This window comes from Streptomyces flaveus (assembly GCF_014647675.1).
Taxonomy (GTDB): domain Bacteria; phylum Actinomycetota; class Actinomycetes; order Streptomycetales; family Streptomycetaceae; genus Streptomyces; species Streptomyces flaveus.
This window is the reverse complement of sequence record NZ_BMPQ01000001.1, coordinates 647,527-701,896: the sequence shown is the minus strand read 5'-3', so window position 1 is coordinate 701,896 and position 54,370 is coordinate 647,527. Positions and strand designations below refer to the sequence as shown.

Below are 54,370 nucleotides of genomic sequence, written 5' to 3'. Positions count from 1 at the left end.
GATCGGCGTGGGCAGGAAGGCGGTGAAGGCCGACGAGACCGCCGACATCGTCTTCGTCGTCGCCGACGGCGGCTGGAAGTACCTGTCGACGGGCGTCTACACGGCGGCGACGACCGAGGAGGCGATCGAGCGGTTGCAGGGGCAGCTCTGGGCGTAGGGGTTGGGCGGGCTGATTTCAGCCCGCCCGGCGTTTGAGGACGAGGCCGTTCAGGCCGATGCGGGGGTCTGGGGGCGCAGCCCCCAGCGGGGTCCAGGGGCGGAGCCCCTTGGTATGGGACGGGTAAGGGCGGCGGGGGCGAACCACCCCCGAATCAGTGACGCCGCAGGTGAGTTCGCCCACAAGACCCCCTTACGGAGGAGCGACCGGAGGTTTTGCGCCTTACGCTCGACGGACCGCACGACCCCCGACTTCACTCCCCGCCAGCGGAGGTTTCTGCTTTATGAAGCTCACCGTCGTCGGCTGCTCGGGGTCGTTCCCGTCCGCGGAATCGGCCTGCTCGAGCTACCTCGTCGAGGCCGACGGCTTCCGGCTGCTTCTCGACATGGGCAACGGTGCCCTCGGCGAGCTGCAGCGCCACTGCGGTCTCTACGACCTCGACGCGATCTACCTCAGCCATCTGCACGCCGACCACTGCATCGACATGTGCGCCTACTTCGTGGCGCGCTACTACCGGCACGACGGCGGCCGCGCCGCCCCCATCCCGGTCTACGGACCCGAGGGCACCGAGCACCGCCTCACCACCGCCTACGCCGACACCCCCAGCGCCTCCTCCATGAGCGAGGTCTTCGACTTCCACACGGTCAAGCCGGGCTCCTTCGAGATCGGCCCCTTCTCGGTGCACACGGAGAAGGTGAGCCACCCGGTGGAGGCGTACGGCATCCGCATCGAGCACGGCGGCCGGACGCTCACGTACTCCGGGGACACGGGCGTATGCGACCCGCTCGTCGAACTCGCCCGGGACGCCGACCTGTTCCTGTGCGAGGCCGCGTTCACCCACGGCAAGGAGTGCATCCCGGACCTGCACCTCAACGGCCGCGAGGCGGGCGAGATCGCCGCCCGCGCCGCCGCCCGCCGCCTCGTCCTCACCCACATCCCGCCGTGGACGGACCCCCAGGTCAACCTCGCGGACGCCCGCGAGACGTACACGGGCCCGGTGGAAGTGGCGGCGCCGCGAGTGACGTACGAGATCTAGAGCCCGTACGTACGAGAAGGCCCCCGGAGTCTCTCTTCCGGGGGCCTTCTCGTACGTACGGGCAGAGGGCAGCTTGAGGCCTACTTGGCCTCCGCCTTCTGCAGTTCCGCCAGTTCCTCGTCCGACTCGCGCCCCGGAGTCGGCAGATTGAACTTGGTGATCGCGAAGCGGAAGACCACGTAGTAGACCGCCGCGAAGCACAAACCCACCAGGACCAGGCCCCACGGATTCGTCGCGATCCCGAGGTTCAGGAAGAAGTCGACCGCGCCCGCCGAGAAGCCGAAGCCGTCCTTCATGCCCAGCGCCCAGGTCAGCGCCATGGAGACGCCGGTGAGGACGGCGTGGATGGCGTACAGGACCGGCGCGATGAACATGAACGTGAACTCGATCGGCTCGGTGACACCGGTGACGAACGACGTCAGCGCCAGCGAGACCATCATGCCGCCGACGACCTTGCGGCGCTCGGGACGGGCACAGTGCACGATCGCCAGGCAGGCGGCCGGGAGCGCGAACATCATGATCGGGAAGAAGCCGGTCATGAACTGCCCGGCGCTCGGGTCACCGGCCAGGAAGCGCGCGATGTCACCGCTCTTGCCCTCGTACTCGCCGGCCTGGAACCACGGGAAGGAGTTCAGCAGGTGGTGCATGCCGACCGGGATCAGCGCACGGTTGGCGACACCGAAGATCCCCGCGCCGACGGCGCCCGAACCGACCAGCCACTCACCGAAGTTGTGCAGCGCCGTACCGAGGACCGGCCAGATGTAGCCGAAAACGATGCCGATGACGAGGCCCGCGAAGGCGGAGAGGATCGGCACGAGGCGCCGGCCGCCGAAGAAGCCCGCCCAGTCCGGCAGCTTGGTCCGGTAGAACTTCTGGTACAGCAGGGCGACGACGATGCCCATCACCACACCGCCGAGGACCTTGGCGTCCACGGGCGCGTCCACCATCACGATCTTGCCGTCGACGACCTCCGCGACCTGCGGCAGATTCTTGTCGGTGAACGTGGCCAGTACGTTCTTGAAGACCAGGTAGCCGACGACGGCCGCGAGCGCGGTCGAGCCGTCCGACTTCTTGGCGAAACCGATCGCGATACCCACCGCGAACAGCAGTGCCATGTTGTCGAGGATCGCGTTGCCGCCCGCCGACATAAAGCCGGCGATCTTGGTAAGGAATGCCGGGAACGACTCGCGGCCGAGCATGTCGGTGTTGCCGAGGCGCACCAGGAGCGCGGCCGCGGGCAGGACGGCGACCGGCAGCATCAGGCTGCGGCCGATGCGCTGCATGACAGCCATCGCGCCGGAGCCCTTCTTCTTGTCGGCCGCGGGAGCGGCGCTGGCCGTGGACACAACTTCCTCCTGGGGAACGGTGGCGTCTCTGTACGGGAGCGACATGGGAGCGACCCATGATCCATCGGCCGCCTGGTCTACACCACTCAGTGGTGTAGACCTGTTGTAGCACGGTGAAGGGAAGATAAGGAACCCGCACTTTCGTTTCTCGCCAACCCTCGCCAACCCCGCGCTTGGCGGCCGTTGCAAACTGGTGTAGACCTGTGCGTTACTGCGGCACAGCGTCAACCAGGCAACGCGGCACAGCGGCACAACGGCACAACGGCACAACGGCACAACGGCGCAACGAACCGGATCAGGGAGAAGGACATGGCCACCAAGGCTGAGAAGATCGTCGCCGGGCTCGGCGGCATCGACAACATCGAAGAGATCGAAGGCTGCATCACCCGCCTCCGCACCGAGGTCGTCGACGCAAGCCTGGTCAACGAGGCCGCCCTGAAGGCCGCCGGCGCACACGGCGTCGTCAAGATGGGCAACGCCATCCAGGTCGTCATCGGCACGGACGCCGACCCCATCGCGGCGGACATCGAAGACATGATGTGAGCACCTGAGCGGTCTCGGGAAAAGGCTAGGCTCGTCGCCATGTCACGAATCGACGGCCGCACGCCCGAGCAGCTCCGCCCCATCACCATCGAGCGCGGCTGGAGCAAGCACGCCGAAGGCTCCGTCCTCATCTCCTTCGGCGACACCAAGGTCTTCTGCACCGCCTCCGTCACCGAAGGCGTCCCGCGCTGGCGCAAAGGCAGCGGCGAAGGCTGGGTCACCGCCGAGTACTCCATGCTGCCCCGCGCCACCAACACCCGCGGCGACCGCGAATCCGTACGCGGCAAGATCGGCGGCCGTACCCACGAGATCAGCCGCCTCATCGGCCGCTCCCTGCGCGCAGTCATCGACTACAAGCAACTCGGCGAGAACACCATCGTCCTCGACTGCGACGTACTCCAGGCCGACGGCGGCACCCGCACCGCCGCCATCACCGGCGCCTACGTCGCCCTCGCCGACGCCATCACCTGGGCCCGCACCAAAAAAATCCTCAGGCCCAGCCGCCAGCCCCTCACCGGCACCGTCAGCGCCGTATCCGTCGGCATCGTCGGCGGCGTACCCCTCCTCGACCTCTGCTACGAGGAAGACGTACGCGCCGACACCGACATGAACGTCGTCTGCACCGGCGACGGCCGCTTCGTCGAGGTACAAGGCACCGCCGAAGCCGAACCCTTCGCCCGCGAAGAACTCAACTCCCTGCTCGACCTTGCCGTTTCGGGCTGCACAGAACTAGCTGTCGTACAGCGCAAGGCGCTTGATACGGTCCTCGAAAGGTAAAGGACCGTAAAGGACGCGCCAACTCCGCGCCAAGAGGAGCCGCAGCGCCACGGGCAACCACGGCAGCGGCCCCCGCGTCCCTACCAGTACGGGCGTACGGCACACCGCCGTACGCCCCCGCCGCACCACACAGGGCCCTCGAGGGCCTGAAGCAACGGGAGGACCGTTCCATGGCCGCGAGTCGACGCCCGCGACGTCGCAGTACCACCATCGCCGCCGCAGTGGCAGCCGTCGCGCTGACCGCCGGGCTCACCACCGGCTGCGACGCCGTCAACAAGGCGCTGGACTGCGCCAGGACCGCCGACGCCATCGCCGAGAGCGTCACCGAACTCCAACAGGCCGTCGAAAACGCGGCGAACGACCCGACGCAGACCAGCGAAGCGCTCGACTCCATCGACAAGAACCTCAACGAGATCGGCGACAAGACCGAGGACACCGACGTCAACAAGGCGGTCGACGACCTCCAGGCAGCCGTCACCAACGTCCGCGACTCCATCAAGAACGGCGACGAGACACCGGACGTCAGCCCGGTGACGGACGCCGCCGGCGAACTGACCAAGGTCTGCACCTCGTAGATGATCCAGGAGTTACGTGATCCAGGGGTTACGGAGCCGGGGGGCGCCCTGAACGAGAGGCGCCCCCCACCGGCGACGTGACTACTGTGAGAGCCATGACCCGCCTGATCCTCGCCACCCGCAACCACGGAAAGCTCACCGAGCTCAAGGCGATCCTCGCCGCCGCAGACCTCCACTACGAACTGGACTGCGCGGACGCCTACCCCGACATCCCCGACGTCAAGGAAACCGGCGTCACCTTCGCCGAGAACGCCCTCCTCAAGGCCCACGCCCTCGCCCAGGCCACCGGCCACCCCGCCGTCGCCGACGACTCCGGCCTCTGCGTCGACGTACTCGGCGGCGCCCCCGGCATCTTCTCCGCCCGCTGGTCCGGCTCCCACGGCGACGACCGCGCCAACCTCACCCTCCTCCTCGACCAGCTCAGCGACATCCCCGACCCACACCGCGCCGCCCACTTCACCTGCGCCGCGGCGCTGGCCCTGCCGGACGGAACGGAACGCGTGGTCGAGGGTCGCCTCCGCGGCACCCTCCGCCGCGAGCCAGCCGGCACCCACGGCTTCGGCTACGACCCGATCCTGCAGCCGGACGGGGATACGCGGACGTGTGCGGAGCTCACTCCCGAAGAGAAGAACGAGATCAGCCATCGGGGGAAGGCGTTTCGGGGGCTGGTGCCGGTGTTGCGGGAGCTGGTGGGCTGACGACGAAGGTCCACCTGATTCCAGGTGGACCTTCGAATCAAAGGCGTGCGGCCGGAGGGACTCGAACCCTCAAGGGATTTCTCCCACAACATCCTAAGTGTTGCGCGTAGGCCAGTTCCGCCACGGCCGCGTGCACGGCCATGTTACCGGTCATGCGGCATTCGCTTGAGAGGAACGTCGACGGCCACCTCGGCACCAGGTACTGGTGATTGCATGACAGTTGGGGCACAGCAACCGCAGGTTCTCGCGCCGATCATCGCGCCAGTCCCCGTTGATGTGATCGACCTCCAGGGTCATGGGCTTGCCGAGCCACTCGGGACCGACCCCGCACTCGGCGCACTCCTCGGGTACCCCGATTTCACAAAGCGCGCGACGTATCAGATGGGTCCTTGTTCGGCGCTCGCCGTCGTGCTCGACCAGAATCTCCTCAGGACGCCTGAGAGGGACGACACCAGGCTTCCCTCGATTGTGTGCCTGTCCCAAGAAATGCTTGGTCGTGAGTTGCTCTTCAGCGATCCATTGACGCAACAGCTTGCGTTGCGTGCCAGTGTCGGGACGCCCCAGGCTGCGAAGCACCCCTGCGATGGAGATCGACTCCGCAACCGCCGTACGCAACTCGTCGGGTGTGGGCCGGGGTGGCTTGCCGGAGTGATGGAAGTGCGAGATGTCGATCCCGAAGTGGGTGAAGCGCCTCGCGAGGTACTGACGGAGCTTGCCGTAAGGCTGGGCGCCGAAGAAGGCGATGACTTCGTCGAGATCGGAGCACTGCTCGGCTGCCTGTGCCAGCCGCTCGCGGGTGTACTGCACGCCACTGCTCATGAAGCGCCGCCCTTGGTGCGCCCCTTGCCGCGTCCACGGTAACTGCCTGTCGTCGAGTGGCAGTTGGGGCAGAGGAACCGAAGGTTCTCGATGCGGTTGTCGCGCCAGTTGCCGTCGATGTGGTCGACCTCCAGGGGGAGCCGTTGACCTCGCCAGACCGCTTCCATGCCGCAAAGATCGCATCGCTCGGGTACGCCCACAGTCGTCATCGCCCACCTGAGCCGATCGCTGTGGATGCGTCGGGCATTGGCGGGCTCCTGCTCGACGAGCAGGGCGTCCGGCGTCCGAGGCCGCCAGGGCTTCCCACGCTGCGTCGGTACCTGGAAGTGCGAGGTGTCGATGCCGAACGCCTTGATCCGGCGGCTGATGTGCGTGTGGTGGCCCCCTACGACCTCGAGCCCAAGATGGCGCAGCACCTCGCACATGTTCGTCGAGGCAGAGACCGCAGCCTCGAGGATCTCTCTCGTCCACCGTGCACCTTCGCGTTCGAAGTGCGAAGTGTCCACGCCCAGCTTCTTCATGCGCCCGTGGACGTACCGTCGCGTCGAACTCTTCGGGTCCACCCCCAACTTCCCCAACGCCTCCGACAACGTCCGCGACGAACTCGCCGCCTCCTCCAGGCGCTCCCTGGTGTACGGACTGACTGGCACCGTTCCCCTCCGTTCCGGCCACCCGTTCGTGGCCTCGTACGGAGTAACGAACCGCTAATCGGACAGTCACGCTCGAAATGTACAACGAAATACAGAACGGCCCGTACCGGATCTCACCGGTACGGGCCGCTCGCGCAGAACTCGCGCAAAAGTAGGCAGGCGCCTCAGATCCCCAAATCCTTGATGATCTTGGCGACATGGCCGGTCGCCCGCACGTTGTACAGCGCCCGTTCGACCTTGCCCTCCTCGTCCACGATCACCGTGGAGCGGATGACGCCCATGTACGTCTTGCCGTAGTTCTTCTTCTCGCCGTAGGCGCCGTAGGACTCGGTGACGGTCTTGTCAGGGTCGGCCAGGAGCGTGACCTTCAGGGACTCCTTCTCGCGGAACTTGGCCAGCTTTTCCGGCTTGTCGGGGGAGATGCCGATGACGTCGTAGCCGGCGCCCGCCAGGACGTCGAGGTTGTCCGTGAAGTCGCAGGCCTGCTTGGTGCAGCCGGGGGTGAGGGCGGCGGGGTAGAAGTAGACGATGACCTTGCGGCCTTTGTGGGCGGCCAGGGAGACCTCGTTGCCGTCGGCGTCGGGCAGGGTGAAGGCGGGGGCGGTGTCGCCGGGCTGGAGTCGCTCGCTCATCTCGGTTCGGTCTCCTTGCGGGGTGGTGGATACGGATCCGAGCGTAATGGGGGTGCCAGGGGGGTGGGTGGCGGGCGGAGCTGACAGACTGTCGGCCAGAGTAAACGGCCACATACGACCGACCACATACGACCACGGAGGCAGCGCGGTGTCGGATACGTCGAGCACGCCGGACATCAGAACTCCGGCGCAGATCGAGGCGGACATCAAGCGCCGTCGCGAGACCCTCGCCGAGACGCTCGACGAGATCGGTGCGCGGGTGCACCCGAAGACGATCGTCGGTGACGCGAGGGCCAAGGTCGTCTCGAGCATCGACCACACCCTTGGCCGTGCCTACGTCGGTGTGAACCGCGCGGTCAGCGATGTGAAGGGTCAGTTGGTGAACGAGGAGGGCGCGCCGCGGCTCGAGCGCATCGTGCCGGTGGCCCTGGTGGTGGTCGGGGTGGTCGGGATGCTCGCCGTGGGTTCCCGGCGCGGCGCTGTGGGCGGCTCTCGGCGCGGTTCCTCGGGCTCCCGGCGTCGCAAGCGCTGACCCCGGCCGCGTACGTGCCGCGCAAAGCCAGGTAGGTTCGGGGGCGTGAGTGCGAACACCCATCACGACAAGCTGCCCATCCGGATGCTGCACGACCGTGTGCTCGTGCGGCAGGACACCTCCGAGGGCGAGCGCCGTTCCGGTGGCGGCATCCTGATCCCGGCGACCGCGGCCGTGGGCCGTCGGCTCGCCTGGGCCGAGGTCGTCGCGGTCGGGCAGAACGTACGGGCCGTCGAGCCGGGCGACCGTGTCCTGTTCGACCCGGAGGACCGCGCCGAGGTCGAGGTGCGCGGTGTCCCGTACGCGCTGATGCGCGAGCGCGATCTGCACGCGGTGGCGGCGGACCGGTTCGAGGGCTCCGAGGACTCGACGGGTTTGTACCTGTAGTCAGTCGGCCTGTAGGTATCCAGGGGTCTGTGGCTATCCGGCGCTTCTGGAGGTCGCTCCGCCGTCCGCCCTGCCCGCCGTGATCCCGCCGTCGTCTGTCGTGCCGCCGCCTCCCGTGGCCGTGTCGCCGCCCGTCGACGACGTGCCTCCGTCGGTCGTGCCGCCGTCCGTCGGTTTCCCTCCGGCCGTCCCGTCCGTCGTGCCGCCGTCGGTCGACGTTCCGCCGCTGGGCTGGTCCGGGGCCGTCGAGGCCGGAGGTGTGCTCGGGGTTTCCTCGCTGCCGGTGGTCGGCCTCCCGTCCTCCGGCCCGTTCGATCCGTCGCTCCCGTCCGTCGTGCCGCCGTTGTCCTCCTCGCCCGTGTCCGGCGGCCATTCCTCCCAGGGCTCCTCCGTCGGGAGCTCCGGTTCCTCCGCGCCCGCCTGGATCTGCAGGTCGAAGTCCTTCGCCTCCGTGCCCTCGAGCGCGGCCTGCGTGTACTGGGCCCAGATCTGCGCCGGGTAGCCGCCGCCGTTGATGCGGTCCTGGCCGAGTGCTCCGTACAGGGGGGTGTGGGCGCCCGTTTTCGGGTTCTGGCCCATGACGGCGATGACGGTGGCGAGGTCGGGGGTGTAGCCGGCGAACCAGGCGGCCTGGTCCTCCTCCGCGGTGCCGGTCTTGCCGGCGGCGGGGCGGCCCGCGGCCTGTGCGGAGGTGCCGGTGCCGCCTTCGACGACGCCTCGTAGGACCGCTGTCGTGGTGTCGGCGGCCTCGCGGCTGACGGCCTGCCGGACGCCCGTCTCGCGGGAGGGCAGTTCGACGGCGCCCTCGGTGCCGTCCTGGCCGTCCTTGGTGATCTCGGAGACGAGTGAGTACCGGCCGTGTTTGCCGTGGTTGGCGAGCGTGGCGTAGGCCTCCGCCATGTCGAGGACGCTTGCGGTGGCGGGGCCGAGGGCGATGGAGGGGGAGGCCGTCAGGTCGGGGGTGGAGGAGGGGATGCCCAGGTCGAGGGCCGTCTGCCGGACCTTCTCGGGGCCGACGTCCACCGCCATCTGTGCGTACACCGCGTTGACGGACTTGTCGGTGGCTTCGCGGACCGAGATCGAGCCGTACGAGGTCTGGCCCTCGTTCTCGGGCGCGTACGAGGCGCCTTGCCAGCCTTCCACGGGGCGCTGGTTCGTGCCGTCGTAGACGGTGTTCGGGGTGATGAGGCGGCCGTCCTGCGTGGTCGAGCCGTTCTGCACGGCGGAGGCGAGCACGAAAGGCTTGAAGGTGGAGCCGACCTGGTAGTCGCGGCGGGTGGCGTTGTTGACGTACTGCTTCGTGTAGTCGATGCCGCCGTACATCGCGACGACCTTGCCGGTGGCGGGGTCGATGGAGACGCCGCCGGCGCGGACGTTGCGGTCGATCTCGCGGTTCTTCTTGTCGAGCTGGTTCATCACCTGGTCGTCGACGGCTTTGACGAAGGCGTTCTGCTTGTCCTTCTGGATGGTGGTGGTGATGCGGTAGCCGCCGGTGGCGAGGGCGTCCTCGTCGATGATCTCGCTGCCGGTGAGGTAGTCGTTGACGGCTTGCACGAGGTAGCCGCGCTGCCCGGATAGCCCGGCGGAGCCCTTGGCCTCCTTGGGCGTCGGGAACTCCATTCCGGCCCGCTCCAAGGGCGTCAGCCACTTCTTCTTGAGCATGCCGTCGAGTACGTAGTTCCAGCGGCCCACGACCGCCGGTTTGTTCTCGGGGTGCGCGATCACGTCGTACTTGCTGGGGACGTTGAGGAGCGTCGCGAGGTACGCGCCCTGGGCGGCCGTGAGGTCCTTGGCGTCGACGTCGTAGTAGGCCTGGGCGGCGGCCTGGATGCCGTAGGCGTTGCGGCCGAAGTAGCTGGTGTTGAGGTAGCCCTCGAGGATGTCGTCCTTGCTGACCTCCTGATCGAGCTTGATGGCGATGAAGAACTCCTTGATCTTCCGGGTGACCGTCTGCTCCTGCGCCAGGTAGTAGTTCTTGACGTACTGCTGGGTGATCGTCGAGCCGGACTGCTTTCCCTTGCCGGTGACGGTGTTCCAGGCGGCACGGATCATGGCCTGGGGGTCGACGGCGGACTCGGAGTAGAAGTCCCGGTCCTCGGCGGCGAGCACGGCGTGCTGGGTGTCCTTGGAGATCCGGGCGAGCGTGACGTTCTCCCGGTTGACCTCGCCGTCGCGGGCGAGCCGGCTGCCGTCCGCGTACAGGTAGACGTTGCTCTGCTTCGTCGCGGACGCGTTCGCCGCGGGGATCTCGACGAGGAAGTAGCCGAGGGCGAACAGGCCGATCAGCAGGAGGAGTGCGCCGAGGAAGGTGCCGAGCACCGTCCGCCAGGTCGGGATCAGCCGGCGCCGGCCGGTGCGCCGTCTCGGGGGCGCGGTGCTCGGCTGCTGCGGCTGCGGCTGGTCGTTCATGTCGTGCCGTACTCCCGTTTCACGGCGTACGTCCCTGTACGCCCTCTTAACTGTCTGTTGCCCGCTCTTGAAGACTCTCGCACCGTGCGTTCCGTTCCCTGCCCGAGGCACACGCTTTGTGCTCGGAAAATGCCTGGCACGGCGTACGGTCCGGGGACTAGGCTCCTGCGCTTCGGTGTCTGGCGGGCGGGCGCGCGGGAGGAGTGTGGTCGTGGGCGCGGGGCGGTTGTATGCGGCCGTCGCGGTGGGGAGTTTCCGGCGGTACGCGACGTACCGGGTGGCCACGGCGGCGGGGGTGTTCACCAATACCGTGTTCGGGCTGATCCTCGTGTACACGTATCTGGCGCTGTGGGACGAGCGGCCGGATCTGGGCGGGTACGACCAGGCGCAGGCCGTGACCTATGTGTGGCTGGGGCAGGCGCTGTTCGCGGCGCTGGCCCTCCAGGGCGGAGGCTTCGAGGTCGAGCTCATGGAGCGCATCCGCACCGGTGAGATCGCGGTCGATCTGTACCGGCCGGCCGATCTCCAACTGTGGTGGCTGGCGAGCGACTTGGGGCGGATGCTGTTCCAGTTGGCGGGGCGGGGCGTGATTCCGTTCGTCTTCGGTGCGCTGTTCTTCCCGATGGCCCTGCCGGGGGACTTCGGCACCTGGGCGGCGTTCCTGGTCGCGCTGTTGCTGGCGGCGGTCGTCAGCTTCGGGATCCGCTATCTGGCGGCGTTGAGCGTGTTCTGGCTCATGGACGCCAGGGGCGTCATGCAGGCCCTGATGGTCACGGGCATCTTCTGCTCGGGCATGACACTGCCGTTGAACGCCTTCCCGGACGCGCTCGGCGACGTCGTCCAGGCGTTGCCGTGGGCCGCGCAGCTCCAGGTGCCGGCGGATGTCCTGATGGGGGAGACCGCCCCGCTCGGGGCGTTCGCCTTCCAGGCGGCGTGGGCGGTGGCACTGCTGGCGGCGGGGCGGCTGTTGCAGTCGGCGGCTACGCGGCGGGTGGTGGTGCAGGGTGGGTGAGACAACCAAGGTCGGCTCCACGGCCGGTTCCAGGGTCACGGACGGTCTGCGGGCCTATCTGCTGATCGCCGGGATGTGGATCAGGGCCGGCATGACCTACCGCACCTCCTTCGTCGTCACGGTCTTCGGCAACCTGCTGCTGTCCGGCCTGGACTTCGTCGGCATCCTGCTGATGTTCTCGCAGGTCGACTCGCTCGGCGGCTGGACGCTGCCCGAGGTGGCGTTCCTGTACGGGCTGTCGGTGACGGCGTTCGGGATCACCGACCTGCTGCTCGGCTCGTCGGAGGTCCTGGGTACCCGGATACGCGACGGGTCGTTCGACACGCTGCTGGTACGTCCCGTTCCGGTGCTCGCGCAGGTCGCCGCGGACCAGTTCCCGCTGCGCCGGTTCGGCCGGGTCATCCAGGGGGCGTTGGTGCTGGGCTGGGCGCTGTTCGCCGTCGACGTCGACTGGACTGCGCCGAAGGCGCTGCTGGTGCCGGTGATGCTGGTCAGCGGCGCGGTGATCTTCGGGGCGATCTTCGTCGCGGGTGCGGCTTTCCAGTTCCTGGCGCAGGACGCCGCCCAGGTGCAGAACGCGTTCACGTACGGCGGCACCACGCTGCTGCAGTACCCCCCGACGCTGTTCGGGAAGGACCTGGTGCGCGGGGTGACCTTCGTGCTGCCGCTCGCCTTCGTCAACTGGCTGCCCGCTTCCTACGTGCTGGGGCGGCCGTATCCGCTAGATCTGCCGACATGGGTGACGTATCTGTCGCCGCTCGCCGCCGGGGTGTGCTGTGCGCTGGCGGGTGTGCTGTGGCGGACGGGGCTTCGTTCGTACCGGAGTACAGGGAGTTAATCAGTGGCAGACGGTGTGACAGATGGTGTGACGGGTGTTGGGGCAGGCGGTGTGACGGGCGGTTTCATCGAGCTCGACCGCGTCGAGAAGGTCTTCGACGTACGCAAGAAGACCGGTTTCCTGCGCCGGGAGCGGCACCAGGTACGGGCGGTCGACTCGATCTCCTTCTCCGTGGCGCGCGGCGAGATGGTCGGCTACATCGGGCCGAACGGTGCGGGCAAGTCGACGACGATCAAGATGCTGACGGGGATCCTCACGCCGAGCGGCGGCCGGCTGCGCGTCGCCGGCATCGATCCGTCCCGTGAGCGGACGCGGCTGGCGCACCGGATCGGGGTGGTGTTCGGGCAGCGTACGACGCTGTGGTGGGACCTCCCGCTGATCGACTCGTACAAGCTGATGCACCGCATGTACCGCATCCCGGACGGCCGTTATCGCGAGAACCTCGACCGTCTCGTCGAACTCCTCGATCTGGGCGCGTTGTTGGACGTCCCGGTGCGGCAGCTCTCCCTCGGGCAGCGGATGCGCGGGGACATCGCGGCGGCGCTGCTGCACGATCCGGAGGTGCTCTACCTCGACGAGCCGACGATCGGCCTGGACGTGGTCTCCAAGGCGAATGTCCGGGAGTTCCTGCGGGAGGTGAACACCGAGCGCGGTACGACGGTGCTGCTGACCACGCACGACCTGCAGGACATCGAGCAGCTGTGCTCGCGGGTGATGGTCATCGACCACGGGCGCATGATGTACGACGGCCCGCTCACCGGGCTGCACGAGATCGGCGACAGCGAGCGGACGCTGGTGGTGGACCTGGAGCGCGAACTGCCGCCCATCGAGGTCGAGTCGGCGCGTGTGGTGAAGGTCGAGGGGCCGCGGCAGTGGCTCGCCTTCCCGGCCTCGGCGTCGGCGGCGCCGCTCGTCGCGCGGATCGCCGCCGAGTATCCGCTGGTGGACCTCTCGGTGCGGGAACCGGACATCGAGGCTGTCATCAGCCGCATGTACGCGGAGAAGGCAACCTCGTAGGCTTCGGTATATGACCGAAGAACTCCCCGAATTGCGGGCGTCAGACGCAGACCGTGAACGAGTCGCCGAAGTGCTCAGGGAGGCCGTCGCGGAAGGCCGCCTCGACATGGAGGAGTTCGAGGAACGGCTCGACGCGACGTACAAGGCCCGTACGTACGGGGAGCTCGCGCCGATCACCCGCGATCTGCCTGCCGCCGGGGTGACGCCGCCTTCTCCTGTGTCGATGGTCAAGGAGCCCGCCGGGTCCGGGTCGGGTGACTGGGCGGGGCGGATCGTCGGGGGCGAGGGTTCGTCGCAGTGGGGTGTCGCGATCATGTCGGGGTTCGAGCGCAAGGGGCGCTGGACCATGCCGAGGCGGTTCAACGCGTTCGCGTTCTGGGGTGGCGGCACGATCGATCTGCGCGAGGCGGATTTCGCGGACCGTGAGGTCGTCATCAACTGTGTGGCGATCATGGGTGGTGTGCAGGTGGTCGTGCCGCCCGGTGTTGAGGTCGTTGTGCGCGGGATCGGGGTCATGGGTGGTTTCGATCACCGTGAGGAGGGTGTACGGGGCGATCCCGGGGCGCCGCGTGTGATCGTGACGGGGTTCGCCTTCTGGGGTGGTGTCGGGGTTGAGCGGAAGCTGACCAGGGCGGAGCGGTTGCGGATCAAGGAGCAGCGGCGTCAGGAGAAGCTTGAGCGGAAGGCTGGCCGCCAAGGGGAACTGGAGGAGCACTCCTCCGCTCACCGGGAGGCGCTGGACCAGGCTCGGTCCGTCCACCGTGATGCGATGGAGCAGCATCGGGAGTTGATGCGGGAGCATCGGGAGGAGCGGCGCCGGGCTCGTCACGAGGAGCGTGACGAGCGGCGGCGCCGGGACTGAGAGCTCGGCCGGGGAGGCGGTGTGTCGGCTGCGGCGCCGTCGTGGCTGGTCGCGCCCACGCGGCGGAGCCGCAAATCGACACAGCCCCGCGCCCCTAAAAGCAAAAGCCTGCGGCTTCCCGCGAAGCCTGCGCTCCTGCGCCTAAAGACTGCGCCTTCCAGCCCCCAGCCTCACAGCTCCGCCGGAGCCGCCCCCTTCAGCGTGTCCAGGTCGAACTTCTTCGCCATCTGCTCGTACCCCCGGTCGCTCGGGTGCAGATGGTCCCCCGAGTCGTACAGGGGGTTGAGGCGGCGCGGGTTGTACGAGTCGCGGACCGCCTCGTCGAAGTCGACGTAGTCGTCGAAGATGTCGCCCGAGCGGATCTGGGCGTTGACGGCCTGGCGGGTGGCTTCGAGGTTGGGGCGGTAGCCGCGGTGGCCCTGGAACGGCATGAGGGTCGCGCCGATGACGCGTAGTCCGCGGTTGTGGGCCTGCTCTGTCAGCTCGCGCAGACCGGAGGTGATCTTGTCGGGGTCGGTCTGGTGCGGGGTGCGCAGGATGTCGTTGACGCCGAGGGCGATGACGACGGCCTTGACGTTGGTGCGGTCGAGGACGTCACGGTCGAAGCGGTTCAGTGCGCTCGGGTTCCCGGCGGGGCGGCCCCCGCCGCCGGCCAGCAGGCGGTTTCCGCTGATGCCCTGGTTGACGACGCTGTAGCGGGGCACGTCCGAGCCGTCTCGGTCGCGGCCGCGCAGCCGCAGCCGGTCGGCGAGGGCGTCGGTCCAGCGCCGGTTCTCGCCCATGCTGGAGGTCACGCCGTCGGTGAGTGAGTCGCCGATCACGACGACCGTGCCCTCGGACTCGTTGCTCAGCACGTCCACCGCCGTCAGATAGCGCCAGACCTGGGTCTGCCCGGTGTACGGAACCCCGGTCACGTCCTCCGTGCGGTCGCCCTGAGCGGTGTACGAGATCTGCCGCGCCGTCGGGTGATAGGTGACCGGACCGGACGGTGTGGGCGAGTACGTGGTCACCAGGATGTCCGTGTCGTGCGGTATCAGCAGCCGTGCGGCGTCGCTGACCACCTGCTGCCCGGGCGGGACGATCACCGAGGGGCTGCCGCCGAAGGTGAGGCGGCGCATGGTGTCGGCGGCAGCGGCGGCGTTGTTCGCGGTGGCCGCCACGGCGATCGAGGCGTGCGCGATGTTGAGCGGCTGCTGCCCGTAAAGGTTCGACAGGGTGACGCGCGCCGCGGTGCCCCCCACGCCCGCGTGCACGACATTGCGTACGGAACGGCCGGCCATGCCGTTCGTCTCGGTGCCCGGCTCGGCACCGGACGGGGATGTCGACCAGGTGCCGACCCAGACGCCGGTGGACGCGGGAGCCGCCGGGTTGTTGTGCGGGCCACGGCCGCCCGCCATCGTGTCCCGGGCGGCGCCGTCGTCGAAGCCGACTCCGACGTAGATGGCCGCGGAAACGGCCATGATCATGGCGATGATCGCCGACAGCAGGGCATAACCGTGACGCTTGGTCATGCGGTGCAGGTCTCCTAGAGCAGTGGGAGCCCAGGGCTCCGATGTGATGACCTCATGATGAGGCATGGCGCGGGAGGTGTCCGACGGGCCCCCCGTTCCCGTCTCGAATCCCCGAACGGAAGACGCCGGGAACTCCTGTTCCGTTCCAGGAGTCGGTCAGGAAGGGGGATGGCGGCGGGAAAGGGACAATGGGTACGGGTTCTGCGAACGGGTGGAGTGGATGGAACGTACGAAAGCGGATGAAGTCGAACACACTGAGCAGACCGAGCTCATAGGGGCAGATGCCCAGCCGGTCCGCGCCAGTAACCGGACCGGCAACCGCACCAGCAACCGGTCCATGGGCTACTACAGCGCCGCCGACGAGGAGAAGCGCCGCGGTGTCCGCCGGATGAAGATCACGGCCACCGGTCTGTTGCTCCTGGTCGCCGTCATCTACGTACTCGCCAAGTGGGCGTCCCACGCGGGCGCGGGTGCCTGGGCCGGGTATGTCGCGGCGGCGGCCGAGGCGGGCATGGTGGGCGCGCTCGCCGACTGGTTCGCCGTCACCGCCCTGTTCCGCCATCCCCTCGGTCTGCGCATCCCGCACACCGCGATCATCCCGACCAAGAAGGACCAGCTGGGCGTCTCCCTGGGCGAGTTCGTCGGCGAGAACTTCCTGTCACGGGAGGTCGTACGGGGGCGTCTGCGCGCCGTCGGCATCGGCAGCCGCCTCGGCGCCTGGCTCGCCGTCCCGGAGCACGCCGACCGGGTCACCGCGGAACTGTCCACCGCGCTGCGGGGCGCCCTCGCCGTGCTCCGCGACTCCGACGTGCAGGCCATCGTCGGGGAGGCCATCAACCGGCGGGCCGACTCGGCGGAGATCGCCCCGCGCATCGGGAAGATGCTGGAGGGCATCGTCGCGCAGGGCGGCCACAAACGTGCCGTCGACCTGATCTGCGTACGCGCCCACGACTGGCTGGTCCTGCACAACGACCAGGTGATGGACGCCGTGCAGGGCGGCGCCCCCGGCTGGACCCCGCGGTTCGTCGACAAGCGGGTCGGTGAGCGCGTCTACAAGGAACTGCTGCGCTTCGTCACCGAGATGCGCGACATGCCCGCCCACCCGGCCCGCGGCGCCCTCGACCGTTTCCTCACCGACTTCGCCGCCGACCTGCAGTCCGACACCGACACCCGTGGCCGTGTGGAGAACCTCAAGCGCGAGGTCCTCGGCCGTGGCGAGGTGCAGGACATCATCGCCTCCGCCTGGTCCTCCGTACGGCAGATGATCGTGTCCGCCGCCGAGGACGAGCGCAGCGAACTGCGGCTGCGCGTACGGGCCTCGCTGCTGTCACTCGGGCAGCGGATGTCCACCGAGCCGAACCTCCAGTCGAAGATCGACGGCTGGGTCGAGGACGCGGCGGTGTACGTGGTGACGACGTACCGCGACGAGATCACCTCCCTCATCACGGACACCGTCGCGGGCTGGGACCCCGAGCACACCACCAGGAAGATCGAGGCGCACATCGGCCGCGACCTGCAGTTCATCCGGATCAACGGCACGGTGGTGGGCTCGCTGGCGGGGCTGGTCATCTACACGGTGTCGCGGGCATTGGGGGCGTAACCCCTCCGCAGTCGGGGACCCGTCCGGGGTTCGCTCGACGAGGAGGGAGCCGAGCCCATGTCCGTCACCGAGCCGCAGACCGGCAGTACCGTCACCACAGCCATCCCCGCCCGCCTCGACCGCCTGCCCTGGTCACGCTGGCACTGGACGGTGGTGATCGGCCTCGGCACGGTTTGGATCCTGGACGGGTTAGAGGTCACCGTCGTCGGCAACATCGCCGGGCGCCTCTCCGAGGAGGGCAGCGGACTGCCGATCACCTCCGCGCAGGTCACCGGCATCGCCGCTGCCCTCTATGTCGCCGGGGCCTGCGCGGGCGCGCTGTTCTTCGGCCGGCTCACCGACCTCTTCGGCCGCAAGAAGCTGTTCATGGTGACGCTCGCCGTCTATCTGGGCGCCACGGCCCTGACCTCCATCTCCTTCCACTCCTGGTGGTTCTTCGCGTTCCGGTTCCTCACCGGTTTCGGCATCGGCGGCGAGTACGCGGCGATCAACTCGGCGATCGACGAGCTGATCCCGTCCCACTACCGCGGCCGGGTCGACCTGATCATCAACGGCAGCTTCTGGCTCGGTGCGATCGGCGGCTCCCTGCTGTCGATCGTCGCGCTGGACACGGACCTGTTCGCCATCAACGTCGGCTGGCGCCTCACCTTCGCCCTCGGCGTCGTCCTCGGCCTGGTCATCCTCCTCGTCCGCCGCAACGTTCCCGAAAGCCCACGCTGGCTGCTCATCCACGGCAGGGAGGAGGAGGCGGAACGGCTGGTCTCCTCGGTGGAGGAACAGGTCGCCGAGGAACACGAGGAGCACACCGGCCGCCGCGAACTCCCGCGCCCCGCAGGCGAGATCACCATCCGCCGGCGCGAGAGCATCGGCTTCGGCACCATCGCCCGTACGGTCTTCTCCCAGTACCGCCGTCGCGCCGTGCTCGGCTTCTCCCTCTTCATCGGCCAGGCGTTCCTCTACAACGCGATCACCTTCGGCTTCGGCGCCATCCTCACCACGTTCTTCGACGTCTCGACCTCCGACACCGGCTACTACTTCGCCGTCATCGCGGCCGGCAACTTCCTCGGCCCGCTCCTGCTCGGCAAGCTCTTCGACACCGTCGGCCGCCGGGTGATGATCTCGTCGACGTACCTGCTCTCCGGTCTGCTGCTGTTCGGCACGGCCTGGCTCTTCGACCGGGGCTCGCTGAGCGCGACGACCCTGACGGCCTGCTGGTGCGTGGTGCTGTTCTTCGCCTCGGCGGGCGCGTCCAGCGCGTACCTCACGGTCTCCGAGGTCTTCCCGATGGAGACCCGCGCCATGGCCATCGCCTTCTTCTACGCCATCGGCACCGCGGCCGGCGGCATCAGCGGCCCCCTGCTCTTCGCCAAGCTGACCGAGTCGGGCGTCGTCGCCGACACCGTCCTCGCCTTCCAGATCGGCGCCGCCCTGATGTGCGCGGCGGGCCTTGTCGCGGCGGCCCTGGCGATACGCGCCGAACGCCGGTCCCTGGAGGACATCGCGCGGCCGCTGACGGCTACGGTGGCGCTCCGCTGAGGGGGCGGTTTGAAGCTGCGGGTTCGTTGTGGCTGGTCGCGCCCACGCGGCGGAGCCGCAAATTGACACAGCCCCGCGCCCCTAAAAGGAAGGCCTGCGGCCTCCTTTTAGGGGCGCGGTACATCAACGGGCTTTGATCGTGAGGGACATCAGCGCGCCCATCGCGCACAGGGCTCCCGCCGCTACCCACACGAAGTCGTACGAGCCGAAGGCGTCCCGGGCCGTGCCGCCGAGGAAGGCGACGAGTCCTGCGCCCAGTTGGTGGGCGGCGTTGACCCAGCCGAAGACGACCGGTGCGTCGGAGCCGTAGTGCGCGCGGCACAGTGCGAGCGTCGGCGGGACCGTCGCCACGTCGAGCAGCCCGAAGACGATGACGAAGGTGACGATCGGCGGCCCGACGGTCGCGGTGAGCAGCAGCGGCAGCGCGAGGAGGGTGAGGCCGCGCAGGGCGTAGTACGTGGCGAGCAGCCGGCGCGCGTCGAGGCGGTCGGTCAGCAGCCCGGAGCCGACCGTTCCGGCCACGTTGAAGATCCCGATGAGCGACAGCAGCGAGGCGGCGACGGTCACCGGCATCCCGTGGTCGTGCGCGGCGGGCGCGAAGTGCGTCCACATGACGCCGTTGGTGGACGCCCCGCAGACGGCGAAGGTGCCGGCGAGCAGCCAGAAGGGCGCCGTGCGAGTGGCGCGGGCGAGGACGCGGACCGCACGCCGGGCGGCTCCCGGCACGGGCGCGGGCTTGGGCACGAACTCCCGTGCCCCGTACGGAGGTTGGTCGACATCCGCCGGATGGTCCCGCAGCAGCAGCCATACGAGGGGCAGGGCGGCCGTCGCCGCCACGGCCAGGGTGAGCGCGGCGGACCGCCAGCCGTGCGCGTCGATCACCTCCGACAGCACCGGCAGGAACACGAACTGCCCCACCACGCTCGCCGCCGTCAGCAGCCCCGTGACCAGCCCGCGCCGCGCCACGAACCACCGCTCGGTGACCGTCGCCGCGAACGCCGTCGCCGTGGCACCCGTGCCGAGCCCCACGAACACGCCCCAGTACAGGACGAACTGGGCGGACGCCGTCATCGTCGTGGTCAGCCCGGCGCCCGCTGCGACGAGGGCGAGGGCGGTGGTCGCGACCCGCCGCATCCCGAACCGGTCCATCAGCGCGGCCGCGAACGGCGCCGTAGCCCCATACAGCGCCATGCTCACGAACGTCCCGAGTCCGATCGTGCCCCGCGACCACCCGAACTCCTCGTGCAACGGCCCGACGAGCAGCCCCGCGAGGGTGGTGAAGGCACCGGCGGTGACGATGGCGAGGGCGGCGGCGGTGGCGATGATCCAAGGGGTGCGGTTCCGGGGTCGGGTCGGGGTCCAGGTGCGGTTCGAGGTCCTGGTCGAGTCAGTGGTCATGACGTCGACCCTCCGTTTTCGGGGGTCTCGCAGCGAGTGGCCAGATGGCCATGATGTGCAAGAATCTGGCCATGGACCGCGTGATGGCAGAAAAAGCGCCGCACCGAGTGGCCGTCCTCGTCCGGGACGGCGTCCTGCCGATGGAACTGGGCCTGGCCCACCAGCTGTTCGGCAACGCGACCTCACACTCGGGCCGGCCGCTCTACACCCTCCTGACCTGCGCCGTCACGCCCGGCATGATCCGTACGGACGCGGACTTCCCGATCTACGCGCCCCACGGCCCGGAGGCCCTCGCGACCGCCGACACGGTGATCGTCCCGTCGTCGCACGAGGAGGACGAGTACCTGAAGCCCGGCGGCCTGAGCGCGGAGCTGGCCGAAGCGCTGGACCGCGCTCGTGGCGCGCGTATCGCCTCCATCTGCACCGGCGCGTTCGTCCTCGCCGCGGCCGGACTCCTGGACGGCCTGCGGGCGACCACGCACTGGATGTCGACGGACCTCTTCGCGCGGACGTTCCCCGAAGTGAGCGTGGACCCCGACGTCCTGTACGTCGACGAGGACCGCGTACTGACCTCCGCGGGCGAGGCGGCCGGTATCGACCTGTGCCTGCACATGATCCGCCGGGACCACGGCGCGGCGGTCGCGGCGAACGTGGCCCGCCGTACCGTCGTACCGCCGCACCGGGAGGGCGGCCAGGCGCAGTACATCCAACGCCCGGTGCCGGACGGCCAGTTGACGGGCTCGACCACCTCCGCCTCGCGCGCCTGGGCGCTGGCCAGGCTTGCCGACCCGCTGACCCTGCGCGAGCTGGCCGCGCGGGACGCGATGAGTGTCCGTACGTACAGCCGCCGCTTCCGCGAGGAGACCGGCCTCACGCCCATGCAGTGGCTCACCCAGCGCCGCGTCGACCGGGCGCGTGAACTGCTGGAACAGACCGACCACACCGTCGACCGCATCGCGGCGGAGGCGGGCTTCGGCACGGCCGCGTCCCTTCGTCAGCACTTCCACGCGGCGCTGGGGGTGTCGCCGGGGGCGTACCGGGCCACGTTCAGGGGAGCGGTCGCGGGGCAGGAGGAGTAGGGCCTGGGCAGTAGAGCTCAGGGTGGATCTGAGAGGAGCTGATCAGGGCCGATGACCGTCCGCAGGATCGTCCCCGACTTCCAGACCGACTCCGAGGAGTCGATGGCCCAAAGCCGCGATTTCTACGGCCGGTTGGGGCTTGAGGAGGTCATGAATCTCGGCTGGGTCATGACCCTCGCCTCCCCCTCCAACCCCACCGCGCAGCTCATCTTCATCACCGAGGAGCCCACCGCGCCGGTCGTCCCCGACCTGAGCATCGAGGTCGAGGACGTCGACGCGGTGTACGCCGAGGTGGTCGCGTCGGGCGCCGAGATCGTACGAGAACTCCGGGACGAGGAGTGGGGCGTACGGCGCTTCTTCGTACGGGACCCGAATGGGCGTGTCGTGAACGTGCTCACGCACCGCGCTTGAGTCGGGGCTTGTCAACTTTCCTCTAGGGAGTTATATAAGAAGCCGTAGGGCATCGCAGCCAGCCACCGCACGAAAGGAGTGACCCGTGATGCTCATGCGTACCGACCCCTTCCGCGAGTTCGACCGGCTCGCGCAGCAGGTCTTCAGCTCCGCTCGCCCCGCGGCGATGCAGATGGACGCCTACCGGTCCGGGGACGACTTCATCGTCCACTTCGACCTCCCCGGCATCGACCCGGAGTCGATCGACCTGGACGTCGAACGGAACGTGCTGAACGTACGCGCCGAACGCCGTTCCCCCGCCCCCGAGGGCGCGGAGGTCGTCGTCGCCGAGCGCCCCCCCGGTACGTTCTCCCGCCAGCTGTTCCTCGGCGAGACCCTCGACACGGAGCGCATTGACGCCTCGTACGAGTCCGGGGTCCTGACGCTGCGCATCCCCGTGGCCGAGCAGGCCAAGCCGCGCCGGATCCAGATCTCCGGCGGCGGATCCAAGAAGCAGCTGAGCGGCTGACGGCGGTTGACGTCAGTTGACAGAACGCGACGGCCGCCGTGCCGTACCGCCCCGTGGGTTCGCCCGCGGGGCGGAGCCCATCGCTAAATGAGTTGTTGACGCGGAGAGGGCATGCGCAGACTCGTCGGGGAGCGAGTGGACGGGGGAGCGCATGCCGATGACGGACTCACCCAAGGAAACGCGGGCACGGGACGACGTACAGGAAGTCGTGCGGGAAGCAGCCTCGGCAGACGTACGGGCGGACGCGCTGCCCGACGTACAGGCGGACGCCCTGATCCACGCCCTGGGCAGCGAGCCCCGCCGTCCCGAGGCTTTCCGCGAACTGATGCGCCACGGTCCCGCCGCCATCCCCGCGATCCGCCGGGGCCTGCGCCACCCCCAGCCCCGCGTACGCGAGCAGTGCTGCAACCTGCTGGACCACCTCCTCGTACCGGAGGTCCTGGACGATCTGATCGCCATGCTCGACGACCTGGCCGCCCCGGTCCGGTACGCCGCCCTGCACGCCCTGTCCTGCGACCGCTGCAAGACGGACGCCTGCCGCCCCGACAGCGCGGTGGTCCTCCCATGCGGCATCCACCTACTGCACCACGACCCCGACCCCCACGTACGCACCATGGCCGCCGAACTGGTGGGCCGCTGGGTCCACACCCACCCCGAAGCAGCAACAGCCCTGACCTATACCCACGAGACGGACCCGTCCCCAATGGTCCGCAAGAAGGCAGGCTGGTACGCCCCCGGCGGCCCCATCCACCGCCGCACGGCTCCACGCCCACGCCGCCGCGACCGACGATGACATCCACCCCTGTCACCGGGCATGTCACCGTCCCTGACGGCACTCGCATCGCGTACAGCGACACCCAAGGTCAAGGCGGCTCCAGCCCGTCGCCCCCACTCCTTCTCCTGCACGGGCTGGCAGGCCACATGGGGGAGTGGGACGACCTGACGGCGCGACTCCTGGCGGACGGCCACCGGGTGGTGAGGTACGACGGCCGAGGCCATGCCGCCAGCACGCGCCGCCCACGGGACATGACGCGAGCGTCCTGCGTGGCGGACGCCGTGGCCGTGATCGAGCACCTGTCTCTGCCCCCGGTGATGCTGGTGGGTCAGTCCCTGGGCGGCCACACGGCGTTTCTCACCGCGGCGGCCCACCCGCACCTCATCGACACCCTGATCCTGATCGAGGCGGGCCCATCCGGTCCGAGCCCCAACCTGCCGACGGAGATAGGCAGTTGGCTGGACAAGTCCCCGGTGCCCTTCGTGGACCGGGACATGATGGTGGCCGCGGTGGCGGAGCTCGCCGAGTGCTCGTACTGGGCCGAGTGGGAACAGGTCCGCTGCCCCACCTTCGTCGTACGTGGCGCACAGGGCACGATGCCGGCGTCGGAGATGGCGGAGATGCGAACCCGACGCCTGACGGCGACGGCGACGGCGACCGAGACCGAGGTCATCCAGGACGCGGGGCATGACGTGCACCTGGACCAGCCCCGGCTCCTGTACGAAGCGGTGCGGGGTTTTCTGGCACGGGCACGGCATGAACGACGTACGAGATAAGGGGAGCACGTGGCCAGAGTCGTAGAGCTGTCGTATTACCCGGTCAAGGGATGCGCCGGCGTCTCGGCGCACGACGCGATGCTGACGCCCGCGGGGCTCGCGCACGACCGGAGCTTCATGGTCACCAGCGAGGAAGGCGTGTACCGCACGCAACGGCGCTGGCCGCGGTTGGCGCTGATCCGTCCCGGGGTCAGCGCCGACGGAGAGCGGCTCACCCTCCGCGCCCCCGGTCACCCGTACGCGTTGGACGTCGACGTGGACACATCCGGCCCGCGCCGGGACGTGGACCTGTTCGGCGCGCCGTTCACGGGAATCGACCAGGGTGACGAAGCCGCCGCGTGGCTGTCCGAAGTCCTCGGCGCGCCGAGCCGTCTGGTGCGCGTACCGCCCGAGCACGACCGAGTCACCGACGGCCGGATCCCCGGCACTTCCGGCTACGCCGACAGCAGCGCCGTTCACGTCCTGTCACGGTCCACGCTGGACCTGCTGAACGAGCGGCTGACCGAACGCGGCGGCGATGCCCTCCCCATGGACCGTTTCCGACCGAACATCGTCATCGGCGGCTGGGACGACCCCCATACCGAGGACCGCGTCCGTCGGATCACCATCGCCGATACGGAACTTGGCTACACCAAGCTCGCCATTCGCTGCGCCGTCACCCTGGTCGACCAGGAAGCCGGTACGAGGGCCGGCCCCGAGCCCCTGCGCACCCTCGCGACCTACCGTCGAGCCGTCTCGGGCGGGGGCGGCGTGGCCTTCGGCACCAAGTACGCCGTACTCCGGCCTGGGAAGCTGTCCGTGGGCGATGAGGTGCGGGTTGCTTTGTGGGGTGAGGCGGAGTTGTAGTGCGGTGGTGAGGTCGGCCGTCGTGGGCCCTGGCTACTTCGTTGCTGTGGGGACCGCCCGCTTCTTGGCCAGTGTCGTGCTTCCGCGATCCGAGTAATTGGAGGGAGTCAACTCGCTGGTGGGGAGCGCGAGTTGATGTGCTGCTGAACGCCCGCCACCAGACCACGCTGGGGCTACTGGCAGCCGGACAGATCTTGTACCAGCAGGCCAGGTCGATGGCCGCCCCGTCGGCAGACACCTGCGGCGCGGCGCCGCCCCGCCCACCCGGCAGAATTACGTGGGACCACGGCGGGGCGGACGAGGGAGGTCGGCGGTATGGGTGGCAGCGCGGTGGTCGTGGGCGGAGGCATCGGGGGGCTTGCTGTGGCGATCGGCCTGCGCCTGGTCGGCTGGGAGGTGACGGTTGTCGAACGCGCCCCCGTACTCGCCGACGTGGGCGGGGGCATTTCGCTGCACGCCAACGGCGTTCGGGCCCTGGACGTCCTCGGCGTGGGCGAGGCGGTGCGCGCGGCCGCACGGCCTCAGTACACCGGGGGCACCCGTGTCCCCGGCGGCGGCTGGCTGGCCCGGATGGACGGGGCCGCGCTGGAGCGTGCGCTGGGCACGCCGGTCCTCGGTGTCACCCGAGCTGTGCTGCACAGGCTGCTGCGGGCGGAACTGCCGTCCGAGTGCCTGGTCGTGGGAACCGAGGTGGCCTCCGTCGACCGCTCCGACCCGAGCCGGGTGCGGATACCCCTCGACGACGCCGTCCTGGAGGCGGATCTGGTCGTGGCCTCCGACGGAGTGGGCAGCCGGCTGCGCGCCCAGCTCTTCCCCGGCCATCCCGGCCTGGCCTACAGCGGGACGACCGTGCTGCGCGCCCTCACCGACCATCCGGTCGACTTGGCCAGCGACTTGGAACTGACCTGGGCGAACGGCGCCGAGTTCGGCCACATCACGCTCGCCGACGGCCGGGCCGAGTGGCACGCGGTGCTCAACTCGCCCCCCGGCGTACGGCACGCGGACGGCCTCGCCGCGATGCGCCGCCGCTTCGGCGACTGGCACGATCCGATCCCCGCCCTGCTGGACGCGACCCGGCCCGACGCGGTCCTGCACCACGACATCCACGAACTGGTGACACCCCTGCCCGCCTACACCGCGGGCCGGATCGCCCTCCTCGGCGACGCGGCCCACGCCATGACCCCCAACCTCGGCCAGGGCACCAGCCTGGCACTGGAGGACGCCGTCGTCCTGGCCGCCGCGCTCGCCACCGAGCCCACCGTCGAATCGGCACTGGCCCGCTACGACGCCGAGCGCCGCCCACGCTGCCGGTCCATCGCCCGCGCCGCCCGCCAAATCGGCCGGATGGGCCAGCAGTTGACGCATCCCCTGGCCGTCGCCGCACGCAACACCGCTCTCCGGCTGGCCCCTTCCCGCGCGACCATCCGCACGGTCCTGCGGCATGCGGACTGGACACCGCCGGGCTTGGGCTGACGGTCCGAGGAGCTGAGCCGGCGGAGCGGATCCGGTGTTTCTGCCCAACTTCCGTGATACACCGGGAAGATCACCGTGACGCAAGCAGAGAGGGCACCGCCCATGGGCCGACCGACGACCTCGACTCCGCTGCCGGGCGGCACGAAGGTCCTGTCCATCGGGCTGCATCCGAGGACGCTCGACTACAGCCGGATGCCCGACGGCGTCGACGAGGCGGTGTTCACTGCCCGGATCGAGGCGGCGAACGCGACGCTGCGCGAAGCGGGGTTCGATGCTGTTGTGTGCCTGATCGACACCTCTCCGGATCGCGCCGAGGAGACCGTCCGGGAGCAGCTCCAGGAGTACGCGTTCGGCGTGGCGATGATCGGCGGTGGCGTACGGATGCTGCCGGAGAACACCCTGCTGTTCGAGCGGCTGGTCAACGTCCTCACCGAGGCGGCGCCCGGGATCCGGCTGTGCTTCAACACGACGCCGGAGGACACGGTCGAGGCGCTGAGGCGGTGGATCCAGACGTAGGCACGTAGGCCGAGGCGTGACCAACTGCCCGCTCGCCGTTGCGACATCGACCACATTCAGCCGTTCGACCACACTCGTCCTGAGCGCGGCGGCCGGACGGTGCCGGACAACACTACAGCGGACCTGTGGTTGTCCCCAGGAAGAAAACTGAAGGTGGCAGGCTGTCCGGGACCTGTCGCCCATAGGCAGCCTTGATCCATGCCTGCATTGCACAGATCACATCGACCATATCGATCACATCGGTTGCTGCTGCTCCTGCTGGCGCTGACGCTCGCGGTCGGCACTCTGACGGCTGCCTCCCAGTCGGCGCACGCGAACGCGATGACCACCACCGATCCGGTGCGCGAACTGGCGCGCGCCGCGGAGCCGCTGCGCTCCACGGAGCCCGGCGCCCCCGGCGGCGATCTGCGCCCGCTCGGCCGCATGATCGGCTCGGCGAAGATCGTCGGGCTGGGTGAGGCCACGCACAGCTCCCGGGAGTTCTTCACGATGAAGCACCGCGTCTTCCGGTACCTCGTCGAGGAGAAGGGTTTCACCACCTTTGCGCTGGAGGCGCCCTGGTCCACCGGCCTGGTCCTCAACGAGTACGTGTTGTACGGGAAGGGCGACCCGGAGAAGATCATGCGGAAGGAGTTCCAGAGCTCGTACCGGCTGTGGAACACCCGTGAGTATCTCGATCTGCTGAGGTGGATGCGCGCCCACAACGTCCGTCACCCCGACCACCCCGTGCAGTTCATGGGTGAGGACAACGGCTACGCGGGACCCGAGCTCTTCGACGAGGTCACGGACTATGTGTCCGCGCACCACCCGGAGCTGTTGCCGGAGTTCCGCCGCTTGTACCGCGAGCTCCGGCCGACGGGGAGCGTGGAGGAGACCGTCAACGAGAACATGGCCAAGCCCGTCGCCGAGCGCAAGCGGACGGCCGCGGATGTGCGGCGCGCCTACGAGCTGCTTCAGGCGCAGGGGCCGGACGGGGACAGGCAGGCGTACGAGTGGGTCCTCCAGCACGCCAGGGCCATCTCCCAGACCGGCACCTTCTACTCGTACTACGACTTCTCCGACCCGGAGAAGATCGCTCGGGCCATGCTCTACCGCGACCGGATCATGGCGGAGAACACCGTGTGGTGGCAGCGGCACACCGGCCACCGGATGCTGCTGTCGGCCCACAACGGCCATGTCTCCTACGAGTCCGACAACCCTGAGCAGTATCCGAAGACCCAGGGGGAGTTCCTGCGCCAGATGGTCGGGGGCGAGTACATGAACATCGGCTATACCTTCGGGCAGGGCTCGTTCAACGCGATGGATCTGACGGATCCGGAGGAGCCCTACCGCCGATTCTCCGTGGAGCCGCTGGGCGCGGGCAGCAATGAGGAGGTGCTGGAGCGAGTCTCGCGCCGGGACTACTACGTCGATCTGCGGGCCGTGCCCGAGCCGGCGCGAGACTGGCTGATGGCGAAGCGGCTGACCCGCTCCATCGGGAACGCCTGGCCGGAGGACCCCTACCAAACCTCGCTCGGGCGCCAGTTCGACGTGCTGATACACCTCCATCGCGTCACGGCGGCGGATCTCCGGTAGGTACGCCGCTGTGTCACGTGCATCAGTAGGTCGTGCCCGTGGCCGTTGCATACTGCAGGCGCCCGGCAGGCCGGTAGACCTGGATCGTCACCCCATTCGCGGTGGCTTGCGATTCGACCATGGTCTTCAAGACGGAGAAGATCGGCAGGTTCGTGGACGGGAAGAACAAGCGTGCCGAGTTCTACACGGAGACCAAGGACAGCAAGGCCGAGAAGGCCGTGTACTACGACTGGCGCCGGAGCGGCCGTTGGCCACAGCGCGGTGGCGAACGTCCCCCGGGCGTCTTGGCGGCGGGCCTGGAAGCCCTCCGCGCCGACGACGAGCGCGGACCGGCCGCGCAGGCGCATCAGGAGGTGGCGGTGCCTTCCCCGTGTGGCGGTGGCGTCCAGTCGGGGCCGCGCCGGCTCTCCCACAGCTCGCGCAGCAGTTGCACCTCTTCCGGAAACGAGTCGATGTCCCGAGAGTTGACGTGCGGCAGGCTGATATGGCGGCCGGGAATATGGATCACGACCGCCTGAGCCTTCTTTGTGGAGCCTCTGGTCTCGATCTCCTCGATGTCCTCCCAAGCGATCTGCTCGGTCCCGCCGAAGAGGGCGCGGATCTCGATGTGATCGGGGGTGGTGATGGTGGCGTCCCGCTTGGCCGAGGCATAGAAAAAGGCCATTGAGGCGACGACAGCCACGTTGACCAAGATCCAGGGGGAGCCATATCCGTATTCCACCAACAGAAACAGTTGGGCGAGCAGGCCGATACTGGAGGAGAGGCCAAAGTACAGCCAGACCGCATACATGCGCCGAGTCGCCGGCCCAGCACGGTAGGTCCGAAAGGGCGATTCGTTCGTCATGGCGCGCCACGGTAGGCCACGCGCCCCGGGACCCCTCCCGGCCTGCGGCCACTGCTGCCTCGACGTAAAGCTCTGGGGGTGGTAGCAACGGCCGGACATACTCATGCAAGCCGGCCCCGCCCACTCCGCGTCCCCGAGACCTCGTACGTACGCCCCGGCGTCAGGGCTTTCGCGCAACCCCGCCGTATTCGTTCACTGCCGGCGGCAGCCCACCAGCACCGCCACCGTCCACGATGTCGGGCCGCCACCGGGAGCACGAGACCACTCCTGGTTCCACCAACTCCAGCCCGTCGTAGTAACGCGCGATCTGCTCAGGGCTGCGGAGGATGTACGGAGCGCCGCTGATTTCGTTGTAGCGGCGAGTGGCCTCGTTGTAGACCTCGTTGGTGTTGCCGCCGTCGTAGTGCACCAGATAACTGCCGGACGGCAGCTCCGCCATCAGCCGCCGCACGATCGAGCAGGCCTCGTCGTGGCCCTCGACAAGCCCCAGGATGCCCATCAACATCAGCGCGACGGGCCGTGTGAAGTCCAAGGACTCCCTGGCCGCCTCCAGGATCCGCTCCGGCTCCCGCAGATCGGCGTCGATGTACCGGGTGCTCCCCTCAGGCGTGGTGCTGGTGAGCAGGGCCTGGGCATGCGCCAGGACCAGCGGATCGTTGTCGACGTACACGACCCGCGCGTCGGGGGCCACCCGCTGCGCCACCTCATGGGTGTTGTCCACCGTGGGCAGCCCGGTCCCGACATCGAGGAACTGCCGGATCCCCCGCTCTCCCGCCAGAAACCGCACCGCCCGCACAAGGAAGTACCTGCTGGCCCGGGCCTCCTCCTCAATCCCTGGGAACAGCTCCTTGAACGCGTCTCCGGCCGCCCGGTCCACCTCGTAGTTGTCCTTGCCGCCCAGCCAGTAGTTCCAGATCCGCGCCGACTGCGGCGCCGTAGTGTCGATCTTGGACAACGCCCGCTGCGCAGGGTCTGTCGCCCCGTCAGTCATAGCCACTCCACTCCCGCTCCACTCCCATGCTGTGCGCGTCCCCCAAACGTAGGACCGGGAGTCACCTACCACCACCACGTCCTCAGCCAACACCAGGGCCCTGCATGGCAGTTACGAGCACTGTCACCAGTGGCGAGCACAGCGGGCCGGTCGTTGCGGCGCTACTCCGGTGGCGCAGCCGACTGGGTCTGGGCGTTGGAGACCAGTTCCCACAGGTGCCCGTCGGTGTCGGTGAAGTAGCCCATGTACGACCCGTCATAGGCGCCCGCGGGCTTGGGAACCGCCCCGCCCGCCGCCACGGCTCGGGCGAGGACGTCGTCGACCTCCGCCTTGCTGCCGATGGCGCAGGAGATGACGCACGCGCCCGGCACGGCGGCGTCGGGAGGGGCGACACCGGCACGGTCGGTATACGTCGCGTACTCCTTGCGCTCGATCAGGAAGAGCGACAGGTTCGGCAGCTCGAAGAGGATGCCGCTTTCGTCGACGGCGTTGGTGGACAGGCCCAGTCCGTCCCGGTAGAAGCGCAGGGACCTGTCCAGGTCGGCGACCGGAAGCGAGACGACGACGGTTTTCGGCTTCATGGTTTCTCCTGAGGCGGCCGGGTAGTGGTGGCGGTCCCGCCCACGCGGGCCTCGAAGCACTCCCGTTTGCCGTCGGCCGACGCGGGCCGGAAGCAGGCCCGGACGGTGCTGCCGGGACGGACTTCGGTCATCTCGGTATAGATGAAGGTTGCCGCGTCGTCCTTGTTCCCGATGCGCACGCTGTGGGTCGGGCCGCCTGCCGTGACGTCCACCCGGTCGCCGATCTCGGTCCTCCAGGTCCGGGCCCAGCTCGCACCGCACTTCTTGCTGTGGCGCAGCTCGACGTGGGCTCCGGTGGCCGTGCGGTACGAGGCGAGGGTTTCGGGGCCGATGCCGCAGATCAGGCGCATCGGGTCCCGGCCCTCACAGGCGGCTCCGTGGCATTCGGGAGCGAGGGAGAACGGGACGGAGGCCGGCAGCGGTCCGTCCTCCTGAGCCTCCGAGTCCGGCAGCAGGAGGAACAACAGGGCCGCGGCACCACCGACGATCACGGTGTACGCCGACGCCAGCACCACCAGGAGCCTGCCCCTCAGGAGTCGCCGCCGTCCGGTCCTGGCGGGTGGTGGCGCATCCTGAGGATGTGGCCGCGGTGACTCGTCCGCGGGAGGGGTGGGGGTGGATGCGGGGGCGGGTGCGGGGGCCGCCGCGCGTCCGCTCCAGTGCGACTCGGCGATCTCCCACAGGGCCAGCAGCCGCCCGTCCGGTTCGTTCGCGAGCCGGCACAGGTCCCGTACGGCCTGGCGAGGAGGCAGGCTCTTGCCGTTGAGGTAACGCTCCCACGAGGACTTGCTGTACGCCGTCCGCTCCGCCAGCGCCGCCAGGCTCAGCCCCGCACCGGCCCGCAGCCCCCGCAGCGCCGCGACCAGCCGGGTGTGTTCCGCGGTCACTTCGGCGACGCCTTCCGTAGGGCCTGCCAGGTGGGCGGGTCGATGACTCCGTTCACAATCAGCCCGTTCTGCTTCTGCATGCGCTCGACCGCTCGCCGCGTCTTGGGGCCGAAGATGCCGTCGATTTCCCCTGGCGCAGTGCCCGCCCGGTGCAGCAGGCACTGCGCCTCGGCCACTTCGAGCCCCACCTGGGTGTTGGACAGGAGGATGTCCGTGGTCCGGCTCAGGCCCGCGTACCAGCGGCCGTCACGCTGCTCCAGCCGACAGGTGTAGATGACCGGCACCAGGGACTCCGACACGGTGGCCGGGGCTGTCGCGACAGCATCGCCGCGGTCGTGCGCGAGCTGGGCACGGGCCTCGGTGAGCCGCACGGCCAGCAGCAGCGCCGCGGAGACGGACAGCACCGTGACCACGGCTGCCGCCGTGACCGCGGCGCGCAGGTGACGCCCGTAACGCCCGTACGGCTGCTGGTCCGTGGGCGTGGGCGTGGGTGTGTGTGCCGACGTCGCCGGGGCGCTCTCTGGGGCATCGGTGGTGACCACGCGTCCCTCCGCCCAGCGTTCGGCGGCGATCTCGTGCAGCACCAGCAGCCGGGCCGGATCGTCACCGCCGATGCGGGCCATCGCCTCGACGGCCTCCGGGGGCGGCAGTGACCTGCCGTTCAGATACCGATGCCACGACCTCGCGCTGTACCCGGTCTTCGCGGCCAGTTGACGTGTGCTCAGTTCGCCGCGGTCCTTCAGTTTGCGCAATCGCACGATCAACTGGCGGACCTGTGGATGCAGTTCAGCAGGCAGCTCTTTCCAACGCGACATGTTTCCCCCGCTCGCGTCAGGGACCGTTGGTCCGGCCCTCCGTGTCCCGGCCTCATTCTGCATCAGCCGTCACGGCGCTCACGGAGCGGGCACTCCGAGTGGCCATTCCGCCCCGTGCAGAAGTCGGCCGTCCCCGCTCGCGGCCGTCCCGCCACAGTGACTCGGCGGGCGACGTCGCAGCAGGTCAGCGAGTGGGACGTCCTGGGATGACGCCACTTCTGTGCCAACTGTGGCCGGACATCGCGCCGAACCCGCAGTCTCATTCCGGAGCCGGCCGGTGCGGTCGGCTCCGACCAACGCACGTCAACAACGAGGGGAACAGCATGCGAGCTCTCACGAAGGCACTCGTCAGTGTCACCACCGCGGTCGGCATCGCCGCCGGCGGCCTGGCGACCGCGGGCACGGCCATGGCGGCTCCCGCGTCATCGGCCCAGCAGCAGGCGGCGAGCGCCGAGGTCGGCACGCTCGCGGTGGTCAACCTGGGGCTGAACACCGCCCGGGCCAAGAACTGGCAGTGCTGGCTGCGCGACACGGGTTACAACCCCGGCACGATCGACGGGCAGCTGGGCACCAACAGCTGGAAGGCAGCGCAGAGGAAGTTCAAGGACTGGGGCCTCTACGACGATTCCATCGACGGAATCGTCGGATCCAACACGATCAGTGCGCTGCAGGAGTACCTGAACTTGCACGGCGCCGACCTTGATGTCGATGGGATCGCCGGACCGGAGACCAAGGACGAGTTCTGGGACTTCAACGCCACCGGCTGCTGAGCCGACCCGACGACCGCACACACGCGCGGCTCGTCCCCTCCCGCGGGAGGGGACGAGCCGCGCGTGTGTCTTCAGGCGCTCGGAGCCGCTCGGGCGTCCGGATGCCCAGCAGGGCCATGTCCCGGTGCAGCGTGCGGGCCGTGGCGTCGCAAAGGCCGGTCAGTCCTGGTACGTCCGCAGCTCGTAGGCGTACGCCGGGCTGTTGCCGGCGGCGGTGAAGTTGTCCTCGACGGCGGCTCGTTCGGCGGCGTCCGGAGTGGGGTTGGTGCAGTCGACCCCGGCCGAGGAGCCGGACATGAGGCTGCTGCACGGGCCCGGTTTCACGTCGGGCAGTCCGAGGATGTGACCGAGTTCGTGCGCGGCGATGCGGATGGTGTCGTAGCCCTCGTTCACCGCCTGACGTCCCATCCAGACGGTGCCGTTGCCCAGGCTGGTGGTTTGGGCGCGCGGCCAGCCATCGTCCGCGAGGATCTCGATGTCGGCCTCGTCGCCCGCGGCCGTCGGCTCCAGTTGAACGTTGGCCACGCTGTCGTTCCAGACCTTTGCACCGCTGTGGACTGCGTCGACGAACTCCGCAGCCCCCTCCGTGTCGTACGTCAAGACGACCGCGGCGGTGGCCGCCGGAGACGCGGCCGAGGCCGTGGCCTGACCGATGGTCCACGACAGCGCCACCACGAGCATGGTGATCAGCGCCCGCGCGGCGTTTCTGAGTGTCACGATGATCCTCCTGTGGGGGGAGAGATGCCGAGTCTCATCATGTTCATGACATGATGCCCGTCATCTGCCCCTCCCTCGCCCCTTCCAACCCGTCCGCCGTTGGGTCTGCCCAGTAAACGGTGGTTCTGGAGTTGTCAGGGATTCAGCGGAGGGCGGCGGAGAGCCGTCCGTCGAAGGTGATCTCGAAGGCGTTCAGGGACTCGCCCCTTGCCCCGGGAACTCGCCCCAATGGCCCTATTGCTGGCCCTCTGTTGAGCGCGTCGCCATCACCGCCATTAGCGTTGCCGCTAGGCGGAGGGACCGCCATGAACGAATTCACGAATTCACGAATTCGGAGGAAATTCGTCCGACCAGAATGAATTCGTCCGACCGGAATGAACATGACGAACTCTCCCGGTAATGCCGCAGGCCTTCTCGTGCGTTCTCGCCTGCGGTCCCCAGGTCCACTCGGGACGGCTTGCCTTCTGCGAACCGGCCCAACGCTTCGCCGTCCGGCGACATAGGCGTCGGACAAAGCCGGGCAGCCCTGTCGGACAAAGCTGGGCGGCCCTGAATCTGTTCATTCCCACCACACGGAGGCGACCATGGGCTTCGCTCGTCGGCCCTTCATATTCCTCGCCGTTGCGGGTCTCAGCGGCTCTGCAGGGCTCGCTCTCATCGGATCTGCGTCGGCTGGAGTGGCCCCGCAGAAGACGGCTGCGACTGCGGCAACCCACCCTGCCGGCAACTCCTCGGCGAAAAGCCGCACCATCCGCGTGGAGGCCCGGCTGCAAGTCGGTGAAGAGCTGGATCTGGGTGCAACGGGCCGCAGCGTCGGCGACCAGTTCATCTTCAGCGGGAATCTGGTTTCGACCGAGGGACCGGAAGAACGCTCCGTCGGACGCTTCGGCGGGTTCTGCGTCATCACCGACCTCGAACGCAACGCGGGACAGTGCTCGTCGACCGCGGTGCTGCCGGAAGGACAGATCACCGTCCAGGGCGAGCAAGCCGGAATTCCGGTACCGAGCCCGGTCGTCAACGCGATCGCCGGAGGCACCGGGGAGTTCCGTAAGGCGCGTGGCCAGGTGACACAGCGGGTGTTGACGCCGGCGACCTGGCAACTCACATTCGAAGTACTCGACGTGCAGCCTCGCCGGACCGGGGACGGCCACAGTCCGTCCGAGGCGCCGATGCCCATGCCTCCGTCCTTCCCCGGCAAGTAGCGCGTGAGGCGGTATCGACGCCGCCCGGGACGCAGTGGCGAGAGCAGCGGTTCCCGCCCGCCCCGGTCATCGGCCCGCCCCGCCCATCGGCCCGTCCCGGTCATCGACCACACGCAATGACCACCCATGGAGACGTCGTGATCAAGAACTCCCGCACGTTCACAAGCTGGGGCGTCGCCCTGGCCACCGCCACGGCCGCCACCGTCACGATCGGCGCAACCACCGGTGGCCCGCCGAACCCGCTGCCAACCGACTCGCAGGGCCGCCCGACGGCCAGTCAGGGGAAGGAACCGCCGACTGAGCCTCAAGTGACAGAGCGCCGACGGATCGCCACATCGGTCCTGGACCGGGACTTCAAGTTCACACTCACCGCTCTGAGGTCGCAGGCCGATCCGCTCGCGGCATCCGTGCGCCTCCAAGTCTTCGTCTTCAAGGACGGCGCGTGGAGAGAATCGGACCGTGCCCTGGTCGGCGACGTGGACGGCTGGTTCTGGTTCCCGCTGACCGGCCGCCACGCGGTGTGCGAGTTCTCGACCGCCGGCACCGAGCCCGCACCGGTTGCCGTCAGTCTGCTGATCACGCCATCGATCGGCTGCTCACCGACCGAGAACTTCCAGATCAAAGACGGGCAGATCATCCCCGCCTGACAGCGGCCGGCTCGCCATGTGTCCGGGCGTCGGGTAGGCAGACGAACACCGCGTGCGGACACCGCGTGACGGTGAGGAGGACGATCGTCAGACGGCGTCGGCGAGGACCTCGCGCAGTTTGCGCGCGAAGGCTTCGGGCTGCCCGGGGTAGCCGAACTCGCCGTCGAGGAAACCGCCGTGGTGGCTCGGGAACACCGTCGCCTGCTGACCGAGCAGCTCGGCCGTCGCCACCGAGGTGCGTCCGGTGAAGGTCTCCTCGGACTCCTCGCCCACGGCGATCACGACTCGCGTCGGCGCCGCGGTCAGCGCGTCGACGTCGGGCCGGTAGCTGCTGACCGCCCACGACCGGTCGGACAGCAGTGGATCGTCACGGGAGCCGTCGTCCTCGGCCGGCATCCCGAAGGCGGCGGGATCCGGTGCGGGCTGGGCGAAGTAGGCGTCGGTGAGCTCGCCCTGCCACGACGTCATCGCGATGAAGGCCGCCATTCCGGCACCCCAGCCCTTCTTCTCGTACACGTCCCGGACGCCGGCCCGGGCGCGCTCGGCGGCCCGGGCGTCGGAGAGCACCGCAATGAGCGGCGGCTCGTGCGCCACCAGGGTGGTCACGTCCTCGGGGTACGCCGCGACGAGGGCGAGCGCGGTCACCGCACCGCCGCTGCTCGCGAACATCTCGACCGGGCCCGCGCCGAGCGCCTCGATGACGGCGTGCACGTCGGCAGCCTGGATCTGGGGTGCGTGGTCGACGCGGCCGTCCTTGCGGGTGCTGCGGCCGAGGCCGCGCGGGTCGTAGGTGATCACGGTGCGCTCGGGGAAGTGCGACGCCAGCGCGCGGAAGCCGCCGGCGTCCATGGGCTGGCCGATCATGACCAGCGGTGGGCGTCCGTCGGCGGTCGGCAGCGGGCCGTGGACGTCGTAGACGAGGTCGACCTCGGGGGTCTCGAGCGTGTGTGCAGTCATAACCGTGTAGACCCGCTCCGCGCCGAAAACTCATCGGACCCTACGCCGACAGCGCCCCGGCATCTGACGGTCGAACCTCAGTCGACGGACAGGAAGTAGCGCCGTTTCTCCTTCGCTTGGGCACCCAGCCGGTCGTAGAACCTGATCGCGTCCTCGTTCCATGGTGGAGTCTGCCACTGGACCTGGCTGAGTCCCCGTGCACGTGCTTCGGCCAGCACGGCATCCACCAGCATTGGGCCGACGCCCAGGCCCCGGTGGCCGTCTCGTAGGAACAGGCAGTCCATGTGGAGGTACTCCGCACCGTCCCAAGTGGACAACTCGGGCGCGCACGAGGCGTACCCGATGATCTCGCCGTCCTCCAGCTCCGCGACGAAGCAGCACAGACGCGGAGCCGCCAGACCGAAGAGCAGCTTCTCCAGCCGCTGGGGCAGGTCGGCAGGCGGCGGCACCGCCTTCTCGTACGCGGCGTGTTCGGCCGCCAACAGGGCGATGTGCGGCAGATCGGCGGGACGCGCATGTCGCACCCGCGGCACCCCGGCGCCCGTCAACGAACCTTGCCTTCCAGCATGTCGCCGCGCCATGCGGCCAGCCGCTCTTCGAGAGCGCCGTCTCCGTCCAGCACATGCCGGCTGAACGCGTCCCGTTCGTAGGCCAGTACCGCCGCTTCCCAGACGCAAGGAGCAAGGCCCGACCGGCCGGTCCGCAGTTGGCTGATGTCCCCGGCCGGCCCGGTGAAGACAGCGAGGTCGGACATGTACCCCTCGATCCACGTGTGCACCAGCACGTAGTCACCGTCGCCACCGGCGTGCAGCAGCACCACGGAAAGCCCGACGGAGCCCCGCAGATAACCCGACGACAGGTGATCGGCCGCGACCCGCAGCGCGGCCTGTGAGTCCTGGTCCGTCACGGACCGCCCGGGCGCCTCGATCGCATAGGACTTCACCACGTGCCCGGCGATCTCAGTGCTGCCCAGCGGGCGCACGGTGCGGGCATGGTGGCCGTCAGCCAGCGCAAGTAACGCGCCCGCATCAGCAGGTGACAGAGACTGGGCTTCATCAAATGTGGTCACACGCTCATGATGCATGCTCCCCTGTGGCGCCCGACAAGGACCTGTGATCCGCCGGTACATGAGCGCGTCCCATCGAGCGGGTGCTCCGCCCTGTGCGCGGACAGCGCAGGCACCGGATGCGGTACACCGGCTTCAGCAAGGAGGTCCTCGCCGCCGCCCAGCCGTACGCGGACCAGCTCACGGCTCGCGCTGACCAGGAGAACGCCGCGCCCTCGAGGCACGGAGGCGGGACGTCACTGTCCGAGGCCCGCGGACTGCGCACCAGGTCGACCACGACTTGCCCGAGGTGCTCTGGCTCGGTGACGCCTGTGCACATCAGTCGGCACTGGCAGCTGATGGGCTCGTTCAACTCGCCTACGGTCAGCTGGATTTCGGCCCGGGGATTCTCTGGCCCGGGCGAGGTGGGCTCTGCGTATCCCGCCTCGCGGATTCATCAGGTGGTGTGGTTTATCTGCCATTTGGTCGCTTTAGTCGATCTTGCCCGCTGATGATCGAGGAGCGCCCGGTTGCATCCTGGGGGGAACGTGTTCGTGTTCTCCGGCGTGCCTGGCCGCATGCACTGTCCGACCAAGAGAAATGGCTCATCGTGCATTTGACTCCGCATGAGCGGGAGCGCCTGTTGATCCATGTCGCGGCCGACGTTGCACAAAGGCGCCGCGACCGCGGGCTGCGCCTCAACTATCCGGAAGTGATGGCCCTGCTGGCGGTGCACGTCTTTGAGGCGGCGCGTGACGGCAAGACGGTCAGCGACATCATGGACTCGGGTCGGCAGTTGTTCACCCGTGATGAGGTGATGGACGGCGTCCCGGAGATGATCAAGAACGTCCAGGTGGAGGCCACCTTCCCGGACGGCACCAAGCTGGTGACCATCCACGACCCCATCCCGGAGGGTGCAGAGGAGAGCGAGGTCTACCCGGGCAAGGTCGAGCACCCCCAGCCGCCCCGCAAACCAGGCTCCCCGGTCGACTGCGATGACAGCGGCACCTCGCCTGTGTGCTGCGACGAGGACGACGACACAGTCTCCCGGTACGACGCGATCTCCTTCAATGTGCACCTCGACGGGGACACGCAGGGCATCAGCCTGCAGAGGGACGCCACCACCTTGCCGGGGCCGGGCAAGACGAAGATCAAGGTGAAGAACGAGTCGGACCGTCCCATTCAGGTCGCCTCCCACTATCACTTCGCCGAGGTCAACCCGGGGCTCAAGGTCGTCAGCATCGAGGTCCCTGCCGGTCAGACAGTCCCGGATGACCGCAGTCTGTGGAACTGCGATGCGGCGAAGGGCCGACGGCTCAACATCGCCGCCGGCACGGCCGTGCGCTTCGAACCCGGCGACGAGTGCTGTGTGGAACTGGTGCAGATCCAGGGTGATGTCACGGCCGGCGGCAGCAACACCAGCGACCTGACCAAGATCCAGGGACTGCGCGAAGGGATCGTCCGATGAGTAACACGCAGGGACAGACCCGCGGCCAGGCGCCGCAGCCGGTGAAGGGCCGGCCGAAGCCGAGCAATGAGCTGACGCGGGCGGATTACACCGCGCTGTACGGGCCGACCACGCGGGACCGGGTCCGGCTCGCCGACACCGACCTCACGCTGGAGATCGAGGCCGACTGGAGCGGCGGCCCTTCGTGCAGCGGCAATGAGATGGTCTTCGGCGGCGGCAAGGTGATCCGCGAGTCGATGGGAATGTCGCACCTCGCCAGGGACGGGAGGAACAGCGAAGGCGATGACACGGACCACAGGCCCGTCGACACCGTCATCACGGGCGCGCTGATCCTCGACTGGTGGGGCGTGGTCAAGGCCGACATCGGCATCCGCGACGGCAGGATCGCGGCCATCGGCAAGGCGTACAACCCCGAGACGATGGACAAGATCACGCGCTTCGAGATGCCGGATCGTGGGCCCACGAAGGAAGCCCCGCCGGTGACGCCGACAAACTTCGTCATCGGGCCGAGCACCGAGGTCGTCTCCGGCAACGGGCGGATCCTCACCGCGGGAGGTGTGGACACTCATGTCCACTTCATCTGCCCCGAGGAGATCCACGAGGCTCTGGCCTCGGGTGTGACCACCCTGATCGGCGGCGGCACGGGACCGGCCGAGGGAAGCACGGCCACCACCGTGACCCCGGGCGCGTGGCACATCAGGCGGGTCTTCGAGGCGCTGGATGAGTTCCCGGTCAACATCGGCCTGCTCGGCAAGGGCAGCACGATGAACGAGCATGAGCTCAACGCGCAGGTGGACGCCGGTGTCTGCGGCTTCAAGATCCACGAGGACTGGGGCGCCACGCCCGCGGTGATCGACCGGGCCCTGGACATCTGCGAAGAGCGTGGTGTCCAGCTCGCTCTGCACGCCGACTCACTGAACGAGTCGGGGTTCCTGGAGAGCACACGGGCAGCCTTCACCGGCGACGGCAGGGACGCCGGGGGCAAGTTCACCAAGAAGAAGGCACGCTCCATCCATGTCTTCCATGTCGAGGGTGCCGGCGGCGGTCACGCGCCGGACATGATCGAGCTGGTCAAGGAAGCGAACGTGCTGCCGGCCTCGACCAACCCGACACGTCCCCTGACGGTCAACACCGTCAAGGAGCACGTCGACATGATGATCGTGTGCCATCACCTCAACCCGGAGATTCCGGCGGACATGGCCTTCGCCGACTCCCGGATCCGGCCGTCCACCATGGCCGCGGAGGACCTCCTGCACGACATGGGCGCCATCTCCATGATGTCCTCCGACGCCCAGGCGATGGGCCGCATCGGCGAGATGATCATGCGCACCTGGCAGACCGCGCACGTCATGAAGTGCCGCTACGGGCCGCTGAAGGAAGACCTCGAAGCAGCAAACGTCCGCACGATCACCGACGACACCAACGACACGCACCACTCCTTCAACGACCAGCAGCTACAGCCGAGCGACAACTTCCGTGCGCGCCGGTACGTCGCCAAGTACACGATCAACCCGGCGATCACGCACGGCATCGACGGCCATGTCGGCTCCGTGCAGACGGGGAAGCTCGCCGACCTGGTGCTGTGGGAGCCGAAGTTCTTCGGCGTCAAGCCGCACATGCTCCTCAAGGGCGGGCAGCTCGCATACGCGCAGGTCGGCGACGCCAATGCTTCGATCACGACGCCGCAGCCCTACCTGCCGCGCCCGGTCTGGGGCTCCACCGGCCGCTCCCCGGGACGCAACTCGGTGAACTTCGTGGCTCCGGGCGTGGCCGGCAAACTCAACGGAGACGGCACCAGCAGTCATCCGGGTCTCGGTCTCGACAAGGACTTCATGGACATCACCAGCACCCGGCACATCACGAAGGCCGACATGAAACTGAACGACGGCACTGCGCTGACGAGCCTGGAAGTCGACCACAACAGCTTCGAGGTCACCATCGGCGGTGCGACCACATCCGACGCCCGCACCGAACTCAATGGTGCGACCGTGCCGCGCTCCTACGTCACCGAAGTACCCCTGGCACAGCGGTACTTCCTCTTCTGAAACCGCCGTCTGCCCGGCCGTCGGAGCAACAGCACTGCGGCCGGGCCCCGGGCGGGTACGCCTCGCCCGCCCGCGCTCGGCACCTCTTCCGACCCTGCGAAAGGCAGCCGCTCACCCATGAGCCGTGCAGCCCTGCTCCTGCTGGCCGACGGCCGCTTCCCCGCCGGAGGGCACGCCCACTCCGGCGGCGTCGAAGCCGCAATCGCCCACCAAGCCGTACACGACACCGACAGCCTGGAGGCATTCTGCCGCGGCCGTCTGCACACCACCGGCCTGACCATGGCCGGCCTGGCCGCCGCGGCCGCCGCCGGAGTCGACCCGCTGCTGCTGGACGACGCCGCCGACGCACGCACCCCCGCCCCCGCGCTGCGCGCCGTCGCCCGCCGGCTCGGCCGGCAGATGATGCGCGCAGCCCGTGCCACCTTCCCGTCCGAAGACCTGGAACGGCTGGCCGCCGAACGTCCCCAAGGCGCCCACCAGCCGCTCGTGCTGGGCCTCGCCGCCCGGGCCGCCGGGCTCACCCCACTGGACGCCGCCCATGCCGCCGCGTACGAGAACGCCGGCGGCCCGGCCACTGCGGCAGTGCGCCTGCTCAGCCTCGACCCGCTCGACGCCTCGGGGCTGCTGGCCCGCCTCAGCTCCGAGACCGACGCCGTCGCCACAGCCGCCGCCCAGGCCGCGGACCGCGTCGCGGCCGAGGGCATCGACGCCCTGCCGTCGGCGTCCTCGCCGCTGCTGGACATCACCGGTGAACAGCACGCCGCCTGGAGCGTCCGGCTCTTCGCCTCCTGAAACCTTCCCCCGCCCACCTGGAGTTCTTCGTGCACCTCGACCATCCCGTGACCATGCCGCAGCGCCACACCCACAGCGCCGAGCCGCTCAGCGCCGACGGCACCCGCCGAGCCCTCCGTGTCGGCCTGGGCGGGCCCGTCGGCTCCGGCAAGACCGCCAGCGTCGCCGCGCTCTGCCGCACCCTGCGCGAGAGCTGGTCCATCGCCGTCGTCACCAACGACATCTACACCCGCGAGGACGCCGAGTACCTGCTGCGCGAGGCCGTGCTGCCGCCCGAGCGGATCACCGCGGTGGAGACCGGCGCGTGCCCGCACACCGCGATCCGCGACGACATCTCCGCCAACCTCGAAGCCGTCGAACACCTGGAGGAGACCCTCCACCCCCTCGACCTCGTGCTCGTCGAGTCAGGTGGCGACAACCTCACCGCCACCTTCTCCAAGGGCCTCGTCGACGTACAGGTCTTCGTCATCGACGTCTCCAGCGGCGACGACATCCCCCGCAAGGGCGGCCCCGGCATCACCACCGCCGACCTCCTCCTCGTCAACAAGACCGACCTCGCCCCACATGTGGGCGCCGACCTCGCCACCATGGCCGACGACGCCAAACGGCAACGCGGCGACCTTCCCGTCATCTTCACCAGCCTCACCTCCGACGACGGCATCCGCGAGGTCGCCGACTGGGTCACCGCCCACCTCACCGAGTGGCACGCGAAGGCGGCCGTATGAGCCCCGCCGCACAACTCGTCAATGACCGGGCAGCGTTGGCCGGAGCCCTCTCCGGCGCCGAGGAGCCCGCCGGGCACCCGCACGGTGTGCGGGCAACAGCCCGCATCCACGCCGCGTACAACGGACGCGTCACCACGCTTCCGCAGCTACGCAGTGACGGCCCGTTCCACCTTCGGCGCATGCGCACCGACGGGAGTTCCGCCAAGGTGGGCATCATCGGTGCGATGAGCGCCCCCCTCGGCGGCGACCGGCTCACCATCGACGTCACCGCCGGGGACCGGGCCGTACTGGAGGTCACGACGGCCGCCGCCACGCTTGCCCTGCGCGGCCCCACCACCGCCCCGGCCACCTACGACGTACGGCTCACCGCCGGCGAACACGCCGGCCTGCGCTGGCTGCCCCAGCCGCTGATCAGCGCCGCCGGCAGCAACCTCCGGCAGACGTACACCGTCGAACTCGCCGCCACCGCCCGGCTGTTGCTACGGGAGGAGCAGCTCCTGGGCCGGACCGACGAGGATCCGGGCCACCTGGTCAGCCGGCTCCTGGTCCGCCGTGCCGGAAGACCGCTGCTCGACCAGCAGACGGCATACGGGGCCCCAGAGCCCGGCTGGGACGGCCCGGCCGTCCTGCACGGACACCGCGCCGTCGGCCAACTCCTGCTCGTCGACCCGGAGATGGGCACTCGCCGCGACCCCGTCCTCCTCCGCGAGGGCTCCCAGGACGGGTCCGCCGTCCTCACACCGCTGGCAGGCGGCCCGGCACTGCTCGCCACCGCCGTCGCACCGACCTCCTCGGCCCTGCGGGAACTGCTCGACGAAGCCCTCGCACACGCCCTCCGAGAGTAGCGCGGACGGCCCGCCGCCCCTCGGCGGGCGGCGGGGCACCGCGTTCTCCCACCTTCGGCTGCTGATCAGGATTCTGTGACGGTCACGCCCGGTGCAGCGGGTCGCGCATCATCGCGGCGAACACGGGGGAGTCGGGGAACGGCTGCTGCTCACCGATCTTCTCGTATCCCCAACGCTCGTACACGGCCTGGACTTTGCCGTCTCCTGCCTTCGGGTTGACCAGCAGTGTGACCCGTTCTTCGCCTCGGCCGGCCAGGAGTTCCTCGTGGATGCGGCGGGCGAGGCCGGTGCCGCGCCACGGGCGGCGGACGACGATCTCGTTCAGCGCGAGGGTGCGCTTGCCCGTCTCGGTCGTGTAGCCGTCGGGTAGTTGGGTGGTCATGGTTGTCCACCAGCGGGTGTTGGGGCCGAGGGGGGTGGCGTACGTGAAGCCTGCGGGCTCGGTGCCGTCGTAGGCGATGACCGTCTCCCAACCGGGTTCCGAACGGTGGCTTGTCAGGCGCTCGTTGAAGCGTTCGGCGGTGTAGAAGGGCCCGGTGAGCCCCAAGTCGCGCTGACGGACCTCGACATGGATGTCCACGATCGTCTGGCGCACCGGGTTCATGTCGGTGTAGTGCCGCAGCTCAAGGCTCACAGGGGCTCCTTTTCCAAACATCCCGCTCGTCGGCCGGGAAGTGACCGCACCATTCACCGACTCTGCTCAGAGGCCCGGCACCGCAATCCGGCCCGTCATCAGAACGTCGTGATTCGCGAAGAGCGCGTCGAGTTCGAAGCGTCGGCGGATGTGCGCCGTCCACCTCGCATCCCACAGTGAGCAACTAGGCCTCAGGTGGAGGCGGTTCGAGTGTCTTCCAGCGTTCGCTCATGTGCAGGCGAGTCCCGAGTACGCGGGTGAGTGAGTGGGCCAGCGCGGCGTCGTGGTTGTCGTCGATCGTGTGGCTTCCCCGGTGGCTGCCTGACCAGGTCAGGCGTAGGGACGTCTGGGTGTACCCGTCTTCGGTGTTGCCTGAGTGGACGATCTCGACCGATTCCAGATCGGTCACGTCCCTGATGCGCGTGCGGGCGTTGCTCACCAGACGCACCCGCTGTTCGGTGAACTCCACCGTGTGGACCTCGAACAGGCCCGCCACCATGGCGAGGACCACACAGACCTGCATGATGACCATCGCCCATCCGGTCGGCAGCGAGAAGATCTTCGCCGGCGCTGTCGCGAGGAGGATGGCCACCGGCATGCAGCCACACCCCAGCATGAGGCTGGGAAATGGATTGCCTGTCCAGGTGAGAGACCTACCGTCGGCCACTTGGCACCACCTCCACCGCACCTACGGATCGGTGGAGGACATGAGCGGACTCCACCGTGTCGACGCCAGCCACTCATGAAGCACGACGTTTGTCTGCCGGGACCCCTCCCGGACTCCGTCGCCTACTCTCCGCCCATGACCGCCCCACGCAGATGGATCCTCGCGATGGCCGCCGCGCTGATGACGGCGGGCTGCTCCAGTTCCCCGGACGCTGCGCCACCGGCATCGGCCCCGGCCTCGTCCAGCCCATCGCCCAGCGCATCGACCGCACGCCCGAGCGCCACGCCAACCTCGCCCTTCTGCCTTGATCTGTCGCTCTTCCAGATGGGTGTCATTGCCTACAGCGCCGAAGTGGGTGCGGCGATTGAAGGGGAGCCGCTGGACTTCAAAGAGCTGCGGAGGAAGGCCGCCTTGATCGCCGACACCGGTGAGCCGATGCGGGCGAGCGCGCCGCCGGACATCGCCGAAGAGTTCCGTACGGTGCTCAAGGCGATCGATACCTCGGTGAGCAATTTGAAATCGGGCGCCAACGCGAATGATGTCCTGGATCCGGTGTACGGCGAGCGCAACCGTCCCGCCTTCGACGCCGTGGAGAACTATGACTGCGGTGGCGGGGACAGCTGACCCTCAGTCCGTGAGTTACGCGAGCGTCTTCAGGTGCTGCGCGTCACCGCCTGATTGGTACCAACTGTGCGCCGAGCCCGCCCTCTCGGAGCCCGGCGGACAGAATGCCAGGATGGTCGGCATGACGACGATCGACGGTGAGGTCGAGGCCGGGTTCGAGCCGGTGCGCGAGGCGTTCGCGGCGAACTTCGCCCGGCATGGGGACATCGGCGCGGCGGTGTGCGTGTACCGGGATGGCCGACCGGTGGTGGACCTCTGGGGTGGCATCGCCGACCCTGACACGGATCGGCCGTGGGCGCGGGACACTCTGCAACTGGTCTACTCGGCGACCAAGGGGGCAACCGCGACCGCGGCGCACCTGCTGGCCGAGCGCGGCGCGCTGGACCTGGATGCGCCGGTGACCGAGTACTGGCCGGAGTTCGCCGCGAACGGCAAGGCGGAGATCCCGGTGCGCTGGCTGTTGTCCCACCAGGCCGGCCTGGTCGCCCTGGACCAACCGGTGCCGCTGGCTGAGGCGTTGGCCTGGCAGCCGATGGTGGCCGCTCTGGCCGCTCAGCGTCCCCTGTGGACTCCAGGCACAGCGCACGGGTATCACGGCCGGACCTGGGGCTGGCTGGTCGGCGAGGTGATCCGCCGGGTGTCCGGCCGTACGCCGGGCCGCTTCTTCGCCGACGAGATCGCCAGCCCCCTGGGACTGGACTTCTTCATCGGGTTGCCCGCGAGTGAACGCCACCGAGTCAGCCGCATGGCGTACCAGCAGCCCGAGGTCGATTTCACCACCGTGCCCCCAGAGTCGATCCCCGAGGAACTTCGCGAAATGGTCGCCGCTTGGCGCGACCCGAACTCGTTCAGCAACAGGGCGTTCCAGGTCACCGACCCGGCCGAGATCGACTTCAACTCGCCCGAGGTACAAGCCGCGGAGCTCCCGGCCTCCAACGGCATCGGCACGGCACGCGGACTGGCTCGGATGTACGCCGCGTTGATCGGAGAGGTGGACGGAGTACGCCTGCTCACCCCCGAGACCCTCGCATCGGCGACCAAGGAGCAGGCCAGCGGCACGGACCAGGTGATGGTGATGCCGAGCCGGCTCAGCTCCGGATACATGCTGCCCACCGAGACCAACCCCATGACCGGGCCGAATTCCTTCGGCCACGCGGGCCGAGGCGGCTCACTCGCCTTCGCCGACCCGGAGCACGGCATCGCCTTCTGCTACGCGATGAACCACATCATCGGTGGCCTTGACGATGTGCGTGCGGAGTCGCTGGTTGATGCTGTGCGAAGGTCGCTGGCGTAACCGCAACTTGCAGTCAGTGCTCCTGCTCCACCGCCTTCAGAGCCCGCGTACAAAGGCCTCCCACGCGTGCGCACGGATGGCGACCACAGGTCCACCGTCGTTCTTGGAATCGCGCACGAAGGCACCGTCCACGCCGTGGGCGCACTCGATGCATTCGCCCCCCGCACCGTTGCTGTAAGAGGACTTGAACCACGGAGAGATGCGGTCGGGAGTGGGCTCTGAAGCGTTCATGTTGCGTATTCCTTCACGATGGACTTGATCAGTTGGGCGGAACGCTGCGGGCTCAACGCGGCTGCCCGCAACCCGTCGAAGGCCCTCGTGTACTCGCGCACATGATGCTCGCCTTCGAGATAGACGGCGTCGGTGATGCCGTCCCGGTACACGATGTCCGGGTCCTCGGGATCGGGGAAACCGAGCATGGTGAACGACCCCGTGGTCGGGTAGGTGCCGGAGTCGAACGGGAGGACCTGCACGGTGACGCTTGGCAACTCCGATGATTCCAGGACCCGTTCGAGCTGCTCCCTTATCAACGGCCGATCTCCGATGACGTTGTGGAGGGCAGCTTCGTTGACGACGAACCAGGCATCCGGGGCCTCAGGGCGCGTCAGTATGGCCTTGTGGACGGTCACGATATTCCCCATGGGAAAGTTCAAGCACTTCCCCATGGGGATCCCGGAGGCGACTCCGGCGCGTTCAAGCGAACCGTAGGCCGCTCGGCCCACACCTGGATCGCCCCATCCCGTCAACCGTTTTAGATTTCGGCGGAGATGCGGGTATTCGCCCGCTTTGACCGAAAGGGCTGCCCGCATGACTCGCCGTTGGTTCACATCCGTCCTGTGCGCACTCGCGCTTCTCGCACCCGGGGCACTCGGCGCGGCCTCGGCCGCCGAGGGGGAGCGGACTCCTTTGCGGGTCATGACCCGCAACCTCTACCTGGGCGCCGACCTCGCGCCCGTCCTCGCCGCCACCAGCCGACAGGGGCTCGTCGACGCGGTGACCGCGGTGTGGGCGAACGTCCAGGCGACGGACTTCCCCGAGCGCGCCGAGGCGCTGGCCGACGAGATCGCCGAAAGCGACCCTCACCTCGTGGGCCTCCAGGAAGCCGTGCTGTGGCGCAGCCAGACGCCTGCCGGACCGGGCAGCGCCACCCACGTCGAGTACGACTTCCTGCAGATCCTTCTCGACGAGCTCTCCGCCCGGGGCAAGCACTACGCGGCCGTGGCCAGCGTCACCGTCGGCAGCGACTTCGAGGCCCCGCGCTCCACGCCCAGCGGTTTGCAGGACATCCGCCTCACCGACCGCGACGTACTCCTGGCCCGCACCGACCTGCCCGCACGTAACTTCTCCGTGGCCAACGCGCAGGCCGCCCGGTTCCAGAATCATGTGCCCATCTGCCGCCCCGTGCTGGGCTGCCCGCCCAATCCGCCCCTGCGGGTCGAGCGCGGCTGGGTCGCGGCCGACGCCACGCTGCGCGGCCGCACCACCCGAGTGGTGACCACCCATCTCGAGCCCGCCGCCCCCGCCGTCCAGGAAGCACAGACCGACGAACTGCTCGCGGGCCCGCTGAACACCACGCTCCCCACCGTGCTGCTCGGCGACCTCAACTCGGCCGCCGGCGGAGTCGGCGCAACACCGGGAACCAACACCCAGAGCTACAACCACCTCCTGGCCGCCGGATTCACCGACGCCTGGACCGCCACCCGCCCCCGCACCCCCGGCTTCACCTGCTGCCAGGCCCCCGACCTGCGCAACCCCACCTCCAACCTCACCCAGCGCATCGACTACGTGCTCTTCCGCGGCAAGGTCACCGCGCTGGCGACCAACCGGGTGGGCGACGCCCAAGCCGACCGCACCCCGTCAGGCCTGTGGCCCTCCGACCACGCCGGCGTCAGAAGCGTGCTCCAGTTGCGTTGAGACACGGCCGCGCTGCTGTCGCACTCGCGGCGCGAGCCCGCATGTCCCAGCCGGCACCACAACACGACGAAGGGCTCCACCGCTCAGCGGTGGAGCCCTTCGTTCGCCCCGATGGGCGAGTTTCGATCTCGTGAGGGGTTGTCCCCAACACACTCTCCAAAACGCGCGCCCCCTCGCCAAGGGGGCCTCAGTCTGGGGAATCACGTGACGCTCAAGGCCGCGATCGTGGGGAAATCCGTGAACGCTCACAGGCCTGGCAACTCCATCGCTCTGCTCCCTGCAGCGAGGGCAGGCGCACGATGGATACCTGTCCTCGTTCGGGAGCGTCGCCGTCTCGGGGTCCACGACCACCGTCTGTCGAGTGCCGTATGTACGCCCTGCGTCTCGGGAGACCCGCAGCGTCATACGGGAGAGTTCGGGCCCCTCAGCCATGGCCGCGCTCCGAGTGGTTCCTGATCTCGATGTTGCAGTCCGAGACCTTCGACAAGTCGCCCACCCGCCGGGCCTGTTCGCGGTCTCGGGCCAGCGACGCACACACACCGCAGCCGGGGGCGGGCTTCGGCTCGGGTAGAGGCACTCCGAGGTCGATCGGCGGTTCCTGGGTGGTCTGCTGTCTCGTGGCCATGGACGCTCCCGATTCGACTGTGCTCAGTGCCCAGCACGCTAGGAACGGCGGCGAGTTGGCCTCAACGAGTGTGCGGGAACTTGCGCCGGAGTCACCCGAGCGAGTCAATGGCCCCGGTGATCAGTGACCGCGCAGCAGCACCGTAGACGGCTATGGATGACAGCTCGGTGAAGGCGCGGGCGTACTCCTGTACCTCCCGGGGCTGCGTGACCGTGAGGTGGGCGGAGACAAGCTCTACGTTGACCTGCTCGTCGTCGTACATGGTGAAGGACTCGACCGGCCAGCCGGCGCCGCGCGGCACGCCCAACGGGATGATGCCAAGGGACACCGAGGGCAGGGAGGCCACGGCGATCAGGTGGCCCAGCTGCCCGGCCATCACCTCGTTGTCCCCGATGAGGGTCCGCAGCACCCACTCCTCCACCAGCATCGCGAAGCGATGATCACCGGAGTGCAGAATGCGCTGGCGTTCCATGCGCACGCCCACGGCGGCATCGATGTCGTCCGGCACCTCCCGCAGGGCGGCGATGGTGTTGAGCACGGCCTTGGTGTAGGCGGCGGTCTGGAGCAGACCAGGGATGACCCAGGACTGGTACGTGCGGAAGCGCCGGGTGCGCTCGAAGAGCGGGGCGACCGACTGCTGTACCTGCTTCAGGCCCGCCCGCTCCATACGACGCCACTCGACGTACATGCCCTCGACAGCGCGAGCGGTGGCGATGAGGTCGGCGGTCTGGTCCTGGGCGTCGCAGTGGAGCGTGTAGGCACGGATGTCAGCATCCGAAGGCGGAGTCCGACCATGCTCGATACGGCTGCACTTGGATTCGTGCCAGTCCGCCAACCCGGCCAGCGTCCGCGCGGTGAGACCCGCGTCCTTCCGGATCTCGCGCAGGCGCTGACCGAGCGCTCGTCGTGCTTCGGCGACGCTGGACGATGACGGCAACGCTGATTCTCCGTCAGCGCCGACGAGCCGGGTGGTACTCCGTGTGTGGGACAGCCCGCTCCCACACCGCCTCGAACGCGGAGCTGCACAACTTCACAGTCGCCGGATCGTCCGTGAACGTCTCGTCGTCCGGGGCGAGTTCGCCATCCCCGCCGAAGTGGTGGAACACGACGAGGCGGTCGTCCAGAATCCAGCAGTCGTTGCCCGGCAGAGCGATGTCCGATGCCTGCCGACGCGGAAGCCAGCGCACCTGCTCACCGGCCGTCACGTTGGCGTCTGTGACATGGTGCTCGAACTCGATGTAGTCGCTGACCGGCTCGGAGACGATACGGGCCCGTCGTATCTCTACGCCCCTGCCGACCAGCTCGGCGACGAGCGTGAGCCACGGCCGCAAGGCCGGGTCGTTGTCCTCGGGCGCGTTACGGACACCGTTCTGCCAGGCGATGAAGCGCGGGTCGGAGCGCATGTAGCAATCGCGCAGCTCCAGATGGACGGCCGAGCGCTGGCAGCTTCTGAGCCGCTGCTCAAGCGTCGGTTCCGCTCCCACCGGTCACCTCCGGGAAGAACTGCATCATGCGGCGAGGGAATTCGATCACCGTCTCATGTTCGGGGATGTCCATCTGGGCCAGACGCTCGGGGTCGGTCACCTTCCAGCCCTGGAGCACGAAGTTCCCCGTCTGGTCGTCCAGGTAGACGGTGGGCGACTTGCCGTCCGGGCTCTCCGGGTCCTGACCCAGCTTGATCAGTGCCATGCCGGCCTCCTCGGTCGTCGTGTGCGTCCGATCTTGCGCCCCAATGGCAAGCAGCAGCCAGGAACTTGCGCGAACTTGCGCGGGCACTACGGCCCGGCCTTCGGCCGGGCTCTCGAACCCCGTGCCGCCGTCAGCACTCCGGCTTCGCCGTCCTCAAAGCCCGTATGAAGGCCTGCCACGCGTGCGCACGAACGGCGACTACAGGTCCATTGGCGTTCTTGGAATCGCGTACGAGGGCACCGTCCAAGGCGTGAGCGCACTCCACGCACTCGGTACCGCTGCCGCCGCTGTACGAGGACTTGAACCAGCGGGGCTCGGACCGTACGGCCATCACGACTCCTGGCTTATGCGGTGGATCAGCGTCGCAGAGGACTCAAGGTCGAGTGCCTGTGCGCGGAGATATTGGAACGCCAACCTATAACGCTCCAATTCCTCGGGCTTCTCCATGAAGAGCCCACCGCCGAGGATGTCCACGTACACCACATCCAGCTCGGGAGTCTGGCCTCCCAGGACGACGAAGCTTCCAACTGCTGCTGCATGGGCCCCGGTTGAGAACGGCAGAACTTGTACGGTCACATGGGGGAGATCCGACAGGGTCTGCAGGTGGCGCAGTTGCTCGCTCATGACCTCGTGCCCGCCGACCGTTCGCCGGATTGCCGCCTCGTCGATTACGCACCAGATGTGCGGTGGATCCTCCCGTTGAAGGAGTTCCTGTCGCTTCATGCGGATGTCGACCATGTGCTGCACCTCCCTCTCGGGACACCGCATCTCCGAGGCGCGGTGAACGGCCTCGGCGTAGGCACGGGTCTGGAGGAGACCAGGGATGTACATGCAGGCGTAGTGATCCTCCCGCACCACCTCGTCTTCGAGTGTGAGCATGAGGTTCATCGACTCGGGGATGGGGTCGGCGAGTGACCGCCACCAACCTTGGATCTTGGCACCCTTCGCCAGCTCGACCAAGGCAAGTCGTTCCTCGTCCGAGGCGCCATACTCACGACAAAGGGCGTCCACAGCAGGCCACTTGACCGAGCCCTCCTTGGTCTCGTAGCGGCTCAGTGTCGCCTTCGAGACGCCGACGCGCGCGCCTGCTTCCTCCAAGGTGAGGCCTTTAAGCTCGCGGAGGCGGCGCAGGTCGGCCCCCAACTGGCGCCTACGGGTGGTGGGTCCGACTGCCATGTCCAAGGCCCTTCATGTCGATCTGTCAGATCGTCGAGGTTGCTTAACCGCAACGGCAAGGTGGTGCGCGCCGGGGGCGCGCGGATCGCAGCCGTGCTCCCATCGATGATGGATGAGAGTTCCATTTTGAGAGTTCCAATGCAACCCTCAGTGTGTAGTCGATTGCGTACCGCAACTCGACATTACGCCCGAGGAGTTGAACGATGGACTGCACCGTCGGCTTGCCGAGGAAACCGTGGGACCTCCCCTTCGCGGCCGAGCCCGAGGAAGTCTCAGGCCTGCGCCGCATCATGAAGTTGCACCTGGGGCTGTGGGGTTTGCACGAGGTCATCGACGCAGCCCAACTCTGCGTCAGCGAGCTCGTGTCCAATGTCATCACGCACGTTGGTCCCGGCACTCCGACCACCCTCGCCGTCTCTATGAACGGCACTCATCTACGTATCGAGGTCCACGACCCCGACTCACGAGCCCTTCCGACGCTCCTCGGTCCGGACCTCGATGCCGAGGCAGGACGGGGTATGTCACTCATCGACGCCGTCGTCGACCGCTGGGGCGTCCAGCTTCTGGCTGATCGAAAGGTGACGTGGTGTGAGCTTTCCACCAACCTGACTGCGCCCAACGGGCACAGCGGAAGTCCTCGTGTAGCAAGAGCCGAAGAAGTGCTCGATCTCTATCGGGTGGCAATGCCGCTGCACACGACGGCAGGCCCAAGTCGGCTGAATTCGGCTACGGCAGAGGAGGCAGCGATCGATGCAATCGCCGACCTCCTGCACTGGCTTCGGGCGCACGGCCGCGATGCGGATGAAGCGCTCGACCGGGCCCAGATGCACTTCGAGGCTGAAGTCGGCCTCGCGGGCGAATCAGTGTGAGAGTCACCCCGCCACGATCGCCGAGTACGTCCAGACATCCGCTGGGATCTCGTGCTTCAGCTTCCACGTGATCGCCATCGGCTTGCTCCCCGTGTGGCCGTCGTACTCGGCCGGACCGAGCAGCATCCACGGCTGAGCTCCTCCGATATCAGTGCTCTTGTAACGGCGTACGAAGAGCAGGACGTGACTGCCCTCAGCGGCGTGGCGCTGGTAGCGGAGGCCGGTCGGGGAGGTTTCCGACGTCTGGTTCTGGGACTCCCAATGGAAGACGGTCTCGCTTTGTGCGTAGTCGTGATAGCGGGTCTGCGGAGAGAAGTCTTTCTCATCCTTCTCTAGCGTGATGAGGAGAGCATCGGTCTTGTGCGACTCGCACCACTTCACACCCTCGCGGAAGTCGCCCGGCATGAAGCCGCCGATGTAGGACTGGCCAAGGGCGGGGAGGATCTCTTCGCGACTGTACGAGGCGTGCACAGTGAGCGGGACACCGTTTTGGTCGCCAATCCCGAGGAGCGGGATCGGGACGTGCTCGGTGTGGGCGAGGTTGTACTCCAGTACCTGGCGTAGCTCACTGCGTACGGCGTGCTGCTTGCGCAGCGTTGCAAATCCGGCGTCGTAGTTCGCGAAGCCCTTGCGGGTGACGCCACCGAGCGGCCACAGTTGGAAGAAGAGCATGCGGGCATAGGCCTGTCCCTGCTCGTCGAGCGCGTTGTACGGAGGGGCGTCGTCTTCCAACATCCTTGTGTACGCCGCTACCCGAAGCGGGTCGTCCACGTGGAGGAAGGCGGGAACGCGCTTGAGGAGCGCGGCTTCACCTTCCGGCGACTCACCCTTCAACAGGCCAGAACGGCGGAGCAGTCCAGTCCATGAGTTGCCATTGCCTTTGTAGAGCTCTTTGAGCTCACGGCCACTCTCATGGAGATAGCGGCTGAGCTCCGGTTCGGCGTAGTCGGCTACCTCGCGCGTCAACGCCGTGACGTTGACACCGATCTGCTCCTTGATGTTGGCGATGATGGTCTTCTTGGCCTTCTCCTCAAGGAGGATCTCGCAGCCGGACGGCAGTTGTGGGAAGTCATGCTCAATGTGGTCCAGGAGCCTCTTACGGGTCAGATTCGTCAGAGCGCGGAACTGGTTCTCGAAACGGAACTCCTTGCGATGCTGGCCAATGAAGTCCAGCACGGTCAGGACGGCCTTGTCCTCGGTGTGACGGAGGCCGCGGCCGAGCTGCTGGAGGAACACAGTCGCGCTGGACGTGG

Annotated in this window: 62 protein-coding genes, 1 tRNA gene and 2 pseudogenes (2 of these 65 running past the window's edge); 37 read left to right on the top strand and 28 right to left on the bottom strand. The window is 68.4% G+C overall.

What is annotated here, in order from left to right; genetic code table 11:
• Both IEZ21_RS02965 and IEZ21_RS02960 read left to right on the top strand, forming a co-directional pair.
• Nucleotides 1–157, top strand: the 3' portion of a protein-coding gene (locus IEZ21_RS02965; protein ID WP_189320286.1) for a PLP-dependent cysteine synthase family protein. It extends 794 nt beyond the left edge of the window; 157 of the gene's 951 nt are visible here — the last part of the coding sequence; its start codon lies beyond the left edge, outside the window; its stop codon occupies nt 155–157.
• Nucleotides 158–440: 283 nt separating this feature from the next.
• Nucleotides 441–1,193, top strand: a complete 753-nt coding sequence (locus tag IEZ21_RS02960; RefSeq protein ID WP_033325897.1) for an MBL fold metallo-hydrolase — start codon at nt 441–443, stop codon at nt 1,191–1,193.
• Nucleotides 1,194–1,273: 80 nt separating this feature from the next.
• Here IEZ21_RS02960 and IEZ21_RS02955 read toward each other — a convergent pair whose 3' ends face one another.
• A complete protein-coding gene (locus tag IEZ21_RS02955; protein ID WP_189320285.1) occupies nt 1,274–2,539 on the bottom strand; it encodes a PTS transporter subunit EIIC in 1,266 nt (421 codons plus the stop codon).
• Between the two features lie 183 nt (nt 2,540–2,722).
• On the opposite strand from IEZ21_RS02955, the gene IEZ21_RS02950 reads away from it, so the two are divergent.
• The 4 genes from IEZ21_RS02950 to rdgB all read left to right on the top strand — a co-directional run bounded on the left by IEZ21_RS02950 (nt 2,723) and on the right by rdgB (nt 5,132).
• Nucleotides 2,723–3,082: a PTS sugar transporter subunit IIB gene (locus tag IEZ21_RS02950; protein WP_281399371.1), complete on the top strand. Its 360-nt coding sequence runs from the start codon at nt 2,723–2,725 to the stop codon at nt 3,080–3,082.
• Nucleotides 3,083–3,121: 39 nt separating this feature from the next.
• A complete protein-coding gene (gene rph / locus IEZ21_RS02945; RefSeq protein WP_189320284.1) occupies nt 3,122–3,859 on the top strand; it encodes a ribonuclease PH in 738 nt (245 codons plus the stop codon).
• 170 nt (nt 3,860–4,029) lie between these two features.
• Nucleotides 4,030–4,434, top strand: a complete 405-nt coding sequence (locus IEZ21_RS02940; protein ID WP_189320283.1) for a hypothetical protein — start codon at nt 4,030–4,032, stop codon at nt 4,432–4,434.
• A 95-nt stretch (nt 4,435–4,529) separates the two neighbouring features.
• The gene (gene rdgB / locus IEZ21_RS02935; protein ID WP_189320282.1) at nt 4,530–5,132 is read left to right on the top strand and encodes an RdgB/HAM1 family non-canonical purine NTP pyrophosphatase; all 603 of its coding nucleotides are present in this window, start codon (nt 4,530–4,532) and stop codon (nt 5,130–5,132) included.
• A gap of 46 nt (nt 5,133–5,178) precedes the next feature.
• Here the strand turns inward: rdgB and IEZ21_RS02930 are convergent.
• The 3 genes from IEZ21_RS02930 to IEZ21_RS02920 all read right to left on the bottom strand — a co-directional run bounded on the left by IEZ21_RS02930 (nt 5,179) and on the right by IEZ21_RS02920 (nt 6,541).
• Nucleotides 5,179–5,262, bottom strand: a tRNA-Leu gene (locus IEZ21_RS02930).
• Between the two features lie 20 nt (nt 5,263–5,282).
• The gene (locus IEZ21_RS02925) at nt 5,283–5,951 is read right to left on the bottom strand and encodes an HNH endonuclease signature motif containing protein (RefSeq protein ID WP_189320281.1); all 669 of its coding nucleotides are present in this window, start codon (nt 5,949–5,951) and stop codon (nt 5,283–5,285) included.
• Entirely contained in the window at nt 5,948–6,541 is a 594-nt protein-coding gene (locus tag IEZ21_RS02920; protein WP_246567243.1) for an HNH endonuclease signature motif containing protein, read from the bottom strand. The genes IEZ21_RS02925 and IEZ21_RS02920 overlap by 4 nt, the downstream gene beginning before the upstream one ends.
• Here IEZ21_RS02920 and IEZ21_RS47305 point away from each other — a divergent pair.
• Complete coding sequence (locus tag IEZ21_RS47305; protein WP_246567249.1) at nt 6,450–6,659, top strand: hypothetical protein; 210 nt, start codon at nt 6,450–6,452, stop codon at nt 6,657–6,659. The genes IEZ21_RS02920 and IEZ21_RS47305 overlap by 92 nt on opposite strands.
• Before the next feature lie 106 nt (nt 6,660–6,765).
• Here IEZ21_RS47305 and bcp read toward each other — a convergent pair whose 3' ends face one another.
• On the bottom strand, nt 6,766–7,233 hold the full coding sequence (gene bcp / locus IEZ21_RS02915; RefSeq protein WP_189320279.1) for a thioredoxin-dependent thiol peroxidase: 468 nt from the start codon (nt 7,231–7,233) through the stop codon (nt 6,766–6,768).
• A 148-nt stretch (nt 7,234–7,381) separates the two neighbouring features.
• Here bcp and IEZ21_RS02910 point away from each other — a divergent pair, with 148 nt between their 5' ends.
• Together IEZ21_RS02910 and IEZ21_RS02905 are read left to right on the top strand one after the other, a co-directional pair.
• The gene (locus IEZ21_RS02910; protein ID WP_246567229.1) at nt 7,382–7,765 is read left to right on the top strand and encodes a DUF3618 domain-containing protein; all 384 of its coding nucleotides are present in this window, start codon (nt 7,382–7,384) and stop codon (nt 7,763–7,765) included.
• Between the two features lie 45 nt (nt 7,766–7,810).
• The gene (locus tag IEZ21_RS02905; protein ID WP_189320277.1) at nt 7,811–8,152 is read left to right on the top strand and encodes a GroES family chaperonin; all 342 of its coding nucleotides are present in this window, start codon (nt 7,811–7,813) and stop codon (nt 8,150–8,152) included.
• A 33-nt stretch (nt 8,153–8,185) separates the two neighbouring features.
• On the opposite strand, the gene IEZ21_RS02900 is transcribed toward IEZ21_RS02905, so the two are convergent.
• Nucleotides 8,186–10,561, bottom strand: a complete 2,376-nt coding sequence (locus IEZ21_RS02900; RefSeq protein ID WP_189320276.1) for a transglycosylase domain-containing protein — start codon at nt 10,559–10,561, stop codon at nt 8,186–8,188.
• Between the two features lie 211 nt (nt 10,562–10,772).
• On the opposite strand from IEZ21_RS02900, the gene IEZ21_RS02895 reads away from it, so the two are divergent.
• The 4 genes from IEZ21_RS02895 (at nt 10,773) to IEZ21_RS02880 (ending at nt 14,290) form a co-directional block, all read left to right on the top strand.
• Nucleotides 10,773–11,573, top strand: coding sequence for an ABC transporter permease (locus IEZ21_RS02895; RefSeq protein ID WP_189320275.1), 801 nt, complete (start codon nt 10,773–10,775; stop codon nt 11,571–11,573).
• 73 nt (nt 11,574–11,646) lie between these two features.
• On the top strand, nt 11,647–12,411 hold the full coding sequence (locus IEZ21_RS02890) for an ABC transporter permease (RefSeq protein ID WP_189320391.1): 765 nt from the start codon (nt 11,647–11,649) through the stop codon (nt 12,409–12,411).
• A 3-nt stretch (nt 12,412–12,414) separates the two neighbouring features.
• On the top strand, nt 12,415–13,428 hold the full coding sequence (locus IEZ21_RS02885) for an ABC transporter ATP-binding protein (RefSeq protein ID WP_246567227.1): 1,014 nt from the start codon (nt 12,415–12,417) through the stop codon (nt 13,426–13,428).
• 10 nt (nt 13,429–13,438) lie between these two features.
• Nucleotides 13,439–14,290, top strand: a complete 852-nt coding sequence (locus tag IEZ21_RS02880; protein ID WP_189320274.1) for a DUF1707 SHOCT-like domain-containing protein — start codon at nt 13,439–13,441, stop codon at nt 14,288–14,290.
• A 170-nt stretch (nt 14,291–14,460) separates the two neighbouring features.
• Here the strand turns inward: IEZ21_RS02880 and IEZ21_RS02875 are convergent, their stop codons facing one another.
• Nucleotides 14,461–15,801 carry an SGNH/GDSL hydrolase family protein gene (locus IEZ21_RS02875; RefSeq protein ID WP_189320273.1) on the bottom strand — a complete coding sequence of 447 codons (1,341 nt, stop codon included), beginning with the start codon at nt 15,799–15,801 and terminating at the stop codon, nt 14,461–14,463.
• Between the two features lie 220 nt (nt 15,802–16,021).
• Here IEZ21_RS02875 and IEZ21_RS02870 point away from each other — a divergent pair, with 220 nt between their 5' ends.
• Together IEZ21_RS02870 and IEZ21_RS02865 are read left to right on the top strand one after the other, a co-directional pair.
• A complete protein-coding gene (locus tag IEZ21_RS02870; protein ID WP_189320272.1) occupies nt 16,022–17,401 on the top strand; it encodes a DUF445 domain-containing protein in 1,380 nt (459 codons plus the stop codon).
• A 57-nt stretch (nt 17,402–17,458) separates the two neighbouring features.
• Complete coding sequence (locus IEZ21_RS02865) at nt 17,459–18,937, top strand: MFS transporter (protein ID WP_189320271.1); 1,479 nt, start codon at nt 17,459–17,461, stop codon at nt 18,935–18,937.
• Between the two features lie 123 nt (nt 18,938–19,060).
• Here IEZ21_RS02865 and IEZ21_RS02860 read toward each other — a convergent pair whose 3' ends face one another.
• Complete coding sequence (locus tag IEZ21_RS02860) at nt 19,061–20,335, bottom strand: MFS transporter (RefSeq protein ID WP_189320270.1); 1,275 nt, start codon at nt 20,333–20,335, stop codon at nt 19,061–19,063.
• An 83-nt stretch (nt 20,336–20,418) separates the two neighbouring features.
• Here IEZ21_RS02860 and IEZ21_RS02855 point away from each other — a divergent pair, with 83 nt between their 5' ends.
• From IEZ21_RS02855 to IEZ21_RS02815, 9 genes are all read left to right on the top strand, one after another.
• On the top strand, nt 20,419–21,414 hold the full coding sequence (locus tag IEZ21_RS02855; RefSeq protein WP_246567225.1) for a GlxA family transcriptional regulator: 996 nt from the start codon (nt 20,419–20,421) through the stop codon (nt 21,412–21,414).
• A gap of 51 nt (nt 21,415–21,465) precedes the next feature.
• A complete protein-coding gene (locus tag IEZ21_RS02850) occupies nt 21,466–21,825 on the top strand; it encodes a VOC family protein (RefSeq protein WP_189320268.1) in 360 nt (119 codons plus the stop codon).
• A gap of 88 nt (nt 21,826–21,913) precedes the next feature.
• Nucleotides 21,914–22,333 (top strand): Hsp20/alpha crystallin family protein, encoded by a 420-nt coding sequence (locus IEZ21_RS02845; RefSeq protein WP_189320267.1) that lies wholly within the window; start codon nt 21,914–21,916, stop codon nt 22,331–22,333.
• A 157-nt stretch (nt 22,334–22,490) separates the two neighbouring features.
• On the top strand, nt 22,491–23,126 hold the full coding sequence (locus IEZ21_RS02840; RefSeq protein WP_189320266.1) for a HEAT repeat domain-containing protein: 636 nt from the start codon (nt 22,491–22,493) through the stop codon (nt 23,124–23,126).
• On the top strand, nt 23,123–23,884 hold the full coding sequence (locus IEZ21_RS02835) for an alpha/beta fold hydrolase (RefSeq protein ID WP_189320265.1): 762 nt from the start codon (nt 23,123–23,125) through the stop codon (nt 23,882–23,884). Before IEZ21_RS02840 ends, IEZ21_RS02835 begins: the two co-directional genes overlap by 4 nt.
• Nucleotides 23,885–23,893: 9 nt before the next feature.
• On the top strand, nt 23,894–24,730 hold the full coding sequence (locus IEZ21_RS02830) for an MOSC domain-containing protein (RefSeq protein WP_189320264.1): 837 nt from the start codon (nt 23,894–23,896) through the stop codon (nt 24,728–24,730).
• Between the two features lie 315 nt (nt 24,731–25,045).
• Nucleotides 25,046–26,203 carry an FAD-dependent monooxygenase gene (locus tag IEZ21_RS02825; RefSeq protein WP_189320263.1) on the top strand — a complete coding sequence of 386 codons (1,158 nt, stop codon included), beginning with the start codon at nt 25,046–25,048 and terminating at the stop codon, nt 26,201–26,203.
• Between the two features lie 102 nt (nt 26,204–26,305).
• Entirely contained in the window at nt 26,306–26,719 is a 414-nt protein-coding gene (locus IEZ21_RS02820; protein WP_189320262.1) for a hypothetical protein, read from the top strand.
• 198 nt (nt 26,720–26,917) lie between these two features.
• Nucleotides 26,918–28,294 (top strand): erythromycin esterase family protein, encoded by a 1,377-nt coding sequence (locus IEZ21_RS02815; protein ID WP_189320261.1) that lies wholly within the window; start codon nt 26,918–26,920, stop codon nt 28,292–28,294.
• Between the two features lie 346 nt (nt 28,295–28,640).
• Here IEZ21_RS02815 and IEZ21_RS02810 read toward each other — a convergent pair whose 3' ends face one another.
• From IEZ21_RS02810 to IEZ21_RS02790, 5 genes are all read right to left on the bottom strand, one after another.
• A complete protein-coding gene (locus IEZ21_RS02810) occupies nt 28,641–29,138 on the bottom strand; it encodes a PH domain-containing protein (RefSeq protein WP_189320260.1) in 498 nt (165 codons plus the stop codon).
• A gap of 160 nt (nt 29,139–29,298) precedes the next feature.
• Nucleotides 29,299–30,129, bottom strand: coding sequence for an SAM-dependent methyltransferase (locus tag IEZ21_RS02805; protein WP_189320259.1), 831 nt, complete (start codon nt 30,127–30,129; stop codon nt 29,299–29,301).
• Between the two features lie 161 nt (nt 30,130–30,290).
• Nucleotides 30,291–30,710 carry a VOC family protein gene (locus IEZ21_RS02800; RefSeq protein WP_189320258.1) on the bottom strand — a complete coding sequence of 140 codons (420 nt, stop codon included), beginning with the start codon at nt 30,708–30,710 and terminating at the stop codon, nt 30,291–30,293.
• The gene (locus tag IEZ21_RS02795) at nt 30,707–31,597 is read right to left on the bottom strand and encodes a helix-turn-helix domain-containing protein (RefSeq protein ID WP_189320257.1); all 891 of its coding nucleotides are present in this window, start codon (nt 31,595–31,597) and stop codon (nt 30,707–30,709) included. Before IEZ21_RS02795 ends, IEZ21_RS02800 begins: the two co-directional genes overlap by 4 nt.
• Nucleotides 31,594–32,412 (bottom strand): peptidoglycan-binding protein, encoded by an 819-nt coding sequence (locus IEZ21_RS02790; protein ID WP_189320256.1) that lies wholly within the window; start codon nt 32,410–32,412, stop codon nt 31,594–31,596. Before IEZ21_RS02790 ends, IEZ21_RS02795 begins: the two co-directional genes overlap by 4 nt.
• Before the next feature lie 323 nt (nt 32,413–32,735).
• Here IEZ21_RS02790 and IEZ21_RS02785 point away from each other — a divergent pair, with 323 nt between their 5' ends.
• Nucleotides 32,736–33,182 (top strand): peptidoglycan-binding domain-containing protein, encoded by a 447-nt coding sequence (locus tag IEZ21_RS02785; RefSeq protein ID WP_189320255.1) that lies wholly within the window; start codon nt 32,736–32,738, stop codon nt 33,180–33,182.
• Nucleotides 33,183–33,341: 159 nt separating this feature from the next.
• Here the strand turns inward: IEZ21_RS02785 and IEZ21_RS02780 are convergent, their stop codons facing one another.
• Entirely contained in the window at nt 33,342–33,899 is a 558-nt protein-coding gene (locus IEZ21_RS02780; protein WP_373302155.1) for a snapalysin family zinc-dependent metalloprotease, read from the bottom strand.
• Between the two features lie 755 nt (nt 33,900–34,654).
• On the opposite strand from IEZ21_RS02780, the gene IEZ21_RS02775 reads away from it, so the two are divergent.
• Nucleotides 34,655–35,101: a dirigent protein gene (locus IEZ21_RS02775; protein WP_246567223.1), complete on the top strand. Its 447-nt coding sequence runs from the start codon at nt 34,655–34,657 to the stop codon at nt 35,099–35,101.
• Between the two features lie 137 nt (nt 35,102–35,238).
• Nucleotides 35,239–35,748, top strand: a complete 510-nt coding sequence (locus IEZ21_RS02770) for a hypothetical protein (RefSeq protein ID WP_189320253.1) — start codon at nt 35,239–35,241, stop codon at nt 35,746–35,748.
• 87 nt (nt 35,749–35,835) lie between these two features.
• On the opposite strand, the gene IEZ21_RS02765 is transcribed toward IEZ21_RS02770, so the two are convergent.
• From IEZ21_RS02765 to IEZ21_RS02755, 3 genes are all read right to left on the bottom strand, one after another.
• On the bottom strand, nt 35,836–36,705 hold the full coding sequence (locus IEZ21_RS02765) for an alpha/beta fold hydrolase (RefSeq protein WP_189320252.1): 870 nt from the start codon (nt 36,703–36,705) through the stop codon (nt 35,836–35,838).
• Between the two features lie 77 nt (nt 36,706–36,782).
• A complete protein-coding gene (locus IEZ21_RS02760; protein WP_189320251.1) occupies nt 36,783–37,286 on the bottom strand; it encodes a GNAT family N-acetyltransferase in 504 nt (167 codons plus the stop codon).
• Nucleotides 37,250–37,789 carry a hypothetical protein gene (locus IEZ21_RS02755; RefSeq protein ID WP_246567221.1) on the bottom strand — a complete coding sequence of 180 codons (540 nt, stop codon included), beginning with the start codon at nt 37,787–37,789 and terminating at the stop codon, nt 37,250–37,252. The genes IEZ21_RS02760 and IEZ21_RS02755 overlap by 37 nt, the downstream gene beginning before the upstream one ends.
• A 571-nt stretch (nt 37,790–38,360) precedes the next feature.
• Between IEZ21_RS02755 and IEZ21_RS47300 the strand changes: the two are divergent.
• From IEZ21_RS47300 to IEZ21_RS02730, 6 genes and pseudogenes are all read left to right on the top strand, one after another.
• Nucleotides 38,361–38,657, top strand: a pseudogene (locus IEZ21_RS47300) (urease subunit gamma); the annotation flags it as partial.
• Entirely contained in the window at nt 38,637–39,218 is a 582-nt protein-coding gene (locus IEZ21_RS02750; protein WP_246567242.1) for an urease subunit beta, read from the top strand. The pseudogene IEZ21_RS47300 and the gene IEZ21_RS02750, both read left to right, overlap by 21 nt.
• Entirely contained in the window at nt 39,215–41,263 is a 2,049-nt protein-coding gene (gene ureC, locus IEZ21_RS02745; RefSeq protein ID WP_189320250.1) for an urease subunit alpha, read from the top strand. Before IEZ21_RS02750 ends, ureC begins: the two co-directional genes overlap by 4 nt.
• Before the next feature lie 117 nt (nt 41,264–41,380).
• A complete protein-coding gene (locus IEZ21_RS47295; RefSeq protein ID WP_189320249.1) occupies nt 41,381–42,055 on the top strand; it encodes an urease accessory protein UreF in 675 nt (224 codons plus the stop codon).
• 29 nt (nt 42,056–42,084) lie between these two features.
• The gene (gene ureG, locus IEZ21_RS02735) at nt 42,085–42,780 is read left to right on the top strand and encodes an urease accessory protein UreG (protein WP_189320248.1); all 696 of its coding nucleotides are present in this window, start codon (nt 42,085–42,087) and stop codon (nt 42,778–42,780) included.
• Nucleotides 42,777–43,625, top strand: coding sequence for an urease accessory protein UreD (locus IEZ21_RS02730; RefSeq protein ID WP_189320247.1), 849 nt, complete (start codon nt 42,777–42,779; stop codon nt 43,623–43,625). The genes ureG and IEZ21_RS02730 overlap by 4 nt, the downstream gene beginning before the upstream one ends.
• Nucleotides 43,626–43,707: 82 nt before the next feature.
• On the opposite strand, the gene IEZ21_RS02725 is transcribed toward IEZ21_RS02730, so the two are convergent.
• Complete coding sequence (locus IEZ21_RS02725) at nt 43,708–44,259, bottom strand: GNAT family N-acetyltransferase (protein WP_246567219.1); 552 nt, start codon at nt 44,257–44,259, stop codon at nt 43,708–43,710.
• A gap of 184 nt (nt 44,260–44,443) precedes the next feature.
• On the bottom strand, nt 44,444–44,857 hold the full coding sequence (locus tag IEZ21_RS02720) for a hypothetical protein (RefSeq protein ID WP_189320246.1): 414 nt from the start codon (nt 44,855–44,857) through the stop codon (nt 44,444–44,446).
• A 204-nt stretch (nt 44,858–45,061) separates the two neighbouring features.
• Here IEZ21_RS02720 and IEZ21_RS02715 point away from each other — a divergent pair, with 204 nt between their 5' ends.
• Complete coding sequence (locus IEZ21_RS02715) at nt 45,062–45,550, top strand: hypothetical protein (protein ID WP_189320245.1); 489 nt, start codon at nt 45,062–45,064, stop codon at nt 45,548–45,550.
• Nucleotides 45,551–45,671: 121 nt separating this feature from the next.
• Nucleotides 45,672–46,844, top strand: a complete 1,173-nt coding sequence (locus IEZ21_RS02710; protein ID WP_189320244.1) for a serine hydrolase domain-containing protein — start codon at nt 45,672–45,674, stop codon at nt 46,842–46,844.
• 36 nt (nt 46,845–46,880) lie between these two features.
• Here IEZ21_RS02710 and IEZ21_RS02705 read toward each other — a convergent pair whose 3' ends face one another.
• Together IEZ21_RS02705 and IEZ21_RS02700 are read right to left on the bottom strand one after the other, a co-directional pair.
• Nucleotides 46,881–47,075: a DUF397 domain-containing protein gene (locus IEZ21_RS02705; RefSeq protein WP_189320243.1), complete on the bottom strand. Its 195-nt coding sequence runs from the start codon at nt 47,073–47,075 to the stop codon at nt 46,881–46,883.
• Nucleotides 47,072–47,461 (bottom strand): annotated as a pseudogene (locus IEZ21_RS02700) (DUF5753 domain-containing protein); the annotation flags it as partial. The gene IEZ21_RS02705 and the pseudogene IEZ21_RS02700, both read right to left, overlap by 4 nt.
• Before the next feature lie 190 nt (nt 47,462–47,651).
• Here IEZ21_RS02700 and IEZ21_RS02695 point away from each other — a divergent pair.
• Entirely contained in the window at nt 47,652–48,758 is a 1,107-nt protein-coding gene (locus IEZ21_RS02695; protein ID WP_189320242.1) for an endonuclease/exonuclease/phosphatase family protein, read from the top strand.
• A 424-nt stretch (nt 48,759–49,182) separates the two neighbouring features.
• Here IEZ21_RS02695 and IEZ21_RS02690 read toward each other — a convergent pair whose 3' ends face one another.
• From IEZ21_RS02690 to IEZ21_RS02665, 6 genes are all read right to left on the bottom strand, one after another.
• Nucleotides 49,183–49,383: a hypothetical protein gene (locus IEZ21_RS02690; RefSeq protein WP_189320241.1), complete on the bottom strand. Its 201-nt coding sequence runs from the start codon at nt 49,381–49,383 to the stop codon at nt 49,183–49,185.
• 91 nt (nt 49,384–49,474) lie between these two features.
• On the bottom strand, nt 49,475–50,320 hold the full coding sequence (locus tag IEZ21_RS02685) for a helix-turn-helix domain-containing protein (RefSeq protein WP_189320240.1): 846 nt from the start codon (nt 50,318–50,320) through the stop codon (nt 49,475–49,477).
• Between the two features lie 13 nt (nt 50,321–50,333).
• Nucleotides 50,334–50,867 carry a DUF6879 family protein gene (locus IEZ21_RS02680; protein WP_189320239.1) on the bottom strand — a complete coding sequence of 178 codons (534 nt, stop codon included), beginning with the start codon at nt 50,865–50,867 and terminating at the stop codon, nt 50,334–50,336.
• Entirely contained in the window at nt 50,845–51,072 is a 228-nt protein-coding gene (locus IEZ21_RS02675) for a hypothetical protein (RefSeq protein ID WP_189320238.1), read from the bottom strand. The genes IEZ21_RS02680 and IEZ21_RS02675 overlap by 23 nt, the downstream gene beginning before the upstream one ends.
• Nucleotides 51,073–51,202: 130 nt before the next feature.
• Nucleotides 51,203–51,403, bottom strand: a complete 201-nt coding sequence (locus IEZ21_RS02670) for a DUF397 domain-containing protein (protein WP_189320237.1) — start codon at nt 51,401–51,403, stop codon at nt 51,203–51,205.
• Nucleotides 51,403–52,248 (bottom strand): helix-turn-helix domain-containing protein, encoded by an 846-nt coding sequence (locus IEZ21_RS02665; protein ID WP_189320236.1) that lies wholly within the window; start codon nt 52,246–52,248, stop codon nt 51,403–51,405. Before IEZ21_RS02665 ends, IEZ21_RS02670 begins: the two co-directional genes overlap by 1 nt.
• A 203-nt stretch (nt 52,249–52,451) precedes the next feature.
• Here IEZ21_RS02665 and IEZ21_RS02660 point away from each other — a divergent pair, with 203 nt between their 5' ends.
• Nucleotides 52,452–53,117 carry an ATP-binding protein gene (locus tag IEZ21_RS02660; protein WP_189320235.1) on the top strand — a complete coding sequence of 222 codons (666 nt, stop codon included), beginning with the start codon at nt 52,452–52,454 and terminating at the stop codon, nt 53,115–53,117.
• Between the two features lie 3 nt (nt 53,118–53,120).
• On the opposite strand, the gene IEZ21_RS02655 is transcribed toward IEZ21_RS02660, so the two are convergent.
• Nucleotides 53,121–54,370: the end of a DEAD/DEAH box helicase gene (locus IEZ21_RS02655; protein ID WP_189320234.1), read on the bottom strand. 1,912 nt of this gene lie beyond the right edge of the window; the window shows 1,250 of its 3,162 coding nt (coding positions 1,913–3,162); its start codon lies beyond the right edge, outside the window; the stop codon is at nt 53,121–53,123.

Bases quoted from the DNA above. Each gene is read 5' to 3' on its own strand.
- IEZ21_RS02755 (WP_246567221.1), bottom strand. From the start codon at position 37,789: ATGCATCATGAGCGTGTGACCACATTTGATGAAGCCCAGTCTCTGTCA.
- IEZ21_RS02875 (WP_189320273.1), bottom strand. From the start codon at position 15,801: ATGACCAAGCGTCACGGTTATGCCCTGCTGTCGGCGATCATCGCCATG.
- IEZ21_RS02670 (WP_189320237.1), bottom strand. From the start codon at position 51,403: ATGGCCGTACGGTCCGAGCCCCGCTGGTTCAAGTCCTCGTACAGCGGC.
- IEZ21_RS02900 (WP_189320276.1), bottom strand. From the start codon at position 10,561: ATGAACGACCAGCCGCAGCCGCAGCAGCCGAGCACCGCGCCCCCGAGA.
- IEZ21_RS02880 (WP_189320274.1), top strand. From the start codon at position 13,439: ATGACCGAAGAACTCCCCGAATTGCGGGCGTCAGACGCAGACCGTGAA.
- IEZ21_RS02840 (WP_189320266.1), top strand. From the start codon at position 22,491: ATGACGGACTCACCCAAGGAAACGCGGGCACGGGACGACGTACAGGAA.
- IEZ21_RS47295 (WP_189320249.1), top strand. From the start codon at position 41,381: ATGAGCCGTGCAGCCCTGCTCCTGCTGGCCGACGGCCGCTTCCCCGCC.
- IEZ21_RS02925 (WP_189320281.1), bottom strand. From the start codon at position 5,951: ATGAGCAGTGGCGTGCAGTACACCCGCGAGCGGCTGGCACAGGCAGCC.
- IEZ21_RS02690 (WP_189320241.1), bottom strand. From the start codon at position 49,383: ATGGCCACGAGACAGCAGACCACCCAGGAACCGCCGATCGACCTCGGA.
- IEZ21_RS02785 (WP_189320255.1), top strand. From the start codon at position 32,736: ATGCGAGCTCTCACGAAGGCACTCGTCAGTGTCACCACCGCGGTCGGC.
- IEZ21_RS02870 (WP_189320272.1), top strand. From the start codon at position 16,022: ATGGAACGTACGAAAGCGGATGAAGTCGAACACACTGAGCAGACCGAG.
- IEZ21_RS02940 (WP_189320283.1), top strand. From the start codon at position 4,030: ATGGCCGCGAGTCGACGCCCGCGACGTCGCAGTACCACCATCGCCGCC.
- IEZ21_RS02800 (WP_189320258.1), bottom strand. From the start codon at position 30,710: ATGAAGCCGAAAACCGTCGTCGTCTCGCTTCCGGTCGCCGACCTGGAC.
- IEZ21_RS02660 (WP_189320235.1), top strand. From the start codon at position 52,452: ATGGACTGCACCGTCGGCTTGCCGAGGAAACCGTGGGACCTCCCCTTC.
- IEZ21_RS02705 (WP_189320243.1), bottom strand. From the start codon at position 47,075: ATGAACGCTTCAGAGCCCACTCCCGACCGCATCTCTCCGTGGTTCAAG.
- IEZ21_RS02715 (WP_189320245.1), top strand. From the start codon at position 45,062: ATGACCGCCCCACGCAGATGGATCCTCGCGATGGCCGCCGCGCTGATG.
- IEZ21_RS02845 (WP_189320267.1), top strand. From the start codon at position 21,914: ATGCTCATGCGTACCGACCCCTTCCGCGAGTTCGACCGGCTCGCGCAG.
- IEZ21_RS02860 (WP_189320270.1), bottom strand. From the start codon at position 20,335: ATGACCACTGACTCGACCAGGACCTCGAACCGCACCTGGACCCCGACC.
- IEZ21_RS02890 (WP_189320391.1), top strand. From the start codon at position 11,647: ATGTGGATCAGGGCCGGCATGACCTACCGCACCTCCTTCGTCGTCACG.
- IEZ21_RS02825 (WP_189320263.1), top strand. From the start codon at position 25,046: ATGGGTGGCAGCGCGGTGGTCGTGGGCGGAGGCATCGGGGGGCTTGCT.
- IEZ21_RS02960 (WP_033325897.1), top strand. From the start codon at position 441: ATGAAGCTCACCGTCGTCGGCTGCTCGGGGTCGTTCCCGTCCGCGGAA.
- IEZ21_RS02665 (WP_189320236.1), bottom strand. From the start codon at position 52,248: ATGGCAGTCGGACCCACCACCCGTAGGCGCCAGTTGGGGGCCGACCTG.
- IEZ21_RS02675 (WP_189320238.1), bottom strand. From the start codon at position 51,072: ATGGCACTGATCAAGCTGGGTCAGGACCCGGAGAGCCCGGACGGCAAG.
- IEZ21_RS02865 (WP_189320271.1), top strand. From the start codon at position 17,459: ATGTCCGTCACCGAGCCGCAGACCGGCAGTACCGTCACCACAGCCATC.
- IEZ21_RS02760 (WP_189320251.1), bottom strand. From the start codon at position 37,286: ATGGCGCGGCGACATGCTGGAAGGCAAGGTTCGTTGACGGGCGCCGGG.
- IEZ21_RS02790 (WP_189320256.1), bottom strand. From the start codon at position 32,412: ATGTCGCGTTGGAAAGAGCTGCCTGCTGAACTGCATCCACAGGTCCGC.
- IEZ21_RS02850 (WP_189320268.1), top strand. From the start codon at position 21,466: ATGACCGTCCGCAGGATCGTCCCCGACTTCCAGACCGACTCCGAGGAG.
- ureC (WP_189320250.1), top strand. From the start codon at position 39,215: ATGAGTAACACGCAGGGACAGACCCGCGGCCAGGCGCCGCAGCCGGTG.
- IEZ21_RS02695 (WP_189320242.1), top strand. From the start codon at position 47,652: ATGACTCGCCGTTGGTTCACATCCGTCCTGTGCGCACTCGCGCTTCTC.
- IEZ21_RS02710 (WP_189320244.1), top strand. From the start codon at position 45,672: ATGACGACGATCGACGGTGAGGTCGAGGCCGGGTTCGAGCCGGTGCGC.
- IEZ21_RS02810 (WP_189320260.1), bottom strand. From the start codon at position 29,138: ATGACGAACGAATCGCCCTTTCGGACCTACCGTGCTGGGCCGGCGACT.
- IEZ21_RS02820 (WP_189320262.1), top strand. From the start codon at position 26,306: ATGGGCCGACCGACGACCTCGACTCCGCTGCCGGGCGGCACGAAGGTC.
- IEZ21_RS02835 (WP_189320265.1), top strand. From the start codon at position 23,123: ATGACATCCACCCCTGTCACCGGGCATGTCACCGTCCCTGACGGCACT.
- IEZ21_RS02855 (WP_246567225.1), top strand. From the start codon at position 20,419: ATGGCAGAAAAAGCGCCGCACCGAGTGGCCGTCCTCGTCCGGGACGGC.
- IEZ21_RS02765 (WP_189320252.1), bottom strand. From the start codon at position 36,705: ATGACTGCACACACGCTCGAGACCCCCGAGGTCGACCTCGTCTACGAC.
- rph (WP_189320284.1), top strand. From the start codon at position 3,122: ATGTCACGAATCGACGGCCGCACGCCCGAGCAGCTCCGCCCCATCACC.
- bcp (WP_189320279.1), bottom strand. From the start codon at position 7,233: ATGAGCGAGCGACTCCAGCCCGGCGACACCGCCCCCGCCTTCACCCTG.
- rdgB (WP_189320282.1), top strand. From the start codon at position 4,530: ATGACCCGCCTGATCCTCGCCACCCGCAACCACGGAAAGCTCACCGAG.
- IEZ21_RS02720 (WP_189320246.1), bottom strand. From the start codon at position 44,857: ATGCCGGTGGCCATCCTCCTCGCGACAGCGCCGGCGAAGATCTTCTCG.
- IEZ21_RS02805 (WP_189320259.1), bottom strand. From the start codon at position 30,129: ATGACTGACGGGGCGACAGACCCTGCGCAGCGGGCGTTGTCCAAGATC.
- IEZ21_RS02815 (WP_189320261.1), top strand. From the start codon at position 26,918: ATGCCTGCATTGCACAGATCACATCGACCATATCGATCACATCGGTTG.
- IEZ21_RS02730 (WP_189320247.1), top strand. From the start codon at position 42,777: ATGAGCCCCGCCGCACAACTCGTCAATGACCGGGCAGCGTTGGCCGGA.